This window comes from Burkholderia pseudomultivorans, from assembly GCF_001718415.1.
Classification (GTDB): Bacteria; Pseudomonadota; Gammaproteobacteria; order Burkholderiales; family Burkholderiaceae; genus Burkholderia; species Burkholderia pseudomultivorans_A.
This window is the reverse complement of sequence record NZ_CP013378.1, coordinates 171,768-229,036: the sequence shown is the minus strand read 5'-3', so window position 1 is coordinate 229,036 and position 57,269 is coordinate 171,768. Positions and strand designations below refer to the sequence as shown.

At 68.3% G+C, this 57,269-nt stretch carries 52 protein-coding genes, 1 tRNA gene and 1 riboswitch (2 of these 54 cut by a window edge); of the genes, 15 read left to right on the top strand and 38 right to left on the bottom strand.

Annotated elements, in window-relative coordinates:
- The 3 genes from WS57_RS13985 to WS57_RS13975 form a co-directional block, all read right to left on the bottom strand.
- A protein-coding gene (locus WS57_RS13985; protein WP_059514796.1) for a cation diffusion facilitator family transporter crosses the window boundary here: on the bottom strand, positions 1-150 show its 5' portion. Its footprint begins 999 nt before the window's first position; only the first 150 of its 1,149 coding nucleotides appear in the window; the start codon lies at positions 148-150; its stop codon lies off the left edge, out of view.
- Between the two features lie 260 nt (positions 151-410).
- Entirely contained in the window at positions 411-704 is a 294-nt protein-coding gene (locus WS57_RS13980; protein WP_009693710.1) for an H-NS family nucleoid-associated regulatory protein, read from the bottom strand.
- Positions 705-1,056: 352 nt separating this feature from the next.
- A complete protein-coding gene (locus WS57_RS13975) occupies positions 1,057-1,716 on the bottom strand; it encodes a HugZ family protein (RefSeq protein ID WP_059514794.1) in 660 nt (219 codons plus the stop codon).
- A 243-nt stretch (positions 1,717-1,959) separates the two neighbouring features.
- Here WS57_RS13975 and WS57_RS13970 point away from each other — a divergent pair, with 243 nt between their 5' ends.
- Positions 1,960-3,162, top strand: a complete 1,203-nt coding sequence (locus WS57_RS13970; protein ID WP_059603787.1) for an MFS transporter — start codon at positions 1,960-1,962, stop codon at positions 3,160-3,162.
- 129 nt (positions 3,163-3,291) lie between these two features.
- On the opposite strand, the gene WS57_RS13965 is transcribed toward WS57_RS13970, so the two are convergent.
- The gene (locus WS57_RS13965) at positions 3,292-4,434 is read right to left on the bottom strand and encodes a branched-chain amino acid ABC transporter substrate-binding protein (protein ID WP_040126444.1); all 1,143 of its coding nucleotides are present in this window, start codon (positions 4,432-4,434) and stop codon (positions 3,292-3,294) included.
- Positions 4,435-4,851: 417 nt separating this feature from the next.
- Complete coding sequence (locus WS57_RS13960) at positions 4,852-5,931, bottom strand: NAD(P)H-dependent flavin oxidoreductase (protein ID WP_069244424.1); 1,080 nt, start codon at positions 5,929-5,931, stop codon at positions 4,852-4,854.
- A gap of 243 nt (positions 5,932-6,174) precedes the next feature.
- On the opposite strand from WS57_RS13960, the gene WS57_RS13955 reads away from it, so the two are divergent.
- On the top strand, positions 6,175-6,867 hold the full coding sequence (locus tag WS57_RS13955) for a dienelactone hydrolase family protein (RefSeq protein ID WP_059478136.1): 693 nt from the start codon (positions 6,175-6,177) through the stop codon (positions 6,865-6,867).
- Positions 6,868-6,947: 80 nt separating this feature from the next.
- On the top strand, positions 6,948-8,420 hold the full coding sequence (locus WS57_RS13950) for an amidase (protein ID WP_059603780.1): 1,473 nt from the start codon (positions 6,948-6,950) through the stop codon (positions 8,418-8,420).
- Between the two features lie 99 nt (positions 8,421-8,519).
- Here WS57_RS13950 and metF read toward each other — a convergent pair whose 3' ends face one another.
- From metF to flhD, 23 genes are all read right to left on the bottom strand, one after another.
- Positions 8,520-9,350 (bottom strand): methylenetetrahydrofolate reductase [NAD(P)H], encoded by an 831-nt coding sequence (metF, locus tag WS57_RS13945; protein WP_009688874.1) that lies wholly within the window; start codon positions 9,348-9,350, stop codon positions 8,520-8,522.
- 19 nt (positions 9,351-9,369) lie between these two features.
- Positions 9,370-9,723, bottom strand: a complete 354-nt coding sequence (locus tag WS57_RS13940) for a phage holin family protein (RefSeq protein WP_009688873.1) — start codon at positions 9,721-9,723, stop codon at positions 9,370-9,372.
- Between the two features lie 158 nt (positions 9,724-9,881).
- On the bottom strand, positions 9,882-11,300 hold the full coding sequence (gene ahcY, locus WS57_RS13935; RefSeq protein WP_009688871.1) for an adenosylhomocysteinase: 1,419 nt from the start codon (positions 11,298-11,300) through the stop codon (positions 9,882-9,884).
- A 34-nt stretch (positions 11,301-11,334) separates the two neighbouring features.
- Positions 11,335-11,449, bottom strand: a riboswitch (S-adenosyl-L-homocysteine riboswitch).
- A 77-nt stretch (positions 11,450-11,526) separates the two neighbouring features.
- Positions 11,527-12,261 (bottom strand): RNA polymerase sigma factor FliA, encoded by a 735-nt coding sequence (locus WS57_RS13930; RefSeq protein WP_040126439.1) that lies wholly within the window; start codon positions 12,259-12,261, stop codon positions 11,527-11,529.
- A 22-nt stretch (positions 12,262-12,283) separates the two neighbouring features.
- Positions 12,284-13,102, bottom strand: a complete 819-nt coding sequence (locus tag WS57_RS13925; RefSeq protein ID WP_060250903.1) for a MinD/ParA family ATP-binding protein — start codon at positions 13,100-13,102, stop codon at positions 12,284-12,286.
- Entirely contained in the window at positions 13,095-14,861 is a 1,767-nt protein-coding gene (gene flhF, locus WS57_RS13920) for a flagellar biosynthesis protein FlhF (RefSeq protein ID WP_069244423.1), read from the bottom strand. The genes WS57_RS13925 and flhF overlap by 8 nt, the downstream gene beginning before the upstream one ends.
- The gene (gene flhA, locus WS57_RS13915; RefSeq protein ID WP_009688637.1) at positions 14,858-16,954 is read right to left on the bottom strand and encodes a flagellar biosynthesis protein FlhA; all 2,097 of its coding nucleotides are present in this window, start codon (positions 16,952-16,954) and stop codon (positions 14,858-14,860) included. The genes flhF and flhA overlap by 4 nt, the downstream gene beginning before the upstream one ends.
- A gap of 40 nt (positions 16,955-16,994) precedes the next feature.
- Positions 16,995-18,185 carry a flagellar biosynthesis protein FlhB gene (gene flhB / locus WS57_RS13910; protein ID WP_040126436.1) on the bottom strand — a complete coding sequence of 397 codons (1,191 nt, stop codon included), beginning with the start codon at positions 18,183-18,185 and terminating at the stop codon, positions 16,995-16,997.
- Between the two features lie 249 nt (positions 18,186-18,434).
- Entirely contained in the window at positions 18,435-19,733 is a 1,299-nt protein-coding gene (locus WS57_RS13905) for a DUF3443 domain-containing protein (RefSeq protein WP_059603531.1), read from the bottom strand.
- Positions 19,734-19,749: 16 nt separating this feature from the next.
- Positions 19,750-20,253, bottom strand: a complete 504-nt coding sequence (locus tag WS57_RS13900) for a DUF2844 domain-containing protein (protein WP_059514779.1) — start codon at positions 20,251-20,253, stop codon at positions 19,750-19,752.
- Positions 20,254-20,466: 213 nt separating this feature from the next.
- Positions 20,467-21,204 carry a protein phosphatase CheZ gene (gene cheZ, locus WS57_RS13895; protein ID WP_009688644.1) on the bottom strand — a complete coding sequence of 246 codons (738 nt, stop codon included), beginning with the start codon at positions 21,202-21,204 and terminating at the stop codon, positions 20,467-20,469.
- 1 nt (position 21,205) lies between these two features.
- A complete protein-coding gene (gene cheY, locus WS57_RS13890; protein ID WP_006754880.1) occupies positions 21,206-21,601 on the bottom strand; it encodes a chemotaxis response regulator CheY in 396 nt (131 codons plus the stop codon).
- Between the two features lie 65 nt (positions 21,602-21,666).
- Entirely contained in the window at positions 21,667-22,698 is a 1,032-nt protein-coding gene (locus tag WS57_RS13885) for a protein-glutamate methylesterase/protein-glutamine glutaminase (RefSeq protein ID WP_269466199.1), read from the bottom strand.
- Positions 22,699-22,757: 59 nt separating this feature from the next.
- The gene (cheD, locus tag WS57_RS13880; protein ID WP_069244422.1) at positions 22,758-23,561 is read right to left on the bottom strand and encodes a chemoreceptor glutamine deamidase CheD; all 804 of its coding nucleotides are present in this window, start codon (positions 23,559-23,561) and stop codon (positions 22,758-22,760) included.
- Entirely contained in the window at positions 23,558-24,541 is a 984-nt protein-coding gene (locus WS57_RS13875) for a CheR family methyltransferase (protein ID WP_059514776.1), read from the bottom strand. Before WS57_RS13875 ends, cheD begins: the two co-directional genes overlap by 4 nt.
- Before the next feature lie 3 nt (positions 24,542-24,544).
- Positions 24,545-26,506 (bottom strand): methyl-accepting chemotaxis protein, encoded by a 1,962-nt coding sequence (locus WS57_RS13870; RefSeq protein ID WP_069244421.1) that lies wholly within the window; start codon positions 26,504-26,506, stop codon positions 24,545-24,547.
- Positions 26,507-26,533: 27 nt separating this feature from the next.
- On the bottom strand, positions 26,534-27,058 hold the full coding sequence (cheW, locus tag WS57_RS13865; RefSeq protein ID WP_009692472.1) for a chemotaxis protein CheW: 525 nt from the start codon (positions 27,056-27,058) through the stop codon (positions 26,534-26,536).
- A gap of 48 nt (positions 27,059-27,106) precedes the next feature.
- Positions 27,107-29,323 carry a chemotaxis protein CheA gene (gene cheA / locus WS57_RS13860; protein ID WP_069244420.1) on the bottom strand — a complete coding sequence of 739 codons (2,217 nt, stop codon included), beginning with the start codon at positions 29,321-29,323 and terminating at the stop codon, positions 27,107-27,109.
- Between the two features lie 33 nt (positions 29,324-29,356).
- Entirely contained in the window at positions 29,357-29,734 is a 378-nt protein-coding gene (locus WS57_RS13855) for a response regulator (protein ID WP_009690413.1), read from the bottom strand.
- Positions 29,735-29,840: 106 nt separating this feature from the next.
- On the bottom strand, positions 29,841-30,860 hold the full coding sequence (motB, locus tag WS57_RS13850) for a flagellar motor protein MotB (RefSeq protein WP_040126428.1): 1,020 nt from the start codon (positions 30,858-30,860) through the stop codon (positions 29,841-29,843).
- A 13-nt stretch (positions 30,861-30,873) separates the two neighbouring features.
- Positions 30,874-31,734: a flagellar motor stator protein MotA gene (motA, locus tag WS57_RS13845; protein ID WP_009690410.1), complete on the bottom strand. Its 861-nt coding sequence runs from the start codon at positions 31,732-31,734 to the stop codon at positions 30,874-30,876.
- Positions 31,735-31,912: 178 nt separating this feature from the next.
- Positions 31,913-32,467: a flagellar transcriptional regulator FlhC gene (gene flhC / locus WS57_RS13840; protein WP_040126427.1), complete on the bottom strand. Its 555-nt coding sequence runs from the start codon at positions 32,465-32,467 to the stop codon at positions 31,913-31,915.
- A gap of 99 nt (positions 32,468-32,566) precedes the next feature.
- Positions 32,567-32,887, bottom strand: a complete 321-nt coding sequence (gene flhD, locus WS57_RS13835) for a flagellar transcriptional regulator FlhD (protein WP_009690407.1) — start codon at positions 32,885-32,887, stop codon at positions 32,567-32,569.
- 657 nt (positions 32,888-33,544) lie between these two features.
- Between flhD and WS57_RS13830 the strand changes: the two genes are divergently transcribed.
- Positions 33,545-34,609 carry a glycosyltransferase family 4 protein gene (locus WS57_RS13830; RefSeq protein WP_040126426.1) on the top strand — a complete coding sequence of 355 codons (1,065 nt, stop codon included), beginning with the start codon at positions 33,545-33,547 and terminating at the stop codon, positions 34,607-34,609.
- 118 nt (positions 34,610-34,727) lie between these two features.
- On the opposite strand, the gene WS57_RS13825 is transcribed toward WS57_RS13830, so the two are convergent.
- Positions 34,728-35,024 (bottom strand): H-NS histone family protein, encoded by a 297-nt coding sequence (locus WS57_RS13825; protein ID WP_009690405.1) that lies wholly within the window; start codon positions 35,022-35,024, stop codon positions 34,728-34,730.
- A 298-nt stretch (positions 35,025-35,322) separates the two neighbouring features.
- Here WS57_RS13825 and aqpZ point away from each other — a divergent pair, with 298 nt between their 5' ends.
- Positions 35,323-36,066 carry an aquaporin Z gene (aqpZ, locus tag WS57_RS13820; protein WP_009690404.1) on the top strand — a complete coding sequence of 248 codons (744 nt, stop codon included), beginning with the start codon at positions 35,323-35,325 and terminating at the stop codon, positions 36,064-36,066.
- Between the two features lie 120 nt (positions 36,067-36,186).
- On the opposite strand, the gene WS57_RS13815 is transcribed toward aqpZ, so the two are convergent.
- The 3 genes from WS57_RS13815 to WS57_RS13810 form a co-directional block, all read right to left on the bottom strand.
- On the bottom strand, positions 36,187-37,011 hold the full coding sequence (locus WS57_RS13815; RefSeq protein WP_009690403.1) for a Cof-type HAD-IIB family hydrolase: 825 nt from the start codon (positions 37,009-37,011) through the stop codon (positions 36,187-36,189).
- Positions 37,012-37,175: 164 nt separating this feature from the next.
- On the bottom strand, positions 37,176-37,655 hold the full coding sequence (locus WS57_RS35775) for a hypothetical protein (RefSeq protein WP_155774307.1): 480 nt from the start codon (positions 37,653-37,655) through the stop codon (positions 37,176-37,178).
- A 42-nt stretch (positions 37,656-37,697) separates the two neighbouring features.
- Complete coding sequence (locus tag WS57_RS13810; RefSeq protein ID WP_069244419.1) at positions 37,698-38,579, bottom strand: BadF/BadG/BcrA/BcrD ATPase family protein; 882 nt, start codon at positions 38,577-38,579, stop codon at positions 37,698-37,700.
- Positions 38,580-38,721: 142 nt separating this feature from the next.
- Here WS57_RS13810 and WS57_RS13805 point away from each other — a divergent pair, with 142 nt between their 5' ends.
- On the top strand, positions 38,722-39,324 hold the full coding sequence (locus tag WS57_RS13805) for a DNA-3-methyladenine glycosylase I (RefSeq protein WP_069244418.1): 603 nt from the start codon (positions 38,722-38,724) through the stop codon (positions 39,322-39,324).
- Between the two features lie 33 nt (positions 39,325-39,357).
- On the opposite strand, the gene WS57_RS13800 is transcribed toward WS57_RS13805, so the two are convergent.
- The gene (locus WS57_RS13800) at positions 39,358-40,593 is read right to left on the bottom strand and encodes a PepSY-associated TM helix domain-containing protein (protein ID WP_069244417.1); all 1,236 of its coding nucleotides are present in this window, start codon (positions 40,591-40,593) and stop codon (positions 39,358-39,360) included.
- Between the two features lie 231 nt (positions 40,594-40,824).
- Here WS57_RS13800 and WS57_RS13795 point away from each other — a divergent pair, with 231 nt between their 5' ends.
- Positions 40,825-42,948, top strand: coding sequence for a TonB-dependent siderophore receptor (locus tag WS57_RS13795; RefSeq protein WP_009693882.1), 2,124 nt, complete (start codon positions 40,825-40,827; stop codon positions 42,946-42,948).
- A 195-nt stretch (positions 42,949-43,143) separates the two neighbouring features.
- Here WS57_RS13795 and rpsU read toward each other — a convergent pair whose 3' ends face one another.
- The gene (gene rpsU / locus WS57_RS13790) at positions 43,144-43,356 is read right to left on the bottom strand and encodes a 30S ribosomal protein S21 (protein WP_006401410.1); all 213 of its coding nucleotides are present in this window, start codon (positions 43,354-43,356) and stop codon (positions 43,144-43,146) included.
- A 520-nt stretch (positions 43,357-43,876) separates the two neighbouring features.
- Between rpsU and WS57_RS13785 the strand changes: the two genes are divergently transcribed.
- The 4 genes from WS57_RS13785 (at position 43,877) to WS57_RS13770 (ending at position 48,804) form a co-directional block, all read left to right on the top strand.
- Positions 43,877-45,397: a flagellin gene (locus WS57_RS13785; RefSeq protein WP_009693881.1), complete on the top strand. Its 1,521-nt coding sequence runs from the start codon at positions 43,877-43,879 to the stop codon at positions 45,395-45,397.
- 168 nt (positions 45,398-45,565) lie between these two features.
- A complete protein-coding gene (gene fliD, locus WS57_RS13780; protein ID WP_059478173.1) occupies positions 45,566-47,068 on the top strand; it encodes a flagellar filament capping protein FliD in 1,503 nt (500 codons plus the stop codon).
- A gap of 21 nt (positions 47,069-47,089) precedes the next feature.
- Positions 47,090-47,389 (top strand): flagellar protein FliT, encoded by a 300-nt coding sequence (locus WS57_RS13775; protein ID WP_059603560.1) that lies wholly within the window; start codon positions 47,090-47,092, stop codon positions 47,387-47,389.
- A 194-nt stretch (positions 47,390-47,583) separates the two neighbouring features.
- Complete coding sequence (locus WS57_RS13770; protein WP_069243695.1) at positions 47,584-48,804, top strand: ISL3 family transposase; 1,221 nt, start codon at positions 47,584-47,586, stop codon at positions 48,802-48,804.
- A 95-nt stretch (positions 48,805-48,899) separates the two neighbouring features.
- Here the strand turns inward: WS57_RS13770 and WS57_RS13765 are convergent, their stop codons facing one another.
- The 3 genes from WS57_RS13765 to WS57_RS13755 form a co-directional block, all read right to left on the bottom strand.
- A complete protein-coding gene (locus tag WS57_RS13765) occupies positions 48,900-50,447 on the bottom strand; it encodes a TIGR04222 domain-containing membrane protein (protein ID WP_069244416.1) in 1,548 nt (515 codons plus the stop codon).
- 174 nt (positions 50,448-50,621) lie between these two features.
- Complete coding sequence (locus WS57_RS13760) at positions 50,622-50,951, bottom strand: helix-turn-helix domain-containing protein (protein ID WP_009693876.1); 330 nt, start codon at positions 50,949-50,951, stop codon at positions 50,622-50,624.
- A gap of 151 nt (positions 50,952-51,102) precedes the next feature.
- Positions 51,103-51,178, bottom strand: a tRNA-Arg gene (locus WS57_RS13755).
- 252 nt (positions 51,179-51,430) lie between these two features.
- Here WS57_RS13755 and WS57_RS13750 point away from each other — a divergent pair.
- Positions 51,431-52,324, top strand: a complete 894-nt coding sequence (locus WS57_RS13750; protein WP_040126416.1) for a c-type cytochrome — start codon at positions 51,431-51,433, stop codon at positions 52,322-52,324.
- Between the two features lie 146 nt (positions 52,325-52,470).
- Here WS57_RS13750 and WS57_RS13745 read toward each other — a convergent pair whose 3' ends face one another.
- Positions 52,471-54,561, bottom strand: a complete 2,091-nt coding sequence (locus WS57_RS13745; RefSeq protein WP_009690799.1) for a UvrD-helicase domain-containing protein — start codon at positions 54,559-54,561, stop codon at positions 52,471-52,473.
- 291 nt (positions 54,562-54,852) lie between these two features.
- Here WS57_RS13745 and WS57_RS13740 point away from each other — a divergent pair, with 291 nt between their 5' ends.
- The 3 genes from WS57_RS13740 to WS57_RS13730 form a co-directional block, all read left to right on the top strand.
- Positions 54,853-55,560 (top strand): SGNH/GDSL hydrolase family protein, encoded by a 708-nt coding sequence (locus WS57_RS13740; protein ID WP_069244415.1) that lies wholly within the window; start codon positions 54,853-54,855, stop codon positions 55,558-55,560.
- A 233-nt stretch (positions 55,561-55,793) separates the two neighbouring features.
- Positions 55,794-56,846 (top strand): oxidoreductase, encoded by a 1,053-nt coding sequence (locus WS57_RS13735; RefSeq protein ID WP_040126413.1) that lies wholly within the window; start codon positions 55,794-55,796, stop codon positions 56,844-56,846.
- Between the two features lie 183 nt (positions 56,847-57,029).
- Positions 57,030-57,269: the 5' portion of a hypothetical protein gene (locus WS57_RS13730; protein ID WP_040126412.1), read on the top strand. It continues 120 nt past the right edge of the window; only the first 240 of its 360 coding nucleotides appear in the window; its start codon is at positions 57,030-57,032; its stop codon lies off the right edge, out of view.

Here is a 57,269-nt window from a genome sequence, read left to right as displayed (position 1 = left end):
GTCAGCAATCAATGCCTGCGAATGCGCAATCACGCCGACGGCAATCTGAAATGTCGCAAGTACGACATTCAGCACGATACTGACGAGGGTGCTCTTGCGTGCGACCGCGTGCTTATCTGCGCTTTGCGCGTCGCCGGTAAACGTGGACATGGAAATATGAGATATCGGAACGGATACGGGATTCTATCAAGGCGCCCCCGTCGAACGCCCCGATAACCCTAAATTTTTCATTTAAATCAATCGCTTATGCGAACGGCTCGCATTTTCATTCAGACCCGAAGCTGACATTTTTATGACAAAGCCCGAGTGCCGGCTGTCATCCGCCGCCAACTTTTGCATCTCGAAAACAAAAAAGCCGCGCACCTGTACGGTCACGCGGCTCTTTTGAGCGGTACAACTTAAACGGGCACTTAAATCGCAAACTCTTCGCGATTCTTGCCGGCGATCCAGCGCGGCGGCTTGCCGCGGCCCGACCACGTCGCGCCCGACTCGGGGTCGCGGTACTTCGCTGCCACGCCTGCGCGCGGACGGCCGACCTTGCCCGGCTTCGCGCGGCCAAGGCCGAGTTCGACCGGCGTAAAGCCGTAGTCGGCGATTTTCTGCTTCACGTCATTCAGCACTTCGGCGTATTCACGCGCCTTCGCTTCTTCGATTTGCTTCTCCAGCTTCTCCCGCTGGGCCAGCAGGTCCTTGTAAGAAGACATAGTTTCCCTTTCTATCTGACCAATGGCGCCGGTCTGCAGCCAGCTCACCATTCATGAAATATATGTGCCTCGGATTTTCGAAGGCAGAGATTAGCACAAAAAAGAATTGAGACAAGTGGGATTCACGAAAATCCCGAGACTCATTGTAATTCACACACGTCATTTTGACCGGGTGCGGCCTTTTCTCAAATTTTTACGCCCTTACACAGAGATTAGGACATTAGCGCTCATCCATTAGGCCTATCAACATACGCAATTACCCTGTATGCGAAAAAATCGAAGCTTTCATCCGGCGACAGGTTTGCAAAATCGCCGGGGCCGCCATTCGACAGGCGCGTGCTGCCCCGCGACATCACGCCACATCCCGCGCACACGCGAGCAGCCGCTCGCGCAGCGCGCCGACATCGGTTTGCGGCGCGTCGAACGGCGTGCGCACGCGCCGGCCGTCGCAGCGCCAGTCGGCGCCGTAACGGTCGACTCCGAGCAGTTCGAGCCCGTCGCGGCGCGCGGCGCTCGCGTCGTACGCATCCCATAGCGTCCGTTCCTCGTCGAAGGCGAGCGGCGGCAGTGCGTCGAGCGCGGCGCCGTCGACCCAGCCCATCCGGCCGAAGCCGCCGATATAGCGCAGCCGTTCGACCTCGAGCGCCCGGAACGTGAAATCGCCCAGTGCGAGATAGCGCGCCGCATCCGGCTCGTAGCGCAGGTAGCGCGCGGCGAGGTGCGGATCGTCGCCGAGCGGCACGAAGCGGCCGAGCAGCGTCGCGCGCTCGGCATTCAGCACGTCGCCGTCGGGCGCGTCGACGACCAGGAAGCCCGCGCGCGGATCGGCGGCGAGATTGCGCGTGTGCTCGGCGAGCGCACTCACGAGAATCACCGGCCGATGGCCGGCATCGGGCGCGAACGGCACGACCGTCGGGTACGGAAAGCCCTGCGGGTCGCGCGAATGGGTCGACAGCGTGCCGAGCGCGCAGCGGTGCAGCAGGTGCAGGGCGAGGGCGGGATCGATGTTCAAGGGGACTCCTGCGATCGAAAGGCCGGCGTGCCGGGCACGCCGCATGCGCTCCGATGTTACTCGCGGCGGCGCATCCCGAACATCGGCCGAGGCGCCGGGCGACCTGACATACCTGGCCGCACACCGTGCTCGCCGCATCGATCCGGCGATCATCGGTCCGGCAAGCGAGTAAGCGGTTCGATAGAATCAGACGAATTCCGCCGCGCATCACGCGGCCGCGCATTTTTTTCTGACGAGCCTTCCGTGTCCAACTCCTCTTCCGATCTCGCCGCTGCGCCCGACGCGCATCGCCGGCTGTCCCTGCCGGTCCGCCAGCGCGCGCGCACTGCCACGATGGCGCTGTTCTTCGTCGCCGGCATGATGTACGCGTCGTGGGGCGTGCACGTGCCGACCGTGCGCGACAAGTTCGCGCTGAGCCCGGGGCTGCTGTCGATCGCGCTGTTCGCGGTCGCGGGCGGCTCGATCGCCGCGATGCTGACGATCGCGCGCTGGATCGCGCGCGTCGGCTCGCGCACCGCGTGCCTCGCCGGCGGCCTCGTGATGGCCGCATGCGCGGCGCTGATCCTCGTCGTGCCCGACTACTGGATGCTGCTCGCGGTGCTCGCGCTGTTCGGCTTCTCGATGGCGACGCTCGACGTCGCGATGAACGCCGAAGCCAGTGCGGTCGAACTGGCGCTCGGCCGGCCGATCATGTCGTCGCTGCACGGGATGTTCAGCATCGGCGGGATGTCGGGGGCGGCGGCCGGCGGTGCGCTGCTGTCGGCCGGCATGGCGCCGGCCGCGCACCTGGCGCTCGCGGCGGCCGTCAGCGCCGCGGTGCTCGTCGCCGCGAGCCCGGCCGTGCTGCCGCACGTGCCGCATCACGAACACGCGCACGGCAGCGGCAACCGCTGGCGCTCGCCCGCGCTGTGGATGCTCGGCGGCATCGCGCTGGTCGCGCTGATCGCCGAAGGCGCGATGTACGACTGGGCGACCGTCTACATGCGCGACGTCGTCGCGGCCAGCCCCGCGGCCGCAAGCGCCGCCTATGCGGCATTCTCGGGCGGGATGGCGGTCGCGCGCTTCGCGGGCGACGCCGTGCGCGCGCGCTTCGGCGCGCCGCAGCTGGTGTTCGCGAGCGCGTCGCTCGCCTGCGCCGGCATGGTCGGCGCGCTGCTGATGCCGCAGCCGGCCGTCGTGCTGACCGGCTTCACGCTGATGGGCATCGGCCTCGCGAACATGATGCCGGTGCTGTTCGCGGCCGCCGCGCGCGTGAAGGGCATCCACGCGGCGGAAGGGCTCGCGCACGTGGCCGGGCTCGCGTATTTCGGACTGCTGTTCGGTCCGGTCGTGATCGGCGCGGTCGCGCAGGCGGCGAACCTGACGCTCGGGCTGTCGGTCGTCGCGCTGTGCGCGGCGCTCGTCGCGGCCGTCGCGCCGCGCGTGCTCGCCCACCTGAAGATCTGACGGCGCCGCGGCGCCGCCGCCGTTCGCCGCTTCGCGCAGCGCGCCGCGCCGGCGGATCGGGCCGCCCAAAAGAAAGCGCGCATGCGTTGCCGCATGCGCGCTTTCACCCCTCCGGTCGACCGCGTTCTATTACATCTTCACTTCGTCGAGCAGCGTCTTCTTGCCGCCCTTGTAGTTGTACAGCGAAATCACGCCGTGCTGCAGATCGCCCTTCGAGTCGAAGGTCGTCGTGCCGATCACGCCCGTGTAGTTCGTCGCCGGCATCGCGGCGAGGATCTTCGCCGGATCGGTCGAGTTCGCACGCTTCATCGCGTCGACGATAATGTACACGGCGTCATACGTGAACGGCGCATAGATCTGGATCGGCTGGCCGAAACGCTTCTCGTACTTGGCCTTGAACGCGCCGCCGCCCGGCATCTTCTCGAGCGATGCACCGGCTTCCGAGCACACGACGTTGTCGGTCGCGTCGCCGGCCAGGTCGGCCAGCTTTTCCGTGCACACGCCGTCGCCCGCGAAGATCTTCGCGCGCAGGCCGAGCTGCTTCGCCTGTTTCGCGAACGGGCCGCCGGTCGCGTCCATGCCGCCGTACATGATCGCGTCCGGATTCTCGCCCTTGATCTTGGTCAGGATCGCGCGGAAGTCGACCGCCTTGTCGTTGGTCGCATCGTGCGACATCACCTTCAGACCGAGCGCCTTCGCCTTCTTCTCGAACTCGTTCGCGAGGCCCTGGCCGTATGCGGTCGAATCGTCGACCACCGCGACGCTCTTGATGCCCTTCGAATGCGCGTAGTTCGCGAGTGCCGGACCCTGCTGCGCGTCGGTCGCGACGACGCGGTAGGTCGTCTTGAAGCCTTGCTGCGTGTAGGCCGGGTTGGTCGCCGACGGCGAGATCTGCACGATGCCCGCATCGCTGTAGATCTTCGAGGCCGGGATCGACGTGCCCGAGTTCAGGTGGCCGACCACCGCGACGACCTTGTCGTCGACCAGCTTCTGCGCAACCTGCGTGGCCTGGCGCGGGTCGGCCGCGTCGTCCTGCGGATCCAGTTGCAGCGTGATCTTCTGCCCGCCGATCGTCAGGCCCTTGGCATTGATCTCCTCGACTGCGAGACGTGCACCGTTTTCGTTGTCCTTGCCCAGGTGTGCAATGCCGCCCGTCAGCGGAGCGACGTGGCCGATCTTCACGACCTGATCGGCGAACACGTTGCCTGCAGCTGCGGCGCACAGCATCGCCGCAGCAGTGATCGGCAACAGCTTTTGCATCTTGATATTCATTGTGAGTCTCCAGTTTCGGTCCCAATAAACGCCATCGCCCGGTGCCCCGCTGCCATCCCTGTGTTTGCAATCACTGGACGATTCGCCGGTTGCATCGTTCATGCACTTGGCCTCAAGCACGTGAATACGGCCGCTTTTAACGGCCGCACCCGCACTTGCGCGCAAGTGTAGGTGATCAAATTAATTTGTGGGACTTTTTTGGGGTAGTGGTAACACTACCGATGCGGGCACTTTCGAATGACCGCTCGAATATCCCGGCGAGGCCCGCCAGATAAGGGTTTCCGCTAATTTCTCGCGGCTTTTTGAAAGCTGGTTTTAAAGCATTCCCGCGTCATTTCGAATCGGTATTTTGTGCACGGGATCGTTGAATGAAACGCGCGTGACAACACGCGCGTTTCAGCGTCGGCACGCGCGCGTTCAGGCCGCCGTCGCGCGCCATTCGGCGTCGAGCGCGTCGACCAGCTGCGCGGTCGTCAGCGCATCGCCGCGCCGCCGCGCGAGCGGCGCGCCCTGCCCGGCCCACAGCGACAGGTAGTCGCCGTCGTTCGCGCGCGCGGCGGCCTGGCGCAGCGGCTGCGTCAGCGCGTTCTGCACCGGATACGGCGCGACCTCGTCCAGGCGCTCGCCGAGGCGCGCCATCAGCGTGTTGCGCAGGCCGCGCGCATGACGCCCGCTGATCGCGCGCGTGACCTGCGTCGACGTGTCGGTGCACGCGAGCAGCCGCGCCTTCCAGTCGGCCGCGATCGCGCTTTCCGCGCAGGTCAGGAACGCGGTGCCGAGCTGCGCGGCCTGCGCGCCGAGCGCGAGCGCGGCCGCGATGCCGCGGCCGTCCATGATGCCGCCCGCGGCGAGCACCGGCAGGTCGGTCGCGTCGACGAGCTGCGGCACCAGCGCGAGCGTGCCGATCAGCGCATCGTCGGCCGCGCCGATGAAGGTGCCGCGATGGCCGCCCGCTTCCGCGCCCTGCGCACAGAGCGCGTCGGCGCCGGCCGCCTGCCACGCGAGCCCTTCGGCGACATGCGTCGCGGTGCCGATCACATAGGTGCCGGCGGCCTTCAGGCGCGCGACGTCGGCTGCGTCGAGCACGCCGAACGTGAAGCTCGCGACCGGCACGCGCAGCGACACGAGCGCGTCGAGCTGCGCGCGGAAGTCGGGCGCAAACCGCGCGGGCGCGACACCGGGCGGCAGCCCGAGCGTCGCATTCAGCGGGTCGATCGCCGCGAGCGCGCGCGCCACGGTCGCCGCATCGGGCGTCGTGTCGGGCAGCACGAACAGGTTGATCGCGAACGGGCGGTCGGTTGCCGCGCGGATCGCGGCGACTTCGGTCGCGAGGCGGTCGGGCTCGTACGCGGCGGCGCCGAGGCTGCCGAGCGCGCCGGCGTTTGACGCGGCGGCGACCATCGCGGCCGTGGTCGCGCCGACCATCGGCGCCTGCACGAGCGGCACGCGCAAGCCGAAACGTTCGGCGAACGGAGTAGAAGGGAGACGGGCGGACATGGCGGATCCTTCGGGGAGCGAGAGGCGAAAGCGCTTTGTAAAAGCGCGTACTTCGACTCTATCGAAGCGGCGGGCCGCCGAAAAATGAATAATCGAGATCGAAACGATCGCTGCGCGAGAAGCGCCGACGCAGGGCGGGCGCAGCGCTTGCGCGTGCGCTGCAGCACCACGCGATTGGTGGCACACTAACCCGCCCTCTTTCCCCGGCGCGCGTCGCGCGCCTCGTTCGCCAGGAGTTCAAACGTGACTGCCCAATGGATCGACATTCCGACCGGTAACGACAGCTTCGGCGGCTACCTCGCGCTGCCCAAGCGCGGCAAGGGCCCTGCCGTCATCATCATCCAGGAGATCTTCGGCGTGAACTCGCACATCCGTGCGGTCGCCGACCAATACGCGTCCGACGGCTACGTCGCGCTCGCGCCCGACGTGTTCTGGCGCACGCAGCCGCGCGTCGAGCTGACCTACGACGGCGCGGATCGCGACAAGGGCATCGAGCTGATGAAGAAGACCGACATCGGCCTCGCGGTCGCGGACATCGGCGCGGCAGCCGACGCGCTGCGCGCACGCCCCGAGGTGGCCGGCAAGGTTGCGGCGATCGGCTACTGCTTCGGCGGCCAGCTCGCGTATCGCGCGGCAGCAGCCGGCAAGCTCGACGCGGCGGTCGCGTACTACGGCGGCGGCATCCAGAACGCGCTCGACCTCGCAGGCAAGGTCACGCAGCCGATCCTGTTCCACTACGCGGAAAACGACCACGGGATCCCGCTCGACGCCGTCGAGCAGGTGAAGGCCGCGTTCGCCGGCCGCGACAACGCCGCGTTCCACGTCTATCCGGGCGCCGAGCACGGCTTCAACTGCACCGACCGCGCGTCGTACAACCAGCGCGCGTCGGCGCTCGCGCACGGCCGCACGCTGACGTTCCTCGCCGAGCATCTGTAAGCCCGCCGCGGGTCCGCGCAGCGCGCCGGGCCCGCGTTATCCTCTGTCGATCGCCATACGTCACAACGGGGGTGACAGCGATGCACCCGGACTATCTCGCGCATGACGCGATCGGCCTCGCCGCGCTCGTGCGCGAACGCAAGGTCAGCCCGCTCGAACTGCTCGACGCCGCGATCGGGCGGGCCGAGGCCGTCAACGGCGCGATCAACGCGATCGTGCTGCAGGATTACGACGCCGCGCGCGCCCGCGCCGCGGCGACGACGGCGCTCGATGCGCCGTTCGCGGGCGTTCCCTATCTCGTCAAGGATCTCGGCGCGGCCGTCGCCGGGCTGCCGCTGTCGATGGGCAGCCGGCACTACCGCTATTTCGTGCCGGGCGACGATTCGCCGGTGATCGCGCGCAGCCGCGCGGCGGGGCTCAACGTGTTCGGCAAGACCAACACGTCGGAGATCGGCCAGATGCCGTACACCGAGCCCGAGCTGTTCGGCGCGTGCCGCAACCCCTGGAACCTCGACCATACGCCCGGCGGTTCGAGCGGCGGCGCGGCGGCGGCCGTCGCGGCCGGCGTCGTGCCGCTCGCGCACGCGTCGGACGGCGGCGGCTCGATCCGCATTCCCGCGTCGTGCTGCGCGCTGTTCGGCCTCAAGCCGAGCCGCAACCCGGCGCTCGTCGACTTGCCGACCCACGGCGAACTGGCGGTCCAGCACGCGCTGTCGCGCAGCGTGCGCGACAGCGCGCTGCTGCTCGACGTGACGACCGGCCAGACGCTGCCGCCCGGCGCGCCCGGCACGTTCCTCGGCGCGCTCGATACACCGCCGGGCCCGCTGCGGATCGGCCTCGTCGTCGATCCGATGCTCGCGCCGGCGCTCGACGCCGACACGCGCGCGGCGCTCGACGACGCCGCCGCGCTCGTCGAATCGCTCGGCCATCATGTCGAGCCGGCGACGCTGCCGATCGACTACGCGCGCGCGGCCGAAACCTTCCTCACGCTGTGGGCGACGATCGCCGAGGAGATGGTGCTCGGCGCGCGTTCGCTGACGGGCCGCACGCCGCGGCGCGGCGAGTTCGAGGCCGCGACCTGGGCGATGGCCGCGGTCGGCCGGCACCTCGCCCGCGCGCGCCTGCCGGACGTGCTCGAATGGCAGCGCCAGCTCACCGTGCAGGTCGCGGGCGTCGTGTCGCGCTACGACGCGGTCCTGTGCGCATCGCTCGCGGGCCCGCCGGTGAAGATCGGCGAGCTGCAGCCGACGCCGCTCGAAGCCGCGCAGATGCGGCTGGTCGCGACGCTGCCGGCCAGGCCGCTGCTCAGGGAGCTGCTCGCGAAGGCGTCGCAGAAGGCGTTCGCATGGGCCGGCTGCACCGAGCTGTTCAACCTGACGGGACAGCCCGCGATGTCGGTGCCGCTCTACTGGAACGCGCGCGGGCTGCCGATCGGCGTGCAGTTCGCCGCGCGCCACGGCGACGACGCGCTGCTGCTGCGGCTCGCGCGGCAGCTCGAGCAGGCGCGGCCGTGGTTCGAGCGCCGCCCGCCGCTGATGCAGGCGCAGCGCTGACGCGCGGCACGCCGGCGAAAGGCGCACGACGAAAGGCGAAAAAAAGCCCCGCCGGCCGGAGCCGACGGGGCTTGCATGCATCCAGCCGCTGCCCGGCGCTTACGTGTCGAGCCGTTCGCAGATCGTCCTGGTCGCGGCCGCCGCGTTCAGCGTGTAGAAGTGCAGCCCCGGCACGCCCGCGTCGATCAGGCGCTGGCACAGGCCGGTCACGACATCCGCGCCGAACGCGCGGATCGACTCGCGATCGTCGCCGAAGCTCTCGAGCCGGCGCGCGACCCAGCGCGGCACTTCGGCGCCGCACATCTCCGAGAAGCGCATCAGCTGCGAGAAGTTCGTGATCGGCATGATACCCGGCACGATCGGCACGTCCACGCCGAGCTTGCGCACGTCGTCGACGAAGCGGAAATACGCGTCGGCGTTGAAGAAGTACTGCGTGATCGCGGAATTCGCGCCGGCCTTCACCTTGCGCGCGAAGTTCTCGAGATCGGCCTTCGGCGAGCGCGCCTGCGGATGGTATTCCGGATAGCCGGCGACTTCGATGTGGAACCAGTCGCCGTGCTCCGCGCGGATGAAGCTGACGAGCTCCGACGCATAGCGCAGCTCGCCGACCGCGCCCATTCCGGACGGCAGGTCGCCGCGCAGCGCGACGATGTGGCGGATGCCGTACGAGCGGTACTGGTCGAGGATCGCGCGCAGGCTGTCGCGCGACGAGCCGATGCACGACAGGTGCGGCGCGGCCTCGAGGCCGTCCTTCTGCATGTCGAGCACGGTATCGAGCGTGCCCTGCTGCGTCGAGCCGCCGGCGCCGAACGTCACGGAGACGAATTTCGGCTTCAGCGGCAGCAGCTGCGCGCGGGTTGCGCGCAGCTTCTCGACGCCGTCCGCCGTCTTCGGCGGAAAGAATTCAAACGAGAGTTCGATCGGTTTCATGATTCGGGGGGTTCAGCCCTCAGCCGATGTTGCGCTGGCCGAAAATGAGTGCGGACAGCAGCCACGACACGATGCTGTACAGGATCGAACCGAAGAACGCGGACCAGAATCCCGACACCTCGAAGCCCTTCAGCAGCGACGACGCGAACCAGAAGCACAGCGCGTTCACGACGAGGATGAACAGCCCGAGCGTGACGATCGTGACGGGCAGCGTCAGCAGGATCAGCACCGGACGGATCACCGTGTTGATCAGGCCGAGCACGACCGCGATGATCAGCGCGGTGCCGAAGCTCTTGATGTGGATCGACGGCACGAGGTACGTGATGATCAGCAGCGCGAGGGCATTGATGACCCAGGTGAGGATAAGGCTCATGGTGTGCTCCGGTTCTTCGTTGGTCGATCAGTGGCCGCCGGCGCCGGCCGGCCCGCGCGCCCGAAGGCGCGACGCACCGGTCCGGCCGGATGACGCCCGCGCCGCCGCGTCGCGCGCGCCGCAGCGCGGCGCACCCGAAACCGCGACGGCGGCGTGCATCAGTAGCGGTAGTGGTTCGGCTTGAACGGGCCTTCCTTCGACACGCCGATGTACGCGGCCTGTTCGTCCGACAGCTCCGACAGGTTCGCGCCGATGCGCGCGAGGTGCAGGCGCGCGACCTTCTCGTCGAGATGCTTCGGCAGCACGTAAACCTTGTTCTCGTACTCGCCGCCGCGCGTGAACAGCTCGATCTGCGCGAGCGTCTGGTTCGCGAACGAGTTCGACATCACGAACGACGGGTGGCCGGTCGCGCAGCCGAGGTTCACGAGGCGGCCTTCGGCCAGCAGGATGATGCGCTTGCCGTCCGGGAAGATGATGTGGTCGACCTGCGGCTTGATGTTTTCCCACTGGTACTGGCGCGTCGACGCGACGTCGATTTCCGAGTCGAAGTGGCCGATGTTGCAGACGATCGCGTTATGGCGCATCGCCTTCATGTGATCGTGGTTGATCACGTGGTAGTTGCCGGTCGCCGTCACGAAGATGTCGGCCTTGTCGGCCGCGTATTCCATCGTCACGACGCGGTAGCCTTCCATCGCCGCCTGCAGCGCGCAGATCGGATCGATTTCGGTGACCCACACGGTCGCGCCGAGGCCGCGCAGCGACTGCGCGCAGCCCTTGCCCACGTCGCCGTAGCCCGCGACGACCGCGACCTTGCCCGCGATCATCACGTCGGTCGCGCGCTTGATGCCGTCGACCAGCGACTCGCGGCAGCCGTACAGGTTGTCGAACTTCGACTTGGTGACCGAATCGTTCACGTTGAACGCCGGGAACGGCAGGCGGCCGTCCTTTTCCATCTGGTACAGGCGGTGCACGCCGGTGGTGGTTTCCTCGGTCACGCCCTTGATGTGCGCGAGGCGCGTCGAGTACCAGGTCGGGTCGGCGTCGAGGTGCTTGGCGATCGACTTGTACAGCGCGACTTCTTCCTCGTTGGTCGGCTTCGCGATCACCGAGCGATCCTTCTCGGCCTTCGAGCCGAGGATCAGCAGCAGCGTCGCATCGCCGCCGTCGTCGAGGATCATGTTGGCGAATTCGCCGTTCGGCCATTCGAAGATGCGGTGCGAGAACTCCCAGTATTCGTCGAGCGATTCGCCCTTGAACGCGAACACCGGCGTGCCGGCCTCGACGATCGCGGCGGCGGCGTGGTCCTGCGTCGAGAAGATGTTGCACGAGGCCCAGCGCACGTCGGCGCCGAGCGCCTTCAGCGTCTCGATCAGCACGCCCGTCTGGATCGTCATGTGCAGCGAACCGGCGATGCGCGCGCCCTTCAGCGGCTGCTGCGCCTTGTATTCGTCGCGGATCTGCACGAGGCCCGGCATTTCGGTCTCGGCGATGTTCAGTTCCTTGCGGCCCCAGCCGGCAAGCGCCATGTCGGCGACGACGTAATCCTGGGAAGCTTTCGAATCGATAATGGCGTTCATCACGCCCTCCTTTCTAAAAAAGTTCTAGAAATTGGTGACGTGAGCGCCGTTCAGGAGGCGAAGCCGACGGACGATGCCGCGCCGGCGCCTGGTGAAGCCTTCCGAGCCTGGCGGACGCAGAACGGTCCGTCGCAACGCTCCTCGGAAAACGGGAAGGATTGTAGCAAATCGGCGCGACGAATGCGTGCCCCGCGCGGCGTCGACGCGCGCGGGCGCAATCGGAGGGTCAGGTCTCCGCGCCGACCCACGCCTGCTCGCGCAGCCGCGCGCGCAGGCGCGCGACGGCCTGGCTGTGCAGCTGGCACACGCGCGACTCGCTGACTTCGAGCACCGCGCCGATCTCGCGCAGGTTCAGCCCGCGCTCGTAGTAGAGCGACATCAGCAGCTTCTCGCGCTCGGGCAGCCGCTCGATCGCTTCCACCAGCGCGCCGCGCAGATGGTCGTCGAGCAGCGCCGACAGCGGATCGGCATGATCGACGCGATAGCGATCGAGGAACGGTTCGTCGTCGGCCGCGCGGTCGAAATCCTCGTAATAGATCAGCTGGCTGCCGTGCAGGTCCTGCAACATCCCCTGGTACTCGTCGAGCGGCATGTTCAGGTGCTGCGCGATCTCGGCTTCGCTGGCCGCGCGGCCGAGCTGCTGCTCGACCTGGTGCACCGCGTGCTCGACCTCGCGCGAGGTCTTGCGCAGGCTGCGCGGCAGCCAGTCGTTGCTGCGCAGCTCGTCGAGCATCGCGCCACGAATCCGCTGCGTCGCATAGGTCTCGAACTGCGCGCCCTGGTCTTCCTTGTAGCGGCCGGCCGCATCCATCAGGCCGATCATGCCGGCCTGGATCAGGTCGTCGAGATCGACGCTCGCCGGCATCTTCGCGACGAGCTGCAGCCCGAGGCGGCGCACCAGCGGCGCGTATTGCGCGAGCACGTCGGCCTGCGAGATCTTTCCTTGAGCGTTGTACATCATGGCTCTCTCCTTCCGGTGGCGCTCAGACGGCGTGCGCCGTGCCCGCCTGGTACGACGGTTGCGCGCCGGGGCGAACGTCGCGCCCCGCGCCCGACCGCGGACGCATCGGCCAGTACAGCAGGTCGGCGGCGATCTGCCGGTAGTCGCGCGCGGCGGCCGACGACGGGAACGCGTCGACCGCGGTGCGCGTCAGCGCGCGTGCATGCTCGACGAGCGGATCGGCGCTCACGCAGCCCGCGTCGGCGATCGACACCGTCAGGTAGCGGCTGGCGACGCCCGCGAGGTTGTCGAACGCGGTCTTCGCATCGACGGGGCTGCCGACGTGGTTGGTCAGCACGCGGAACTGCGCGATCGCGTGCGCGAAATGCAGCCGCTTCATGCACGCGTAGGCCTCGGTGATCGCCTGCGCGGCCACGCGCGTGACGACCAGCACGTCGTGCGCTTCGCGCGCGAGCGCGGACAGCGTGCCGTCGGCGCCGAGCTGCGCGTCGACCAGCACGATGTCGGCCTGGCCGTCGACGAAGTCGCCCAGCTGCGCATCGCTGTAGCCGGCGCGCGCGAACCGCGCGGCCGCGCACAGACCGAAGCCGGCGGCCACCCGCGTGCGTTCGCCGTCGCGCAGCCACGCGCCCGCGAGCGTCGCGGATGCCGAATGCACGTCGGCGCGCTCGTCGACGACGAGCACGTCCTTGCCGAGCGCGGCCAGCGCGGCGGCCACGTTCACGATGGTCGAGGTGCAGCCGACGCCCGCCGGCCCGCCCGTCACTGCGACGATGCGCGACGTGCGCCCGGCCAGCAGGCGCCGCAGCCCTTCGGCCTGGTCGATGATTCGTTTATCCAAAACGCACCTCGTGCAGGTCGGCGGTGGCACGTGCGGTCAGCGCGGAAAGCAGCGTCGGCATGTCCTCGTCTTGCGGCACGAAGGGCGAGCCGTCGCGCGGCACACAGAACGCGCTTTTCAGCAGGAATTTCGTCGTCGCGACGTACAGGTTCTCCGGCACCTTCTGGCCGGTCGACACGTAGTGCACGGGCAGCTTGTAGCGGATCACCGTGTCGAGCGCGCCGCCGAGATGGGTCGCCTCGTCGAGCTTCGTCAGGATGCAGCCGGCCAGGTCCGGCGCCGCCGCATGCGGGTGCTGGCCCGCGCTGCGGTAGGCCTGCACGACCTCGTTGAGCGTGTCGCCGTGGCTCGTCGCGTTGAGCAGCAGCAGGCGCTGCACCGGCGCGTTCGCGCCGTGCAGCATCGCGATCTGGTCGGACACCGCGCGGTCGCGCTGGCTCATCCCGATCGTGTCGATCAGCACGATGTGCTTGTTGCGCAGCTCGGACAGCGCGAGCGCGAGATCGCCCGCATCCTTCACCGCGTGCACCGGCACGCCGAGGATCTTGCCGAAGATGCGCAGCTGCTCGTGGCCGCCGATCCGGTAGCTGTCGGTCGTCAGCAGCGCGACCTTGCTGGCGCCGAAGCGCATCACGCAGCGCGCCGCGAGCTTCGCGGTGGTCGTGGTCTTGCCGACGCCGGTCGGCCCCATCAGCGCGAACACGCCGCCGCGCTCCATCAGCGCATCCTCGCTGCCGAGCACCGGCAGGTTCGCCGCGAGCACCGACTGCGCCCATTCGACGGCGGCGTCGAAGCTCTGCGCGCCGTCGCCGGCCGGCAGGTTGTCGACCAGCATCCGCACCAGCTGCGCGGAGAAGCCGGCCGCGAACAGATGCCGGGTCAGCGCACCGTGCACCGGGCTGCGGCGCTGGCGGTCGTGCCACATCAGGTGGTCGAACTGCGTTTCCATCATGCCGCGCAGCGCGCCGAGCTCGTTCATCACCGTGTCGTTGACGATCTGCTCGACGCCCGACTTCACCGCGTCGGCGACGGCCGCAGCCGCCTCGGCGGACAGGCGCGGACGCTCGGCCGGCTTCGTGGCGGAAGAAGCGGCCGATTCCGTTGCGCGCGGCGCGGCGGCCGGCATGCGGCGCTCGGCATCGCGCACGACGTCGCGCGCCCAGTCGGCCGGCGGCGCTTCCTGCGGCGCGCGTGCGGCGGCCGGCGGCACGGCCGGCGCGGGCTGCGTGCGGGCGAGCAGCGCGTCGCGCTGCTGCGTCAGGCGCTTCGCGTGCTCGACGAGCCACGGCGCGGGTTCGGCGGATGCGGCGGATGCCGGTGCGGCGTTCGACGGCGCAGCGGCGCCCGATGCGGCAACGCCCGATGCAGCGGCGCCCGACACCTCCTCATCCGCTTCGGCGCCGGCCTCCGTCAGGTCGGCGCTCGCGCCGAACACGGACGAGAACACGTCCGGCAGCCCGCCGTCGCCGGCCGCATACGGATTGGCGCTCATCCGCGCAGGCGCCGCGGCGGGCCGCGCCACGATGCCCGGCACCGCGGCGGCCGGCACGGACTCCGGCGTACGCAGCACGACACGCGGTCGTGCGGCGGCGGCCGGCGGCGCGACCGCGGCCAGTTCGGCGTCGGCGAGTGCGACGATTTCGACGCTGCCGTCATCGAGCGTGCGGTTCGACAGCACGACGGCGTCGGCGCCGAGCGCCTCGCGCACCAGACGAAGCGCGTCGCGGCTCGTCGCGCCGGTGAATTTGCGAATGTTCAAGCGGAACCCCCGATGACGTTAACAACCTTGATCGTGCGTGTGTCCGGCACTTCGGCATACGACAGCACTTTCAATTGCGGCAGGCTGCGGCGCAGGAAGCGCGCGAGCATCGCGCGCAACGCGTGCTGCACGAGCAGCACGGGCGGCAGCCCGAGATTCTGTTGACGCAGCATCGCCTGTTGCGTGCCGGTCAGAAGCGTGTGCGCGAGGCCGGGCTCGAGGCCCGGGTTCGCGCCGGTGGCGAGCGCCTGCGACAGCACGCGCTCGAGATTCGCGTCGAGCCCCATCACCTGCATCTCGCCCGAGCCCGGATACCACTGCTGCGTGATCGCGCGGCCGAGCGCGAGCCGCACGGCGGACGTGATCTCGTAGGCGTCGCCGCGCCCCGCATGCTCGGACACGGCCTCGAGGATCGTGCGCATGTCGCGGATCGGCACGCCTTCCTCGAGCAGGTTCTGCAGCACCTTCTGCAGCGTCGTCAGCGAGATCGTCTTCGGCACGAGATCCTCGACGAGCGACGGCGCGTCCTTGCCGGTGCGCTCGACGAGCGCCTGCACTTCCTGGCGGCCGAGCAGCTCGGCCGCATGCTGGACGACCAGATGATTCAGGTGCGTCGCGACGACCGTGCTCGCGTCGACCACCGTGTAGCCGTACACCTGCGCCTGCTCGCGCATCGCGACGTCGATCCACACGGCGGGCAGCCCGAACGCCGGGTCCTGCGTGACGGCGCCCGGCAGCGCAGCCGTGACCTGGCCGGGATTGATCGCGAGCCACTGGCCCGGGAACACTTCGCCGGTGCCGATCTCGACGCCCTTCAGCGCGATGCGGTACGCGTTGGGCCGCAGTTCGAGGTTGTCGCGGATATGGATCACGGGCGGCAGGAAGCCGATTTCCTGCGCGAACTTCTTGCGGATGCTCTTGATGCGCTTCAGCAGTTCGCCGTCGCTGTTCTTGTCGACCAGCGGAATCAGCCGGTAGCCGACTTCGAGGCCGAGCGGGTCGATCAGCTGCACGTCGTCCCAGGTCGCCTCGTGGCTGTCGGCCGACAGCGCGGCGGGCGGCGCGATCTCGGTCACGTCGCCGGCCGCCTTGCGGGCCGCCGCGCGCTTCGTCTGCGTGCGGGCCAGCCAGATCGCGCCGCCGCCGAGCAGCAGGAACGCGAAGTGCGGCATGCCGGGGATCAGCCCCATCAGCACGATGATCGCGCCGGTGATGGTCAGCACGCGCGGGTTGGTAAACAGCTGGCCGGTGATCTGCGTGCCGATGTCCTCGTCGGTCGCGACGCGCGACACGATCACGCCGGCGGCGGTCGAGATCACGAGCGACGGGATCTGCGCGACGAGGCCGTCGCCGATCGTCAGCAGCGTGTAGTTGGTGCCCGCCGCCGCGAAGCTCATGTCGTGCTGGATCATCCCGACGATCAGCCCGCCGATCACGTTGATCGCCATGATGATCAGGCCCGCGATCGCGTCGCCGCGCACGAACTTCGACGCGCCGTCCATCGAGCCGTAGAACTCGGCCTCCTGCGCGACGGCCTGGCGGCGCTTTCTCGCCTGCTCCTCGTTGATCAGGCCCGCGTTCAGGTCGGCGTCGATCGCCATCTGCTTGCCGGGCATCGCGTCGAGCGTGAAGCGCGCGGACACTTCGGCGATGCGCCCCGCGCCCTTGGTGATCACCATGAAGTTGATGATCATCAGGATCACGAACACGACGATGCCGACCGCGAAGTTGCCGCCGACCAGGAAGTGGCCGAACGCCTCGATCACCTGCCCGGCCGCGTCGGGGCCGGTGTGGCCTTCGAGCAGCACGACGCGCGTCGACGCGACGTTCAGCGACAGGCGCAGCAGCGTCGAGAACAGCAGCACGCTCGGGAACGCCGCGAAGTCGAGCGGCTTCATCGTGTACATGCTGACGAGCAGCACCATCACGGACAGCGCGATGTTGAACGTGAACAGGAGATCCAGCAGCACCGGCGGCAGCGGCAGGATCATCATCCCCAGGATCATGCAGATGAGGATCGGGCCCGCGAGCGCGCGCAGGTTGGTGCCCGCCAGCAGGTTCGGGCGCTTCGCGAACAGGCTCGGCGTGCTCATGCCGCCTCCCCGAGCGAACTAATACGGGCGCGGGTGCTGGTCATCGTGCACCTCCGAGCGCGTCCTGCGCTTCCTCGCGCTCGTCGTCGGCAGGCACCGACGCGCCCTTGTCGAGATCGGCCGGCACGTCGAGATCGACCGGCACCGCGGGGAACGCGCCGCCTTCCGAGCGGAAGCGCTTCAGCTGGTACACCCACGCGAGCACTTCGGCGACGGCCGCGTACAACGAGCCGGGAATCTCGCGTTCGAGTTCGACGTTGTGATAGAGCGCCCGCGCGAGCGGCGGTGCTTCGAGCAGCGGCACGTTGTGTTCGGCCGCGAGTTCGCGGATCCGGGCGGCGACGAGGTTCACGCCCTTCGCGACGACCTTCGGCGCGCGCATCTCGCCGTCCGTGTACTGCAGCGCGACCGCGAAGTGCGTCGGGTTCGTGACGACCACGTCGGCCTTCGGCACGGCCGCCATCATCCGGCGGCGCGCGATCGCGCGCTGCTGCTGGCGGATGCGCCCCTTCACGTGCGGGTCGCCTTCGTTCTCGCGATGTTCGCGCTTCACTTCTTCCTTCGTCATGCGCAGCTTCTTGTTGTACTGCCAGAGTTGATACGGCACGTCGAGCCCGGCGACCACCAGCATCCCGGCGACGGTCGTGCCGCAGCACACGGCGACCAGGTGCAGCGCATCGACGAGCGCCGCGTCGAGCGGCTGGGTCGCGAGGCCGAGCAGCTCGTCCTTGCTGCGCCAGATCGCGATGCCGCCGATCCCGCCGACGACGAGCGTCTTCGCGATCGACATCCCGAGCTGGATCGGCCCCTGGATCGAGAAGATCCGGCCGAGGCCCGAGATCGGGTTCAGCCGGTCGAACTTCAGCTCGAAGGTTTTCTGCGAAATCAGCCAGCCGCCGAGCGCCATCGGCGCGAGCAGCGCCGCCAGCCCGGTCAGCGCGAGGATCGGCAGCAGCGCGGCGAAGCCTTCGAGGCTCGCGCTGCCGGCTGCCGACAGCATCCGGTGCGTATCGAACGCCGTCGCGCGGTCGAACGAGAACGCGCCGCGCAGCATCGTCTGCAGATGCGCGCCCGACGGGCCCGCGAGCAGCCATGCACCGTAGAACCCGGCCGCGAGCAGCGCGAACGAAGCCAGCTCGCGCGAACGCGCGACCTGCCCCTCCTCGCGCGCCTTCTCGCGGCGTCTCGGAGTGGCGGCTTCGGTTCTGTCGAGATCGCTCTCGTCTGCCACGGTGCCTCCAGTCGGGTACGGCGGAATGCCGCTTTCCAGTGACACCGATTATTCATGGAGGCGTCAAACGCCGATCGGTCGAGCAAAGCCGGGAAAGGGGGGTATTTCGGGGAATCGGGCGGGTCGGTGCGGGGCCGCCCGACGGCCGGCAACCAGGGGATGCGCGGTATGCGCACGGCGAGCCGCGCGCGAATGAAAAAAGGGGGCGATTCGATCGCCCCCTTTGCTGCCTGCTGCCGCTCGTGTCGCTCAGAACCCGACGTAGGGTGCTGCGCCGCCCATCGACGTGCGGTCCATCCCGATGTAGATCGTCTTGCCGTAGAAGTGCGGCAGGCCGAGATCCAGCCACGACGACGGGTTCGTCGTCGGCGTCGAGCTCATCGGGCCGGCGATGTCGTTGAACGCGAACGTCGACGAGTTCGAGAACAACGTATCCGCGTTCGCCACGGGCATCGACACGTTGCCGGTCGTGCCGTTCTTGCCGGCCAGCGTCGCCGTATAGGTGACGGTCGACGACGGGCAGTAGAAGTCCCGGTTGGTCGTACAGATCGTCTGCGAATCGTCGAAGAAGTACGCATTGGAGCCCGTATCGAAAAACGCGCCGCCGCCGTTCGCGGTCAGCAGCGAGCGCCCCTGGAACGTCGCATCGACGTCGCCCGCCGTCGTCGAATTCAGCACGGTCGATGCGCCGAGCGCGTTGTTGCTCTGCGTGCCGATCCCGAAGATCAGCTGGCCCGTCGCGCTCGCCTGTCCGCTGCTCGACACGGCCGGCATCTTCACGATCACGCCATTGTTGTCGTTCGCGAAACGATGAACCGGATTGGCGACCACCTGCGACTGCGACACGAGCGTCGTCGCGCAGCTCGAATTGCCGTTCGGACAGGCATAGTAGTTGCTGTTCGCCGCCGACGACGCGTTCGTGCAGCTGCTGCCGCAGTCGTACGGCGCGGGCCCGACGCCGAGGATCCCGTTCGCGCCGAGCGCGCTCGCCGAGTTGGCCGACGCGCGGTTCCCCGCGCACGAGCTCGGCACGTTGGTCGTGCCGAGATCGCCGATGATCTGCACCGGCAGCGAACCGGCCTGCTCGCCGCCGATCGTCAGGTCGACGGTGCGCACCGACCCCCACGTATAGCTCGACACGAACATCCCGCATTCGGCAAGCGGCGCGCCGCCGCTGGTCGACTGCGGCAAGGCGCCGAGGATGCCCGACACCGCGGAGCCGACGAGCCGCAGCCCGTACGACGCGGTATCGACGAGCACGTGGTCGACGACCTGGCAGTTCGACGTGCCCGGCGCGCAGATCGTCACGCTCACCGTCGGAATGTTGATCACGTTCGACACGCCGGTGCCGACCGTGATGGTCGCCGTGTTCGCGGTATTGCCCGACGCGCCGCTGCCGCTGCCGCTGCCCGAACCGGACCCGCTGCCGCCGCCGTTGCCGTTGCCGCTGCCGCCGTCTCCGCCGCCGCACGCCGTCACGACCAGGGCCGTCGCGGCCGCGAGACTCAGCAGGCCGAACCAGCGCATGAATGTACGAGGAATTCGCAAGATCGCTCTCCCGCTGTCACTGGATGTCGTTGCCGGTCAGCCCGGCAGGCAGCGCCGTCGGCAGCCATGCCTGCCCCGAGAAGGCGCCCATGTGGCCCCCCGTCCGGATCACGAGGTCGCTGGTGCTGACGGACACGGGCGCGCGCCAGCCGCGCGCCGCATGCGCGGCCTCGACGCCGGCGGTGTACTGCGGGAAATAGCTGCCGAGCAGCGAGGCGAGGTCGGGCATCGTCGGCCCGTGCCAGGCGAGGCCGAACACGGTGCCGGAAACCGATGTGTACTCGTGGATGACGGTGCCCGACCCGAGCGTGATCTCGCGCACCGTATAGGCGGCCGCGCTCGCCTGCGCGCCGTCGGCCGAGCGCATGGCGCGCTGCGTCGCGCGCACGGTGGCGGCCGGATCGTTCGCCGGCGGCGACATCGGCGCGCCGCCCAGTTCCGCGTGCGCGTGGACCGCCCACAGCACGCCCATTGCCGCCGCCGCGTGTGCGGCGCCCCAGCCCAAACGTTTCAGCTTCACGTTCCCCCCCAGGGACTCGCCCGATGCAGGCGCCCGCGCCGGCCATCGCGAAAGTCGTATAAATGACGTTTTGTTGCCGCTGACGCGTAGTATGCCTGCTGACCGTGGCGGCGTGTCAATTCGGCCGGCGCAGCGAAACCCGGCGGGCCGACCGGCGAGGCCGGACGGTCTGCGCAGCGGGCGCCCGAGGGGGTGGCGCGCCCGCTGCGCGCGTCAGAAGCCGAGGCTCGCGAGCAGGTCGTCGACCTGCGCCTGGTCCTGGACGACGTCGGAGCGGCCTTCCGGCGCGATCTGCGGACCGTTCAGCAGCGACTGGGGGCTGCCGGTCGCGCTCGTCTGCTCGGCCTCGAGCGCGAGCGCGGCGGCGGTCGCCGCGAACTGCTCGCGCCGTTCCGGCGCGATATTCTCGACCAGCACGGTCAGCAGCTGCTGCTCGATCAGGTAGACCATGTCCATGATCTTCTTGATCACCTGCCCGGTCAGGTCCTGGAAATCCTGCGCGAGCATGATCTCGAGCAGCTGCGCGTTGGTCGCCGCGGTCGCGTCCGGCAGCGCATGCAGGAACGCGCGCGTGTCGTCCATCAGCTCGCGCACCTCCGCATGCTCGATCGGCGCCGCGTACCACTGCGTCCAGCGCCCGTCGAGCGCCTCGGCCTCGTTCTGGATGCGCTCCTGCACCGGCTTCGCGATCTCGATCGCGTTGAGCACGCGCTCGGCGGCCTGCTCGGTCATCGTCGCGACGTAGCGCAGCCGGTCGCGCGCGTCCGGCACGGCTTCCGCCGCGCGCTCGACGTGCTTGTCGAGCCCGAGCTCGCGCATCGAGTCGCGCAGCGTGCGCGTCACCTGGCCGATGCGCGCGAGGATGCGGTCGCTCGCGAGATCGGCGCCTTCGGGCTGCCCGTCGGGACTCACCCCGGCGCCGGCCAGCGCGGCATGGATCGGCTCGTTCACGTCAGCTCCCGGCCTTCGCCATCTTGTCGATGATCTTGTTCAGCTTCTCGTCGAGCGTCGCGGCCGTAAACGGTTTCACGACATAGCCGCTCGCGCCGGCCTGCGCGGCCGCGATGATGTTCTCCTTCTTCGACTCGGCCGTGACCATCAGCACCGGCAGGTGCGTGAGCGTCGCGTCCGCGCGGATTTCCTTCAGCATCGCGAGGCCGTCGAGGTTCGGCATGTTCCAGTCGGAAATCACGAAATCGAAGCCGCCGCCGCGCAGCCGTGCGAGGCCGGCCGCGCCGTCCTCGGCCTCGTCGACGTTCGTGTAGCCCAGTTCCTTGAGCAGGTTGCGGACGATCCGGCGCATCGTCGGGAAATCGTCCACCACCAGGATTTTCATGCTCTTGTCCATCGTCGTTCCTTTCCAGATTCGTTTCCGTCGAGGCGCGCCGCGCGGCGCGCCCCGTCACATCTCGTTCAAACGCGCTGCACGCGGTCGCCCATCGTCGCGAGCCGCGCCATCACGCGCCGGCTCATTTCGGCGAGCGGCGCAACCTCGTCGGCGCCGCCGAGCGCGATCGCCTCGCGCGGCATCCCGAACACGATGCAGCTCGCCTCGTCCTGCGCGAACGTGTGTGCGCCCGCGCGTTTCATGTCCAGCAGCCCGGCCGCGCCGTCGCGGCCCATCCCCGTCAGGATCACGCCGATCGCGTTCTTGCCCGCATGCGTCGCCGCCGAGCGGAACAGCACGTCGACCGACGGCCGGTGACGGTTCACCGGCGGCTCGTCCGACAGCTGCGCGATGTAGTTCGCGCCGCTTCTCGCGAGCAGCAGGTGCGCATGGCCCGGCGCGATGTACGCGTGGCCCGGCAGGACGCGCTCGCCGTGCTCGGCTTCCTTCACCGCGATCCGGCACAGGCCGTTCAGCCGCTGCGCGAACGACTTCGTGAAGCCGGGCGGCATGTGCTGCGCGATCAGCACGGCCGGCGCGTCGGGCGGCAGCGGCGTCAGCACCTCGCGGATCGCCTCGGTGCCGCCCGTCGACGCGCCGATGATGATCAGCTTCTCGGTACTGACGAGCGGGTTGTTGATCATCGGCGCGGCCGGGTGCCCGCCCGCCGCGCGCGCGGCAGCCGCCTGCGGCTGCGGCGCCTGGCGCACGCGGGCGCGCGACGCCGCGCGGATCTTGTCGGCGAGCTTTTCCGCGTAGTCCAGCATGCCGTCGCGGATCCCGACGCGCGGCTTCGTGACGAAATCCACCGCGCCGAGCTCCAGCGCGCGCAGCGTGATCTCCGAGCCGCGCTCGGTCAGCGACGACACCATCACGACCGGCATCGGCCGCAGGCGCATCAGCTTCTCGAGGAAGTCGAGCCCGTCCATGCGCGGCATCTCGACGTCCAGCGTCAGCACGTCGGGATTGTGCTGCTTGATGAGTTCGCGCGCGACCAGCGGATCGGGCGCGGTCGCGCACACCGTCATGTCGGGCTGGCCGTTGATGATCTCGGTCATCAGGCTGCGGATCAGCGCCGAGTCGTCGACGCACAACACTTTGATCTTCTGCACTACGTTCACGCCTCCTGCTTCTTCGATGGGGTCGCGGCATACGGGCTGCCGGCATACGGGCTCCCGGCATACGGGCTCCCGGCGTACGGGCTTCCGGCGCGTACAGCGCCCGCACCGCCGCCCGCGCTTCCCGCGCTCGCATTGCGCGCGCCGAACAGCTCGATGCGCGGGCGCGCCGGCGGCGGCGCGGCCGGCCGCTTCGCCTGGAACAGCTCGACCTGCGCGCGCGACCGCGCGGCGCGGGCCCGTTCGGCATCGCGCGCAAGCGCGGCTTCGCGCTCGGCGACGCCCGGCACCTGCAGGCGCAGCTTCTTCACCATCGCGCGCCCCGTATGCGGCATGAACGCGACCTTGCGCGGATGCACGCCCTGCAGGTCCTCCGCGGTGATGCGGATGCGCTCCAGCGCGAGATAGCGGCGCACGAATTCCGCGTTGCGGTCGCCGATGTTGATCGTCGTCATGCCGGCCAGCACGGCCGCGCCGCCGAACACCTTCGCCTCGAAACGCTCGCGGCGGCCGCCGGCCTTGATCAGCTCGTTGATCAGCACTTCCATCGCGTACGCGCCGTAGCGCATCGACTCCGACGCCGCCGCGCCGGGATCCGCGCCGTCGTCGGGCAGCATGAAGTGGTTCATCCCGCCGATGCCCGCGAACGGATCGTGCAGGCATGCGGCGACGCACGAGCCGAGCACGGTCATCAGCACCATGTCGTCGGCGGTCGTGTAGAACTCGTTCGGCAGCAGCTTCACGCCCGGCAGGCCGAAGTGGTTGTCGAAGTAGCGATTGGTCGCGATCGGCAGCACGCTCATCCGCGCTCTCCGGCGGCGGGCGCGGCCCGCAGGCGCGCGCGCGGCGCGGCGATATCCGCCGACGGCGCGGGTGCGCCGCGCAGGCGTGCGCCCGGTGCGGCATCGCGCGTCAGTTCGTAGACCGTCTGCCCGCGCAGCCGGAACGCCTGCGTCACGTAAGTGAAGTTCTCCGAATGGCCGGCGAACAGCAGGCCGCCCGGCTTCACCAGCGGCTCGAAGCGCGCGAGCACCTGCCCCTGCGTCGGCTTGTCGAAGTAGATCATCACGTTGCGGCAGAAGATCGCGTCGAACGGCTTCGCGATCCCGTAGTCCGCATCGGTCAGGTTCAGCTGCTCGAAGCGAATCATCGCGCGCAGTTCGGGGCGCACCTTCACGCGGCCCGCCTGCGCGCCCGTGCCCTTCAGGAAGAAGCGCTTGAGCCGTTCCGGCGACAGGTGCTTGACCTGGTCGTACGTGTAGATGCCGGCCTCGGCCTTCGCGAGCACCTGCGTGTCGAGGTCGGTCGCGAGGATCGACGCGCTGCGCGCCGCCGATTCGCCGAGCGCCTCGATCAGCGTGATCGCGATCGAATACGGCTCCTCGCCGGTCGACGCAGCCGAGCACCATACCGACACCGGCGCCGCGCGCCCCTTCACGAACTCCGCGAGGATCGGGAAATGGTGCGACTCGCGGAAGAACGCGGTCAGGTTGGTCGTCAGCGCGTTGGTGAACGCCTCCCACTCGTCCGGATCGTTTTCCTGTTCGAGCTGGTCGAGGTAGTCGCGAAACGTGTCGAGACCGCGCGCGCGCAGCCGGCGCGCCAGGCGGCTGTACGCCATGTCGCGCTTGTGCTCGGACAACGAGATGCCCGCGCGGCGGTGGATCAGCGCACGGATGCGCGCGAAGTCCGCGCCCGTGAACGCGAAGTCGCGCCCCGGCTCGCCCGCGCGTGGCGAGGCATCCGGTGCATCGGGTCGAAACGGTGCGCGCGCGGGCTGCATGGCTTAGAAGGTCTCCCAGTCGTCGTCCGCCGTGCCGGCCGCGGCCAGCGCCGGCTTCTCGCCGTGCAGCGCCGGACGCAGCAGGGCGGGCTTCGCAGCCGGCGCAGGCGCGGGAGCGGCGGACGCCTTCGCGAGGCGCGGCCCGTAGCCGCCGGCGGACGCGGCGCCGCGACCGGCCGGCGCCTCCTTCGCGGCGGCGGTGCGGACGCCGGCTTCCGCCGTGCGCTTCGGTTCGTGGCTCGCGGCAGCGGCCGCGCCGGACGATGTCGCGGCAGCGGCGCGACGCGCCGGTTGCGCGGCCGGTTGTGCGGCCGACTGCGGCGCCGGCAGCGCGGCGACCGGCTCGGCGGCGTGACGTGCGGCCGGCTCGGCCGCCGGCGCACGCGCGGGCGACGACGCGAGCGCGATGCCGCCCGCGACGCGCCAGCCCGACACGATCGCCTTCATCTGGCGCGTCTGCTCCTCGAGCGACGCGGCCGCGGCCGCCGCCTGCTCGACCAGCGCCGCGTTCTGCTGCGTGACGGCATCCATCTGGCCGACCGCGCGGTTGACCTGCTCGATGCCGGTCGACTGCTCGTCGGACGCGGCGCTGATCTCGCCCATGATGTCGGTCACGCGGCGCACGGCCTGCACGATCTCGTCCATCGTCGAGCCGGCGCGCGCGACGAGCGCCGAGCCGCTTTCGACCTTGTCGGCAGAATCGCCGATCAGCTGCTTGATTTCCTTCGCGGCGCTCGCGCTGCGCTGCGCGAGCGAGCGCACCTCGCCCGCGACGACCGCGAAGCCGCGGCCCTGTTCGCCCGCCCGCGCGGCTTCGACCGCCGCGTTCAGCGCGAGGATGTTGGTCTGGAACGCGATGCCCTCGATCGTGCCGATGATGTCGACGACCTTGCCCGAGCTGACCGCGATGTCCTGCATCGTCGACACGACCTGGCCGACCACCTCGCCGCCCTGCGTCGCGATGTCCGACGCGTTCACCGCGAGCTGGCTCGCCTGCCGCGCGTTCTCCGCGTTCTGCCGCACGGTGCCGGTCAGCTGCTCCATGCTCGACGCGGTTTCCTGCAGCGACGCGGCCTGCTCCTCGGTGCGCTGCGACAGGTCGGTGTTGCCGGTCGCGATCTCGCGCGCGCCGACGTCGATCGACTCGGTGCCGCGATGCACGGCCTGCACCATCGCCGTGACCGCATCCTGCATCCGCTTGATGCCGCCGAACAGGCGGCCGATCTCGTTCGTGCTGAACACGTGCACCGGCTGCGTCAGGTCGCCGCCGGCGATGCGCTCGAAGTGGCCGATCGCGTCCTCGAGCGGCTTCACGATCAGCCCGCGCAGCGCGAAGCGGATCGCGATCACGACCACGAACGCGAGCGCGATGCCGGCCGCGATCAGCGCGATCATCAGCGAGATCTGCGACTGCGTGGCCGCCTGGCGCTGTTCGGCGCGCTTTTGCAGCGACGCGATCACGGCCGACGCGGCCTGGTCGTACGCGACGAACATCGGGCTGATCTTCGTGTCGGCGACCGCGTGGTACGCGGCCATGTCGCCCGCGCGCGCGGCCGCGAACTCGGGCTCGACGCCTTCCTTCACGATCGTCGCGTAGCGCGCCGCCAGCTCGTCGACGAGCGCCGGCTCGATGCCGAGCTTCGGCGTCGCCTGGAACGCCTGCCAGTTCTGGTTCGACTTCGTGTACAGCTCCTGCGCGCGGTCGAGTACCTTGCCCGCCTCGGCCGTGTTGCCGGCCTCGGTCAGCGAGCGGAAGCGGTCGAGCGACACGCGCGCGCGCAGCAGATACGACGAGGTGTCGTCGAGCGTGTGGATCGCGGGCAGGTCGACGTGCGCGATCTCGTCGAGCGAGCGGCTCGCGTGATTCAGCGCGAACAGGCCGAGCCCGCCGACGGCTGCGGCCAGCGCCACGAGGATGAGTCCGACCGCCGTCAGCGTCGTGCGGATCGACCAGTTGTGCAACATCGCAGATTCTCCCGGAATGGCCGGCGCTTACGCGCCGAGCGTCTCGATCAGCGCCATTTCGCGGCTCGACATCAGCTTCTCGATGTCCATCAGGATCAGCATCCGGCCGTCGACCGTGCCGAGCCCCGTCAGGTACTCGGTCGTCAGCGTCGCGCCGAATTCCGGCGCCGGCATGATCTGGTCGGTCTGCAGCGTCAGCACGTCCGACACGCCGTCGACCACCATCCCGACCACGCGGTGCGCGACGTTCAGGATGATCACGACGGTCTGGTGGTCGTACTCGACGCGGCCGAGGTGGAACTTGATGCGCATGTCGACGATCGGCACGATGATGCCGCGCAGGTTGATCACGCCCTTGATGAATTCCGGCGCGTTCGCGATGCGCGTCACGCTGTCGTAGCCGCGGATTTCCTGCACCTTCAGGATGTCGATCCCGTATTCCTCGTCGCCGAGCGTGAACACGAGGAATTCCTGGCCCGTCGCGTCGCCCTGCTCCGCGTCGCGGCGGCCGGTCGTCGCATTGGCCGCGCTCGCCGCGGCCGGATTGATCATTTGGACTTCAGCAGACACGTTTGCCCCCAATCGGTTGAATGGCGAGAGTCAGAACATCGCGAGCTCGGCGCCCGCTCGGGCGCCGTGCGTCGCACGGGTTTCGCGGTTCAGCGCCGCGACGTCGACGATCAGCGCGACGCTGCCGTCGCCGAGGATGGTCGCCGCCGAGATGCCGTGCACCTTGCGGTAGTTGGTTTCGAGGTTCTTCACGACCACCTGCTGCTGGCCGACCAGCTCGTCGATCAGCATCGCGAAGCGGCGCCCCTCGGTTTCCATGATCGTGACGATCCCCTGCGTCGGGTCGGTGCGCGCGTCCTCGACCGAGAACACTTCGTGCAGCGCGACGAGCGGCAGGTATTCGCCGCGCACGCGCACCACGCGCTCGCCGTTGCCGACCGTGTAGATGTCGTCGTTCGACGGCTGCAGCGACTCCATCACGAAGTTCAGCGGCAGGATGAAGATCTCGCCGCCGACCTTCACCGACATCCCGTCGAGGATCGCCAGCGTGAGCGGCAGCACGATCCGCGTGGTCGTGCCGCGGCCGGCCTGCGAGGAGATCTCGACATGGCCGCCCATCGACTGGATGTTGCGCTTCACGACATCCATCCCGACGCCGCGGCCCGACACGTCGGTCACCGTCTCGGCGGTCGAGAAGCCCGGCGCGAAGATCAGCTGCCAGACTTCGTCGTCGCTGATGTTCTCGGGAATCTGCATGCCCTGCTTCGCGGCCTTCGCGAGGATCCGCTCGCGATTCAGGCCCGCGCCGTCGTCGCTGACCTCGATCACGATGTTGCCGCCGTGATGCGCGGCCGACAGCACCAGCTGGCCGACCGCATCCTTGCCGGCGGCGACGCGCTTGTCGACCGTCTCGATGCCGTGGTCGAGACTGTTGCGCACGAGGTGCGTGAGCGGATCGATGATCCGCTCGATCAGGCTCTTGTCGAGTTCGGTCGCCTGGCCGAACGTGACCAGCTCGACCTGCTTGCCGAGCTTGCCGGCCAGGTCGCGCACCAGGCGCGGGAAGCGGCTGAACACGTAGTCCATCGGCATCATGCGGATCGACATCACCGCTTCCTGCAGGTCGCGCGCGTTGCGCTCGAGTTGCGCCATCCCGTTGAACAGGCGGTCGTGCAGCGCCGGATCGAACGCGCTCGCGGTCTCCGCGAGCATCGCCTGCGTGATCACCAGTTCGCCGACGAGGTTGATCAGCTGATCGACCTTCTCGACGCCGACGCGGATCGAGCTGCCTTCGCCGCCCGACGCGGCCGCGGCGGCCGGGCGCGCGCGCTTGTCGTCGTGGTGCGCGTGCGGCGGCGCGGCCGGCGCTTCGGGCTCGGCGTGCGGCGCGGGCTGCGATGCGGCGGCAGCCGGCGCGGGCGTCGCGGCCGGTTGCGGTGCGGCGGCGGCCGGTGTGGGCGCGGCCGGGGCCGCTTCCGCGACCGCCGGGGTCGCTGCCGCTGGCGCGGCGGCCGGCTGCGCGGCCGGCGCCGTGCCGCGCGCGATGCGGATCTGGCTTTCGTCGATCACGAAGCAGCACACCGCGACGATGTCGTCGGACGGCACGTCCGATTCGAGCCACAGCGTGAGATCGGCGCCCGCCGTCTCGCGGCCGACGATGCGGCCGAGATTGCCGAGTTCCTCGGCGAGCAGCGCCTGGTCCTTCGCGTCGACGCCCGACAGCGTGATCTTGAGGTGCGGGCCGTCGTCGCCGGCCGCGGCGGACGGCGCGCCGCCGGCGACCGGATGCGCGGCCGCGACGGCCTGCTCGACGACGTGATCGGGCACGCGCGCGCCGGCGGCAGGCGCGGCGGGCGCCGGCGCCGCCGCTTCCACGGGGGCAGCGGGGGCGGCCGGTTCTGCCGGCGCGCCCTCGCCGCTCTCGGCCTTCAGCCGCTCGAGCTTCGCGCAGATCGCCGCGGCGGCGGCCGCGTCGGGCTCCGCGCTCGCGCGATAGTCGACCAGCTGGTCGGACAGCACGTCCTTGGTCTCGAGGAACGCGTCGACCATCTCCTTCGTCAGCGTCAGCTCGTGGTTGCGCGCGCGGTCGAGCAGCGATTCGAGGATGTGCGTCGTCTCGGTGAGCGCGGTGAAGCCGAACGTCGCCGCGCCGCCCTTGATCGAATGCGCGGCGCGGAAGATCGCGGCCAGATCCTCCGGGTCGGGCGCGCCGACGTCGAGGTTCAGCAGCAGCTGCTCCATCTGCGCGAGCAGCTCGTCCGCTTCGTCGAAGAATGTCTGGTAGAACTGAGTGATGTCGAGAGTCATGCCCGGTTACCGGTTGGATGCATCGCGTTCATGTCAGGTGGCGGCCGGCTCGGACAGCGTCGCGACCAGCTCGACCAGCACGGTCGGGTCGATCGGCTTCTCGATCCAGCCGGTCGCGCCCGCGTCGCGTGCGGCGGCCTTGAAGGCGTCGCTGCCCTCGGTCGTCAGCACGAGGATCGGCGTGTCCGCGTAGGCGCTCAGCCGGCGCAGCGCGGCGATCACCTCGAGCCCGCTCTTGCGCGGCATGTTCTGGTCGGTCAGCACGAGGTCGTACGGCACCGTGGCGGCGAGGTCGAAGCCGGCCTCGCCGTCGGGTGCCACCGTCACGTCGTAGCCGGCCTGCGCGAGCGTCGCCTGCAGCAGCGCGCGCATGGTCGCGGAGTCGTCGATCGCGAGAATGGTCCGGATCATGCGAACCTCCGCCGGGCTGCCGCGGAAAGGCTGGCCGCCCTGTCGGTCGGCAACGGACGAAGTGCGCGTGAAAGTCGTTTCATCGGAGTCTCGAATCGGGTCAACGTCAGGGTTTCGGCGCGGATGCGGCGAGCGCGGGCGGCGCCGGCCGCGCGGCCGGCGACGGGCCGGCGAGCTGCTGCGCGAGCAGCTTCGAGCCCGCGGCGTCGGCCGACAGCGTGGTGGTCGTCGCGTCGTCGCGCATCAGCGCCTCTTCGGATTTGCGGTTCAGCACGATCACGCTGATCCGGCGGTTCTCCGGATCGAGCGGGTCGGCCTTGTTCAGGTTCTGCGTCGACGCGAGGCCGATCACGCGCATCACCTTCGCCTCGTCCATGCCGCCCGCGATCAGCTCGCGGCGCGACGCGTTCGCGCGGTCGGCCGACAGCTCCCAGTTGCTGTAGCCGCCCTCGCCGCCCGCATACGGCACCGCGTCGGTGTGGCCCTGGACGACGATGCGGTTCGGCACGTCGTTCAGCGTCTTGCCGATCTCGCGCAGGATGTCGCGCATGTACGGCTCGACGCGATCGCTCGACATCGCGAACATCGGCCGCTTCTGCGTATCGACGATCTCGATGCGCAGCCCGAGCAGCGTCGAGTCGATGCGGATCTGCTGCTTGAACTGGCGCAGCGTCGGGTTCGCCTCGATCGCGGCCATCAGCTTGATCTGCAGGTCGTGCAGGCGCGCCTGCTCGCGCCGTTCGAGCGCACCCTGCAGCTGCGCCTGCGCGGCCTCGTCGACCGGCTTCGCGACGCGCTCGGCGAGCGGCGTCGTGCCGTCGGTGCGGCGCAGCGTGCCCGCGTCGACGCTCGACAGGTCGCGCCCGCCGCCGTTGATGATGCTCGAGTCCTGCGAGCTGCGGTCGCCGCTGCCGAACAGCGCGGCCTTCAGCGGCGTGTTGAAGTATTCGGCGATGCCCTTCAGCTGCACCGGCGTGACCGCGCTCAGCAGCCACATCAGCAGGAAGAACGCCATCATCGCGGTCATGAAATCCGCGTACGCGAGTTTCCATGCGCCGCCATGATGGCCCTTCTTCTGCGGGGCCACCCGCTTGACGACGATCGCGCGATCCTTGCTCTTGCTCATCGGCCGCTCCGCGTCACTTCGCCTTCACGCGGCGCACGTGCTCTTCGAGCTCGGCGAACGACGGCCGCTCGGTCGAGAACAGCACCTTGCGGCCGAACTCGACCGCGATCGCCGGCGCGTAGCCGTTCAGGCTCGCGAGGATCGTCACCTTGATGCACTGGAACATCTTGGTCGACTCGGCCACGCGCTGCTCGGCGAGGCTCGCGAGCGGGCCGATCAGCCCGTACGACAGCAGGATCCCGAGGAAGGTGCCGACCAGCGCCTGCGCGATCATCGCGCCGAGCACCGCGGGCGGCTTGTCGGCCGACGCCATCGTGTGGACCACGCCCATCACCGCCGCGACGATGCCGAACGCCGGCATCGCGTCGCCGACGCGCATCAGCGCGTGCGCGGGGCCCTCGCCTTCCACGTGGTGCGTCTCGATCTCCTCGTCCATCAGGCTCTCGATCTCGAACGCGTTCATGTTGCCGCCGACCATCAGCCGCAGGTAGTCGGTCAGGAACTCGACGATGTGGCGGTCGGCGAGGATCTTCGGGTATTGCGTGAAGATCGGGCTCTTGTCCGGATCGTCGATGTCGGCCTCGAGCGTCAGCGTGCCTTCCTTGCGCGCCTTCGCGAGCAGCACGTACAGCAGCGCCATCAGCTCCATGTACACGTCCTTCGTGTATTTCGAGCCCTTGAACAGCGTCGGCAGCACGCGCAGCGTCGCCTTGATGGTCTTGATGCCGTTGCCGAGGATGAATGCGCCGACGCCGGCGCCCGCGATCATCAGGATCTCGAGGGGCTGGACCAGCGCGCCCAGATGCCCGCCTGCCAGCGCATAACCGCCGAAGACGGACAACAGCGTCACGAGTGTTCCTACGATAATCAGCACTGCCTGTCCCTCACGAATGACCGGCGGGGAGGCCGCCGTTAAGTGGTTTACGGCAGTCGGCAGGAAAACTTTCGCGCTCGCGCGGCGGCGTCCGGACGGTGTTTACCAGCAATCCGCAGCCGGTATGCGACGCCGGCCGCGACGTCGCGGATTCGGCGCGAACCCCGCCCGGCGGGGCTCAGGCGGCAGCGGCGGCCAGTTCCGCGCGGGCGGCGGCGGCCTTGCGGGTCTTGCCCGCGCGCGACGGCGGCTGGCACAGGCCGCAGACGAAACCTTGATGCGGATCATGCGCATGCGCGACGAAATGGCCGCCGCAACGCGTGCACGGCGTCATCTGCAGCATCCCCGAATCGAAGAAGCGCACCAGCGTCCAGGCGCGCGTGAGGCTCAGCGCGGCCTCGTCGCCGGACAGCGACACGTGTTCCAGATAGAGGCGGTAGGCCTTCACGATCGCCTGGATCGGCTCGCAGCGGCCGTGGTCCTGCATGAACCGGTAGATGTTGTAGAACAGCGACGAGTGGATGTTCGGCTGCCACGTCATGAACCAGTCGGTCGAGAACGGCAGCATCCCCTTCGGCGGCGAGACGCCCTTCAGTTCCTTGTACAGCTTGATCAGACGATCCCGCGACAGGCTCGTCTCCGCCTCCAGCAATTGCAGCCGGGCGCCCAGTTCGATCAGTTCGATGGCGAGGGTGATTTCCTTCACCTCGATCACGACGCTTTTGCTTGCCATGGTGATAACCGTTCGCGTGTCGTTGTTCGTTCGGATAGCCGCGCGCATGCGCCGCCCGCCGACGCGGCGCGCCGGGACAGACGCAGGGCGGAAAAAGGATCAGCGGACGCTTTCGACCGGCTGGCCGGCCATCAGGATGGCCGAGTGCGCGTGCGTGACGACGTCGCTGCGCCCTTTGTCGGCGAGCGACGACAGCAGCGCGTGATCGTCGAAGCGGAAGCGGCACAGCATCTGGTTCGATGCGGCGAGCTTCACGGTCTGCGCGAGCGTGAGGTTCGACAATACGTCGGCGAGCTCCTGCGAGATGCCCATGCGGAACATCCCCATCGCCTTGTCTTCGCGCAGCAGGCGCTGTGCGAGGAGCAGGTACGACAGATTGACCTCTTTGATCTCACCGAGCATTTCGCTGGTCGCGCTCATGATTCCCCCGTTTGCAAATTCACTGCCTTGGCCATTCATGTTATGAAAACGTTTGCTCGATCGCCGCGCCCTCGGCGCGCCGTCGGCATCTTTATAAGTCTTACAGGGCGAATTTTGGCCAAACGGGATTTATGCCGGTATCAGCGAAGTGGCGTATGCCGTGCAGGATTTGTCTGTAAACCGTGTAGGAATTTTTCCGACAAGGTCGATGACAGCGCGCAATGGAAAGGAAAATGGGCTGGCGAATTCGGCGCCGGATGCGCCGCCATGCCGGGGAAGGCCGCCCGGCAAGGCTGCCGGCCGATAAATCGGTAAAAATTATAGTGCTTTTTCACGCTGGCGCAACAATTCTTATTACTATCGCCACGCGTGTTTATGCGCACTATTTCTCGGGGTTTTTGCGTATTTCATCGTGTAACAAGCCTTAAGTGTTTGAAAAAACACTCGAACCCCGCAGGCTGATCCCGATAATGAACTCCAATGGGCGGCGGCGCGAGCCGTGCCGGCCCGCCCCGCAGCCTGCCGCCCGGCGCCCCGCACACCTTGTTCGAGGGCCGGCCGCGCACCGCAGAAGGTGCCGCCGGCAGGTTCCGCAAACCGGTTCCGGATCGGAAACGGGCGCGACGCGCCGACGCCGATCCACACAGGAGAACGTCCATGCGCATTGCCCAGATCGCGCCGCTCTACGAAGCCGTCCCGCCGAAACTCTACGGCGGCACCGAACGCGTCGTGTCCTACCTCACCGAGGCGCTCGTCGACCTCGGCCACGACGTGACGCTGTTCGCCAGCGGCGACTCGGTCACCTCGGCCCGCCTCGAGGCGGCCTGGCCGCGCGCGCTGCGCCTCGACCCGTCGATCCGCGATTCGATGGCGCCCCATATGCGCCTGATCGAACAGGTGGCGCGCGTCGCCCACGAGTACGACGTGCTGCACTTCCACCTCGACTACCTGCCGTTCCCGCTGATGTCGCGCCTCGACGTGCCGTACGTGACGACGCTGCACGGCCGCCTCGACCTGCCCGAGCTGCAGCCGGTGTTCGACGCGTTCCCCGACGCGCCGGTCGTGTCGATCTCGAACAACCAGCGCAAGCCGCTGCCGCAGGCCGCGTGGGCCGGCACCGTCTATCACGGGCTGCCCGACACGCTGCTCACGCCGCGCAAGGACGTGAAGCCCGAATATCTCGCGTTCCTCGGCCGGATCTGCCCCGAAAAGCGCGTCGATACCGCGATCCGGATCGCCGCGCAAAGCGGGCTGCCGCTGAAGATCGCCGCGAAGGTCGACAAGGCCGACGCCGACTACTTCAAGGAAGTGATCGAGCCGCTGCTCGGCCAGGCGCACGTCGAATTCATCGGCGAGATCAACGAGGCGCAGAAGCCCGAATTCCTGTCCGGGGCGAAGGCGCTGCTGTTCCCGATCGACTGGCCGGAGCCGTTCGGCCTGGTGATGATCGAGGCGATGGCCTGCGGCACGCCGGTCGTCGCGTTCAACCGCGGCTCGGTGCCGGAGGTGATCGAGGACGGCGTGACGGGCTTCATCGTCGAGGACGTGCAGGGTGCGGTCGGCGCGCTGCACCGGATCGACAGCCTGTCGCGCGACGCGATTCGCGGCCGTTTCGAGACGCGTTTCAGCTCGAAGGCGATGGCGCAGCGCTATGTCGAAACCTACGAATCGCTTTGCGCGACGAGCCGGCAACCGGCACTGCGCCGGGTTGCCGGTGCCTGACACCGGAATATGGCAGGAAATATTCGGTAAAAATCGCGCGCGAAATCGGCGCGCGAAAAACCAAAGAGGCAACCAAAGAGCCGCATCGACGATGCGGCTCTTTCTTTTTACCTTTCAGTCATTCCATCAGGAAACGATCGCGGTTTTTGCCGGCGATCCAATTCGGCGGCTTGCCGCGGCCACTCCATGTCGCGCCCGTCTTCGGATCGCGATATTTCGGCGGCAGCGGCGCCTTTTTCGGCGGGCGGCCGCGTCGCGCTCGTTCCGCGAATCCCAGGTCCTGGGCCGTCAACCCGTATTCGGCAATCATGCGCTGGACGTCCGCGATGACGGCCGCCACTTCCTGACGACGCACCTCGTCCGCCTGAGCCTGCAAATCTGCGATCTGCGCCTTGAGTTTCGCGTATTGAGACATTTTTCGACTCCCCTTTTCCATGATGCGGCCCGGCGAATCCGCCGGGACACGGCCACCCGCTACGTCATCCGCACTGCCACCGTGTCCTTCGAAATAAATGCAGGCATTTTTAACCGATTCGCGTATATCGAGAATGCGGACTTATTCTAATAAAGCCGATTCCCCGGCCATTCAAATTTAACAATCGTTGACCCTCCCGGCCTCGATTCATTTCCTATAATCCAGACCAATTCCGGCGGATGGATAAATGTATCGCCGCCGCCGGTTTGTCTTCAATCCACTTGAACGAGGTCCTTACATGAATCTTTCTCAGCGGCTCGCTGCAGAGGTATTCGGCACGTTCTGGCTGGTGCTCGGCGGGTGCGGCAGCGCCGTGCTGGCCGCCGCCTTCCCGGGCCTCGGCATCGGCTTTGCCGGCGTCGCGCTGGCCTTCGGCCTGACCGTGCTGACAATGGCGTTCGCGATCGGCCATATTTCCGGATGCCACCTGAACCCGGCCGTGAGCGTCGGCCTGACGGTCGCCGGCCGCTTCCCGGCTCGCGACCTCGCGCCGTACATCGTCGCGCAGGTCGTCGGCGCGACGCTCGGCGCCTTCGTGCTGTACCTGATCGCAACCGGCAAGCCGGGCTTCGACGTCGTCGGCAGCGGCTTTGCGACGAACGGCTTCGGCGAACGCTCGCCGGGCCACTACTCGCTCGGCGCATCGTTCATCTGCGAAGTCGTGATGACGGGCTTCTTCCTGTTCGTGATCCTCGGCGCGACCGACAAGCGCGGCGTGCCGGCCGGCTTCGCGCCGATCGCGATCGGGCTGTGCCTGACGCTGATTCACCTGATCTCGATCCCGGTCACCAACACGTCGGTGAACCCGGCGCGCTCGACCGGCCCGGCGCTGTTCGTCGGCGGCGATGCGATCGGCCAGCTCTGGCTGTTCTGGGTGGCGCCGCTGATCGGCGCGGCTCTGGCCGGGATCATCTACCCGCTGGTCGCGGGGCGTGACGACGCCGTCGACCTGCTGCCGGCATCCGCTCGCACAAGCGAATAAAACACTACGGGGTCACGCGAGCAGAGCAGCGAGCCTCACGCTGTCGAACAAGATCCGAGGCAAGTCATTTCAACGGGCGCCGCTGGCGCCCGTTTTTCATTGCTGCGCGAACGGGCGCGCTCAGGACGCGGCGACCTTGTCCTCGAGCGAGAACAGCGTGCGCAGGTGCCGCGCGACGCCCGCGTCGAAGTTGTTGCCGATGCGCGGGATATGCGGCAGGCGCGCGATCAGGTCGGGGTTCGCGTTGTTCATCATGAACGCGTGACCGGCGGTTTCGAGCAGGTCGATGTCGTTCATGTTGTCGCCGAACGCGATGCAGTGGCCGGCATCGACGCCGAGCCGCCCGAGCACCGCGCGCAGCGCACGCCCCTTCGACACGTTCGCGGTCATCACCTCGAGGCAGTCGGGCAGCGAGTACGTGACGTACAGCGCATCGCCGTAGCGCACCTGCATCTGCTCGGCGACCACCGCCAGATCGGCCGGATCGCCGATGTACAGCACCTTCGCGATATCGGCGCCGTCGTGCGCGGCCATGTCGATCACGTCGTACCGGAAACCCGAGTCCTGGTGGAATTCGAGCAGGTGCGGCGCGTCGCGGTCGATCAGCCAGCCCTGGTCGGTGAACAGGTTGACGATCACGCGGCCGTGCGCGCCGGCGACTTCCGGCTGCACGAGGCCGCGGACGATCGCCGGGTCGATGTCCTGCGCGTGAATCGTCGTGTCGTCGGGCGCATGCACACGCGCGCCGTTCGACGTGATCAGGTACGGCCGGATGCCGAGCACGTCGCGGATGCCCGCGACGTCCGCGTAGTGACGCCCGGTCGCGATCACGAACTGCAGGCCGTCGCGGTCGAGCCGGCGGACAGTCTCGATCGTGTACGGATCGAGCTGGTGATCGCTGTTGAGCAGGGTGCCGTCGAGATCGGTGGCGATGACTTTGTACATGGGGCGGGGCGGAAGACGCGCATAGGTCTGCGGAATCGCCATTTTAACGTCGTGCGGGGGTGGGCGTTGGGTGGTTGGCGGGAAGGGGCGGCGGTCGGTCGGAGGTTGCCTGTTATCCGGTCGGTCGGGGCGATCGCGTTTCGCCGGGCGCCAGATCGCTCCGGTCAGTTGCCGGTTGCCGGTGGGCCGGTCCAGTCGATCGGCTTGCGCCGGTCGCCGGATCGCCGGATCGCCGGACCGCCGGACCGCCGGATCGCCGGGTCGCCGGGTCGCCGGGTCGCCGGGGCGCCGGGGCGCCGGGGCGCCGGGACGCCGGGACGCCGGGACGCCGGGGCGCCGGGTCGCCAGATCGCCAGATCGCCAGATCGCCAGATCGCCAGATCGCCAGTTCGCCAGTTCGCCAGTTCGCCAGTTCGCCAGTTCGCCAGTTCGCCAGTTCGCCAGTTCGCCAGTTCGCCAGTTCGCCAGTTCGCCAGTTCGCCAGTTCGCCAGTTCGCCAGGCCGTCGGGGCGGTCGGCCGTCGTGTCTGCGATGGATCGGTCCACCGGATTGTGCCGATGATCCCGTGGCCGCCGCTCATCAACCCGCTCAGGTCGACAACCGGCCTCGGCGGCCGGCCCGGCCGTGTCGGTCGTCGAGGCCAAGCCGCGCCCACTCTCGGCCGAAACCGCCGCTGTCAGCCGCCGTCAACCTCCCTCCGCCGCCCGCAACGCCTGCAGCGCGAGCCGCAACGCGCCGTGCGCGGAGTCCTCCAGCGGCGCGCGCAACCGCGCGACGTGACGCGCCGGCACGGCCGGCGCCAACGGCTCGGCCAGCCCGCCGCACAGCGCGACCGGCAGCGCACCTTCCGGATCGAGCGCATCGATCATCTTGCCGATCTCCTCGCCGGCCTGCGCGATCAGCGCGCCCGCGACGGGATGCGAACGATGCGCGAACACGAGCGGCGCGAGGCGCGCGTAGATCGTCTGGTTCGCGTCGCACGACCACTGGACCAGCGCGTCGCGATCCTGCGCGCCCGTTTCGGCGAGCAGCGCCTGCGCAAACGCGTCGCGCGGTACGCGCCCGTCGAGCGCCTGCTGCGCGTAGGCGAGCGCGCGCATGCCGAGCCATGCGCCGCTCGCCTCGTCGCCGGACGGGAAGCCGAAGCCGCCCGCGATCCGGCAGACGCCGCCCGCGTCGAGCGCCGCCGCGATGCTGCCGGTGCCGAGCGCGACGATCAGCCCCGGCGCGCCGCCATGCCCGCCGACGACCGTCGTATACGCATCGCTTTCGATCGCGAGTGCGGCGAGCGGCGCCTGCGCGCGGAACGCGGCCAGCCACGCCGCATTGTTGACGCCGGCAAGCCCGCAGCCGAGCGCGCACTGCGACCAGTCGAACGCGAGTCCCGCGTGCGTGAACGCGTCCGCGCAGGCCGCGCCGATCGACGCCCACGCGCGCTCGATGCCGAGGCCGAGCCCCGACGGGCCGCCGCGCCCCTGCGCGAGTTCGCGCCCGTGCCGATCGGCCAGCACCGCGCGCGTGCCGGTGCCGCCGCCGTCGATGCCGATCGCAAAAAGTAATGCCGTCATGCGTTGATCCCGCTGATTCGAACAGGCGCCAAGCTTAACCGGATCGGCGCCGCGCGCCCATCTGCCGTTCGGCCGGCTGTTCCGCGAACGGGGCTTCCGCTATGCTGGCGCGGTCGAATCGATACGGGAAACGGGGCACACGATGTCGCAGCGATGCAACTGGGTAAAAACGGAAGCGGACGCTCACTATCACGATACCGAGTGGGGCGTGCCGTCGCACGACGACCGTCACCTGTTCGAAATGCTGATCCTCGAAGGCGCGCAGGCCGGGCTGTCGTGGTCGACGATCCTGAACAAGCGCGCCGGCTACCGCGAGGCCTTCGCCGATTTCGACGTCGACGCCGTCGCGCGCTTCACGCCGAAGCGCATCGAGAAGCTGCTGGAGGATCCGGGCATCGTGCGCAACCGCGCGAAGGTGGAAGCCGCGGTCGTCAATGCGCGCGCCGTGCAGCGGATCCGCGACGAACACGGATCGTTCGCGCAATTCCTGTGGTCGTTCGTCGATCACACGCCGATCCAGAATGCATGGCAGTCGTATCGCGACGCACCCGCGTCGACCGAGCGCTCCGACGCGCTCAGCAAGGCGCTGAAGGCGTACGGCTGCAAGTTCGTCGGCTCGACGATCTGCTATGCGCTGATGCAGGCGACCGGCATGGTCAACGATCACGAGGCGGGCTGCCCGTGCCACGCGCAATGCGCGGCGCTCGCCGGCAAGCAGCCGGCGCGGCGGCGCAAGGCCGGGTGACGACGGCGCGCCTGCGCCCGCCGCCCGTTTCACTCACCGCACGGCCCGGGATGCGCCCGGCACGCCCGGCCGCGCGCTCCGGCCGGCTCGCACGCGTGCACTGCGTTTTTTTACCCAGATGCAGATGCCCGTCACGCTCAGCATCGCGATGACGATCCCGAGCACGCTCACCGCGATGCGGCCCGCGACGCCGGCGATCCGCCCGGAATGCAACGGAAACTGCGCCTGCATGAACAGGTCGCCGGCCGATCCGCGGCCCGGCACCTGCGCGGCGACGGGCTGCCCGGTCACCGCGTCCCAGTAGAGCCACGCGTTGCCGAGCCCGACATCGCCGTGGTCGTTGCCGGGCGCGAAGAACCCGACCGCATAGACATTCATCGCCGGCGCGAACAGCAGCGCGCCGGGCGGCGCCGCGATCCCCGCCGCACGTCCGGCCGAGCGCGCGAGTTCGACGATCCGCGCGCGCGGCAGCACCTTGCTGCCCGGCGGCGCAGGCGGGAAATGCTCCGGATTGGTGTAAGGCGTCTCGGCCAGCGGCGAAAACAGCGACACGAGCGGGCGCACGACCGGATTGCCGAGGTTCATCGAGATCGACGTGACCGCGACGACCAGCAGCAGCCCCCACACCCACACACCGCCCGAGCGATGCAGGTCGAACACCAGCGGATAGCCGCCGCGCCGCACGCGAAACGCGAACGACTTGCGCCAGCTTTTCAGGTTCGGAAACGCGAGCACCAGCGCGATCAGGCTGTCGACCGCCCACACGATGCCGACGACGCCCATTACCCAGAACCCGAAGTTCACGCCGCCGTACACGGGCAGGAACAGCGAGTAATGCAGCCGGTAGAGGAACGGCATCAGGTCGAGTCGCGCCAGCGACAGCGCGCCCCACTCGCGTCGCCCCTGTACGGCGCCCGTCGCCGGATCGACCGCGATCTGGTTGAAATCGAGCGGATGCGGCTGGCCGGTCGCGGGATCGACGCGCGGCATCACGCCCGCCTGCAGCGTATGCCCCGGCTCAACGGCGAGCGGCAGGTAGCTCACCTGCACGCGCGGGTCGGCGGCTTCGATGCGATCCGCGAGCGCGAGCGGATCGAGCGGCTTCGCGCCGCTGTGCGCGACATAGAAATCCGGATTCAGCGCGGCATCGAGTTCGTGATCCCACGCAATCACGGCACCGGTCAGCCCGGCGACGAACAGAAACAACGCGGTGGCGAGGCCGAACCAGCGGTGCAGGCGGACGAATAGCGGTCGCACGAACGCCTTCATCGCGGGCACGCAGAAACGGAAGCGGGCCGGCTCGAAAGGCGGCCCGGGATGAACGAACGGACAGGGATCATCGGTGTCGGGCGTTGCGCGACAAGCTCCTGCCGACGCGGCGCGCGGGCCGGATGCCCTTGCGCGCGGCATGGAATTGTTGCGCGTGGTGCGGGTTTTGATACGATGCGCGACATTTTAACGCAATGCGAATGATTCTTACTCGCATTTTTATTCGACACCATGACCGCCCGTCTCGTCCACCCTCCGTTCCGTCCGCGCCAGCTGGCCGCGGCCCTCGCCTGTCTCGCCGCGTCGCTCGCCCACGCGGACGACACGCCCGCCGATTCGACCACGCTGCCGCCCCTGAACATCACGGCCGCGCACGACTCGCCGCAGCACCTGACCGACGAGATCTCGACCGGCGCGCTCGGCACGCGCCGCCAGCTCGACACGCCGTTCTCGACGACGATCGTCACGTCGGAAGAACTCGAGGCGCGCCAGCCATACAAGCTCGGCGACGTGTTCGCGAACGACGCATCCGTCTCCGACAACAGCGGCGCGTACAGCGCGTGGGCCAGCTACATGACCGTGCGCGGCATGCAGCTCGACTGGCAGAACGGCTACAAGATCGACGGGCTGCCGTTCATCTCGTACGGCATCACGATGCCTTACGAGCAGCTCGAACGCGTCGAGCTGCTGAAAGGGCTCGGCGGTTTTCTGTATGGCTTCGTGACGCCCGGCGGCGTCGTCAACTACGTGACGAAGCAGCCGACGGCCGAACCGGTGCGCAGCGTCGACGTCGGCTATCGCAGCACCGGCGTGTGGAGCGAGCACGTCGATCTCGGCCAGCGCTTCGGGCCGGACAACATGTTCGGCGCGCGCCTCAACGCGACGCATGAAGAAGGCAAGACGTACAACGACGGCAACCTCCGTCGCGACACCGTGTCGCTCGCGCTGCAGGCGAACCTCACGCGCGACCTGTCGGTGACGTTCGGCGCGCTGTACCAGGAGCGCCGCGCGTCCGGCCAGACGCCGTCGCTGTTCGTCGGCGGCTATCCGGGCGGCGCGCTGCCCGCGACGATCAGCGGCGGCACGACGAACCTCGGCGGCAAGGACCAGTACCTGAACACGAACCTGCAGCTCTACACGGCCGGCCTGCAGTACCAGCTCGCGCCGGACTGGCAGCTCGACGTCGCGTACAGCTACAGCAAGTCGAGACGCGACCGCAACGAAAGCACGCTGTCGCTGGAGAATGCGGCCGGCGACTACTCGGACAGCCGCTACGTCGGGATGGAGGACAACCGCTTCAGCCAGTGGCGCGCGATGGTCGAGGGCAAGGTGCGCACCGGTCCGTTCAGCCACCAGATCGTGCTCGGCGCGTCGTGGCAGAAGCAGACCAACGACTATTCGGCGAACAGCGTGTACGTGCCGCTCGGCACCGGCAATCTCTATTCGCCGAATCCGTACCGCTACGCGAGCCCGCACGGCTTCGTCCAGTACCGCACGAGCGAGATCACGCAGAAATCGCTGTTCGCGAGCGACACCGTGCAGCTCACCGAGCGCTGGTCGGTGCTCGCGGGGGTGCGCTACATGAACTACGAACAGCGCTCGTTCGAGCCGAGCGGCGCGGAGGATCCCGGCTACAGCCAGAACGGCGTCGTGACGCCGACCTTCGCGGTGATGGTCAAGCTCGCGCCGACGACGACCGCCTATGCCAGCTACGCCGAATCGCTCGAGCCCGGCAGCCGCGTCGGCGACGTCTACGCGAACGCCGGTGAAGTGCTCAAACCCCTGCGCAGCAAGCAGTACGAACTCGGGATCAAGAGCGAGCACGCGCGCTGGAGCGCGACGGCCGCGCTGTTCCGCATCGAGCGCAGCGCCGAGTACGCGAATGCCGAGAACGTCTACGTGCAGGACGGCAAATCGATGATCCAGGGGCTCGAAGTCGGCGCGCGTGCGAAATTCGGCGCGCGCTGGACCGCGGGCGTCGACGCGATGGTGCTCGACACGTGGTATGCGAACGGGATCGGCAACAACGGCAACCGCGTCGCGGGCGCGCCGCGCTTCGTGTTCGCGGGCGACCTCGGCTATGCGGTGCCGGGCGTGCCAGGCCTGACGCTCGGCGTCGACGCGAAATTCACGGGCGCGACACCGCTGCGCGCGGCGGGCGGCCTCGATGCGCCGGGCTTTCTCGTCGTCAACGCCGGCGCACGCTACCAGACGCGTATCGGCCGCCACAACCTGACGCTGCGCGCGTCGATCGACAACGTGCTGAACCGCCGGTACTGGGAATATCAGTACGCCGACTACGTGAAGCCGGGCGATCCGCGCACGGTGAGCGTGAGCGCGAAGGTCGATTTCTGATATTGGCGGGATGCCTGGCGGGGGTGGGAAGGCGGGCGTTCGGCGTGCGGCGGCGCCGCTGCCGAACGCGGCGCCTTACCGGTCGAAAGATGCCTGCCTTTTCCGGCTCGCTTTTCCCGGACCACAAAAGCAAAACGGCGGAGCGGCTTCTTTCGAAGCACGCTCCGCCGTTTCGCGGCGAACCGTCAGAAGCGCTTAGTGGAGCTTCTTCGGCAGCATCTGGCTGCGCAGGCGCTTGTGCAGGCGCTTGACGGCTGCTGCCTTCTTGCGCTTGCGGACTGCGGTCGGCTTTTCGTAAGACTGGCGCTCACGCAGTTCAGCGATCAGGCCATTTTTTTCGATAGCGCGACGAAAGCGGCGAATCGCCACTTCGAACGGCTCGTTTTCCTTCAGAAGAATCGTCGTCATGTCGTTCCTAAATTGCTTAAACGGTCAAAAACGTAGCGGCCAAGCGCCACGCACCGGCCATCCGGGCGTTCCCACAACAGGCGAAACGAGCGGAAATACGGCCTCGGAGGCCGGAAAAGAGAGGCGGAAAGCACCGCGAGTACGCTTCACAGCCGCGTGCAGCGCCGCGTTTGACTGCCAGCAGACATGCCGAAAACGGCAAAGGCGTGACAGAAATCTCAATTCAGCCCGCCATCATAGCAGGGAATCACAGACAAAACCACCCTTTTGTCGATTGCGCGTGCGCGCCTGCGCCACATCGCGCCTCGCCGGCCTTCCGCCCCTGTTTAATCGGGCCTCTTGCGGCGGGTCCGTCCGAAATGACAAAGAAGGACAAAAAATCGGGCCGAATCTCAACACGGCCCTCAAGTTTTGTTTTGGGGCGCCGAAATCCTGCTCTGAGGCGGCCAGCAATGAACGAGTGCTTCCGCCGACGCCAAAACGGCTTTCCAGGGCTTTCGGCTTAAACAGGAGAATTTCCATGCTCGGAATTAATAGCAACATCAACTCGCTGGTCGCTCAGCAAAACCTCAATGGCTCGCAGAACGCCCTGTCGCAGGCAATCACCCGCCTGTCGTCGGGCAAGCGCATCAACAGCGCGGCTGACGATGCAGCAGGCCTGGCGATCTCGACCCGCATGCAGACGCAGATCAACGGCCTGAACCAGGGCGTGTCGAACGCGAACGACGGCGTGTCGATGATCCAGACCGCAACGAGCGGCCTGTCGCAGATCACGTCGAGCCTGCAGCGTATCCGCCAGCTCGCGGTGCAGGCTTCGAGCGGCTCGCTGTCCACCAGCGACCAGCAAGCGCTGCAACAGGAAGTCACGCAGCAGATCGCCGAAGTGAACCGTATCGCGTCGCAGACAAACTACAACGGCAAGAACGTGCTCGACGGTTCGGCTGGCAACATCAGCTTCCAGGTCGGTGCGAACGTCGGCCAGACGATCAACCTGAACCTGACGCAGAGCCTGTCGGCAGCCAGCCTTGGAACGGGCCTGCCCACCAAGGGCTCGACGCTGGGCCAGCTGACCGGGCTGAGCCTCGACAGCAGCGGTGCAGCAACGACTGGGTCTGCAACGCCGGCCGTCACGACCATCAATATCCTTGCCGACGGCAAGGGTGGCTTCCAGTTCACCGACCAGAACAATCAGGCACTGAGCTCGACCGCTGTTACGAACCTGTTCGGCAGCACGACGGCCGGTTCGGGTACGGCGCTGGCACTCACGGCAGCAGCGGGTGGCGCACTGGGTACGATCACTAGCGTTCCGGCGGCAGCGTCCGCCGCAACGACAAGCTCGGTCAACGCGATCAACACCGCCAACGCTGGAAACGGCTCGACCGTAGCCGGCCGCGCGACTGCCGGCACCGTGCTTGGCACTGTGACCGGTCTCAGCCTGGATTCGAACGGCGGCTACATTGCGCCGAACGAATCGGGTGCGACTATCACGTCGATCTCCGTGCTGTCGGACGGCGCTGGCGGCTTCACGTTCAAGGACCAGAACGGCAACGCACTGTCGAACACCGGCAACGTCATCACCAACGTGTTCAGCATCAACGCTGCGACGACAACGGCCGGCGCGTCACTTACGCTGAATGGCACCATCGGCACCGCTACCACGAACGCAACGACCCAAGGCCTCGCTTCGCAGAGCTCAATCAACTCGGCCAACCTGGCCAACGTGCCGCCGCGCGTCGCCGACATCGACATCAGCACGACGGCCGGCGCTAACCAGGCGATGGAATCGATCGACAACGCACTGGCCACGGTGAACAACATCCAGGCGTCCCTCGGCGCCGCGCAAAACCGCTTCACCGCGATCAGCACCACGCAGCAAGCCCAGGCCACCAACCTGTCGCAAGCCCAGTCGCAAATCCAGGACGCGAACTTCGCGCAGGAAACCGCGAACCTGAGCAAAGCACAGGTGCTGCAGCAAGCCGGCATCTCGGTGCTCGCGCAAGCGAACTCGCTGCCGCAGCAGGTCCTGAAGCTCCTGCAGTAATCGCTTCCCGCCGTCACGCCCGGGGCATCGCGCAGATCATCGCGCGGCGCCCCGGGCGCTTTGGCGTCCGCGAATCGATAACCGGCTGCATCGCAACAGACCCACGCCGTCACGCAACACGCAACCGATAACCACACACATCGCTCGTCCGGGGCACGGAGCCATCATATGTCCACCGTCAACACCAACACGACCAGCGCCAGCGCGAACAGCGCGCTTCAGCAGGCCGCGCAGTCGATCATCAGCGGCTCGACCGGCAATTCGACGATGGACGTCAACTCCCTCGTGACGGCGCTCGTGAACGCGAAAACCGCCGGCCAGACCTCCGCCCTCACCGCGCGGCAGACCAGCGACAACACCCAGATTTCCGCGTACGGCACGCTGTCGTCCGCACTAAGCGCGCTGCAGGCCGGCCTGACGACGCTCACCAACGGCACGCTGCAAAGCACCTTCACCGCGACGGCCAGCGGCAACGGCCTCACCGCGACGGCCGGCCAGGGCGCGGTCGCCGGCACCTACAACGTGAACGTGAGCCGGATCGCGTCCGCGCAGGCGCTGTCGTCGGCCGGCTTTACCGACCCGACCAAGGGCCTCGGCAGCGGCACGCTCGCACTGTCGCTCGGCAGCCAGTCGTTCTCCGTCAACATCGACAGCTCGAACAACACGGTGGCCGGCATCGCGGCCGCGATCAACGGCGCGTCGGGCAACCCCGGCATCACCGCAACGGTCGTCACCGGCACCGACGGCGCCCACCTCGTGCTGAGCTCGTCGACGACCGGCGCGGCAAACACGATCAGCGTCGAAGTCAGCAACCTGAGCGGCGACGCCGGGCTGTCGAATCTCGGCGTCAAGTCGGTGCCCGGCCAGAACGGCGGCCCGTCGACCTACACGTCCGCAAACAGCAACGCCGCGTGGTCGCAGAGCACGCCCGGCCAGGACGCCGCGTTCACGATCAACAACATCAGCGCGACGAGTTCGACCAACACGGTGACGTCGGCGATCGCCGGCGTCACGCTGAACCTGACGTCCGCCGCGGTCGGCGACGCACAGGCGCAAACGCTGACGATCGCGCCCGACACGAAGTCGCAGGCAACGGCGATCAACAACTTCGTGAGCCTCTACAACACGCTCGTCACGACGATGGGCACGCTCACCCAGTTCACGGCCGGCGCGACGACGCAAGGCCCGCTGCTCGGCGACTCGACGCTGAACACGGTCAAGAACACGCTTGCGTCGCTCGTCACGACCGGCGTGAAGAGCGGCAACTCGACGCTTACGCTTTCGTCGATCGGCATCACGCTGCAGGCCGACGGCACGCTGCAAACCGACAGCACCAAGCTGAACGCCGCGCTGCAGAGCAACCCGGCGAGCGTCGCGGCGCTGTTCAATTCGACCAACGGCGTCGGCGCGAAGATGTCGACGGCGATCACCAATTTCACGAAGACGGGCGGCCTGATCGACCTGCGGACGACCGCGCTCAATGCCGACCTGAAGAGCATCGCGCAGCAGCAGTCGAACCTGTCGGATTACGCGACCCAGCTGACGAACCAGTACCAGGCGCAATTCACCGCGCTCAATACGCTGATGGCGACGATGAACAACAATTCGCAGTACCTGACGCAGTTGTTCGGCGGCCAGAACAGCGCCGGCGCGCTGTCGAACAACAAGTAAGCGGCACGGACGGAGCGAACCATGGACCAGCATCAACTGATCGGGCGGCTGAACGCGCTCACCGACGACATCGAGCATGCCGCATCGATGGCCGACTGGGCGGAAGCCGCGCGTCTCTCGGAAGTCCGCTCGCCGCTCGTGATGGCGCTGACGGCAAACCAGCCACCGGAAGGTCTCGCCGCGATTCGCCGCATCCAGGCCAGCAACGAGCGGATCTTCGCCGAAGCGCATCTCGCGCAGCGCGAGCTCGCCGACGAATATCACGCGGCGATGGGCCGTGTGCAGGCGGTCGGCGAATACCACGACATGGCGCGCCTGTAACGCTGCCCGGCGCGCCGCCCCAGGCCGCGCGCCAGACAAGGACAACAACCACTACACGCCGAAGTGAGGGCGTGCTCGTTCGCCTCGATGCCCGCCTTGTGCGGGCATTTTTTGGTTCATCGCAGAAAACCGTGGAGGGTTTTCGAGCGATTGCATAATGTGACACCTGATTCTAAGGATGTCGGAGGAGGCAATTGCTCGATCGAAAGGCACTTCAGGCACTGGGCTGCTGGACCGGCTATCGGTTGGAGCGTGTGGAATGGCCGCAAGGAGAAAAGCGCACGCTATCGCTGCATTTGAAGCCGGTCAGCAAGGTGATGTACTGCGAGCAATGCGGTGCGCGGTGCAATCAAATCCACGAGACGATAGTTCGCCGCGTGCGCGATCTGCCGCTGTTCGAGTACCGAGTAGTGCTGCACGTCCCCCGCCGCCGGGTCTGGTGCGAACGCTGCGGCGGTCCACGGCTGGAGAAACTGGCGTGGCTGGGCCGTTACCAGCGAGTGACGGAGCGATTTGCCAAGGCCTGCGAGAAACTGCTGCAAGCAGCCAGCGTGCAGGCAGTGGCGACCTTCTACGATCTGGGCTGGCACACGGTCAAATCGATCGACAAGATGCGCTTGCAAGCGCGTGTGGCTGAGCCGGACTGGTCGACGATCCGTTATCTTGCGATGGACGAGTTTGCACTCCATAAAGGCCATCGATATGCCACGGTGGTGGTCGATCCGATCGGCCGGCAGGTGCTTTGGATTGGATCGGGACGCTCACGCGAGACGGCCCGCGCCTTCTTCGAGCAGCTTCCTGAGGGTGTCGCCGAGCGCATCGAAGCAGTCGCGATCGACATGACCACGGCCTACGAGCTGGAAATCAAGGCGCAGTGTCCGCAGGCCGAGGTGGTCTACGACCTGTTCCACGTCGTGGCCAAGTACGGGCGCGAAGTGATCGATCGGGTGCGAGTGGATCAGGCCAATCAGTTACGCCATGACCGGCCGGCCCGCAAGGTATTGAAATCCAGTCGCTGGCTGCTGCTGCGCAACCGCCACAACCTGAAGCCCGAGCAGTCCGTGCATCTGAAGGAACTGCTGGCTGCCAATCAGCCGTTGCTGTGCGTCTACGTGCTACGCGACGAACTCAAACGGCTCTGGTTCTACCGAAAGCCTGCCTGGGCGGAAAAGGCCTGGGAACACTGGATCGAACAAGCCCGGCAAAGCGGGATTGCCGCGCTACAACTGTTCGCGCAGCGCCTGCAGGGGTACTGGCACGGAATCCTCGCCCGCTGCCGCCATCCGCTCAATACCAGCGTCGTCGAAGGCATCAACAACACCATCAAGGTCATCAAGCGTCGGGCCTACGGGTACCGCGACGAGGAATACTTCTTCCTCAAAATCCGCGCCGCGTTCCCCGGTAATCCTCGATGAACCCATTTTTTTGTCCGTCCGATTTAGCGGATGATGCGGCTCCCGGCGCGCATCGACACATCACTCGCGATCCGCAGCGCCTCAACCCCGCCCCCTCAACTACTCGACGAACACCCGCCGCAACTCGACCCGCACGAACTGGAACTGCACGAACTCGACGACGAGCAGCTCGACCCGATATCGCTGCTCGAGTCGCTGCCTGACGACGAGCCGGTCGATCCGCCCGTACGCATCGCGGCCGCCATCAGCGGCGGCGGCTCCATCAACGCGCTCGCATGCATCGCCCACGCGGTGCCGGCCAGCGCGCCCGCACCGAACAGCGCGGTGGCCCACAGCAAATCGTCCGGCGTGCTGCGTTCGTCATGGCGATCGTTGCGGTGCGCGTCGAGCGTCGCCTGCCCGCCGACCGACAGGCCGCCGCGCCCGAAGCCCGTCAGACGCTCCGCGATGATGCCGTAGGCGATCGCGAACGCGGCCATGCTGATGCCGAGCAGCAGCACCGGCCGCCCGCGACTGAGCCCGACCGCGAGCTTCGCGATGCCCGTACCCAGCACGGCCAGCACGATCGCGCGCGCCGCCAGCCGCGCCGTGCGCATCTCGCCCGGCGCCCAAAGCCAGTCGCGCCGGCGCACGGCATCCGCGTATTTGGCCGCGCGAGGCGCAAGAAGCTGGCGGAACGCGCCGAAGCTCGCCTCGCCGCCCGGTTGCGCGGCCAGCCATTCGCATTCGTCCGCGTAGTCGCCGGCGCGTGCCGGATCGATGAGCTTCACGCGCGCGCCCAGCCGTCCGGCCGTCCGCAGGTCGATCGCGCCCGCCTGGATCAGCGACAGCGTCATCACCTGCACGACCCGCGTCTGTTCGCCCGCGATATACGCGACCTGCTCGGCGCTCAGGTCCGGCATCGCTTCGCGCGTGAATACGCGCCTGCGCCGGCAGCGGTATTCGATCTGCTGCAGGCCGACGATCAGCAGCAGCGCGACGACGCAGGTCGGGATATAGAACGCGAGGAACTGCGGCCCCGTGTAGTCCAGCACATTGAGATCCCGCGCGGACGCGCAGGTCGCGGCGACGCTTGCGGCAGCCGCCGGCCACGCCAGCTTCGGCAGACGGTTGCGCCAGCTGTGGCGCATCGCGGGCGCTGCCGCGTCGCCCTCGCCCGGCTCGCGTGCGGTCGGACCGCCGTCCGCGCGCGACGATCCGGCGTCGGCACGCGAATGCGCGGGACTCGCGGGACGCGGCCAGATCGATTCGGGCGGCTCGCAGCCGAACAGCCGGCGATAGCTGTCGAGCGTGTCGCGATAGCGCTGCTCGTACACGAGCGCCTCGTCCGGCGCGCCGGTGCCCGGCATGTGATGCAGCCGCGCCCGCAACACGTCGGCACAGAACACGTCCCAGTATTCGAGCGTGTATTGCAGATGGAGATGCCATGCGGCATCGACGGCGATCGACGGCGTGACCGGATGCCCGGCCGTCTGCGCAAGGAACGCGAAACGCTTGTATTCGTCGATCACGGCCAGCGCGTGGTCGTGCGACCAGCCTTCGGCCTCGGCGAGACGCCGGCTATACGGCAGCAGCGCATGCGGATCGTCGGGGGAATAGGCGTTCAAGCGCGCGAGCAGCGCCTGCTGCGAGTCGGCCGACATGTCGCCGGCGATCGGGGAAGACGGAACGGAGGCCATCGGCGTGGGCGCGATGCGCGGACGGCCGCCGCGATCGTCGCTTGAGTTGTCGTTGCGGGCGATTCTCGCACAACGCGTTCATACAACGGCGATGCGCGTCGGACGACGCCGGGCCGCAAGCGCGCGCGCCGCCCGCCCTCAGAACATCAACTGCCCCGGCGCGATATCGAGCGCGGCCGCGATCTTCTTGCGCATCGACTTGCGCAGTTTGTGACGCTTCTCCCGCTTCGTGTAGACCGCCCGGCTGATGCCGAGCCGCTGCGCGACTTCAGCGCGCGTCAGGCCGAGATACTCGCGCCACGCGCGCACCGGCGTACTGCCGTCGAACACGGAGCGAGTGACGACTTCGGGCGGAATTACCTTGCGCGCGTTGTCCCGCTGCGCGATGTAGTCGGCGTACGGAATCACGACGAAAGCCGGCTCGCCGTCCGGCCCGTTGATGTACTGAATCGGGGTAGGTGTGCTCATCCGGTCACCATCGTGCTGGGTTCGACCAACGCAACTGCTTCACTCTCGGACGATCGCGCGTTCACGCCTCGCTGCAATGCGGCCGACGATGCATTTCAGTGCGGTGGAAACGACGGTGCGGAGAACCCGCTGAAAGCCTGATCAGGCTGTTTGGCGCGCCCGGCTGGGATCGAACCAGCAACCCCTGCCTTCGGAGGGCAGTACTCTATCCATTGAGCTACGGGCGCCTGTGACAGTGAAGCGACCCCAATAAACAGATCACCCACATTTGACAAGACGGCAAGGATACCCTGTTTCCCATGACGCGTCCACCTCGCCCGTGGAATCCCCGCCGGGCCGGGCTGCGTGCGGGTAAACACGCGCCATCGCGGCGCTCGCCGTGATGTAAACGTTCCGTCTATAATCGTCCGTGCTTCATTGGACTGCCATTTTGCCGTTGCACCGCGCTCACAATTCCTAATCACGGAGACGAGGCAAGCATGAGCGAAGCACCCCACGAATCTCCCGTCAAAACCCCCAGGCAGCTGATTGCCGTCATCATCGCGTCGTTCGCGATTCCGATCGCCCTCATCGTCCTGTTCGCCACCTACGCGAACCACGCGTTCCGTTCGGGCGCCGGCACGGACGCACTGTCCGACGAGCAGGTCGCCAGACGCATCGCGCCGATCGCGCAGGTCGACGTGAAGGACGCCAACGCGCCCCGCACCTACAAGACGGGCGAGCAGGTGTACAAGGCCGTCTGCGTGACGTGCCACGGCACGGGCGCCGCAGGCGCGCCGAAGTTCGGCAACAAGGACGACTGGGCGCCGCGCATCTCGCAAGGCTTCGACACACTGCTGAAGACGGCCCTCGCCGGCAAGGGCGCGATGCCGCCGCGCGGCGGCACGAGCCCCGACGACGTCAGCGACTACGAGATCGCCCGCGCGATCGTCTACATGGCGAACAACGACGGCGCGAACTTCCCCGAGCCGGCGGCACCGGCCGCCAACGCGCCGCAGGCCGCAAGCGGCGCGGCAGGCGCCTCGGGCGCGGCCGATGCCGCAAGCGCGCAGATCGCCGCCGCGCAGGCCGCGATCGCCGCGATCCCGAAGGCCGGCGAGCAGCCCGCGGCCGCGCCGACGAGCGCCGACGCCGCATCGGCCGGCAAGGCGCTCTACACGCAGGTCTGCCAGGCCTGCCACGCCGCCGGCGTGCTCGGCGCACCGAAGTTCGGCAGCAAGGAAGACTGGGCGCCGCGCCTGAAGGACTCGATGGACACGGTCTACAACTACGCGCTGCACGGCAAGGGCGCGATGCCGCCGAAGGGCGGGTCGAACGCGTCGGACGCCGACGTGAAGGCCGCCGTCGACTACATGGTCAACGCGGCGAAGTAAGCGCAGCAGGCCAACGCCCCGTAGAAAACCCCCGCGACGCTCCTGCATCGCGGGGGTTTCGTTTTGGCTTTGCCGGGCCGCGCCATCGCGCGCCGGTTCTCGCCGCCGCATCCGTTCAATGCCCGCCCGGCGGCACCGCTAACGCGTCACTTCTGCAGCAACGCCTTCAGGCTCGCGAGCCGGTCCTTCGGCGACATCGGCGCCTCTTCCGGCGTGGGCGGCGGCGCATCGTCGAGGCCCATCTCGGGGATGAACCGCGACGGCTCGCACACGACCGTCTCGCGCGCCCGCTTGCGCTTCTTGCACCAGTTCAGATGCAGGCTGCGCTGCGCGCGCGTGATCGCGACGTACATCAGCCGGCGCTCCTCCTCGATCCGCTCGCTGTCGATCGGGCCGTCGTCTTCGCTGCCGCCGCGGTGCGGCATGATGCCCTCCTCGACGCCGACCAGGAACACGTGCGGATACTCGAGCCCCTTCGACGCATGGACGGTCGACAGCCGCACCGCGTCCGGATCCTCGTCCTTGCCTTCGAGCATCGACATCAGCGCGACGGTCTGGATCAGGCCAAGCAGGTTCTTGCCCGTATCGCCGAGCCCGTCCGCGTTGTGGAAGCCCTCGGCCTCGCCGTCGACGGCCTCGGCCGCCTCGGGCTTGGTGCCCTTGCGCTTCAGCCATTCGAGGAATTCGAGCACGTTCTGCCATTTCGACTGCGCCTGGCGCTCGTCGAACGCGTCGTACAGGTAGGCCTCGTAGTGGATCGCCTCCATCATGTCGTCGAGCACGACGGTCGCGGGCTCCTTGTCGGCGCGATCGGTCAGGCGCTGGATGAAGTCGCAGAACATCCGCAGCGGCTCGATCTGGCGCGCGGACAGCCGCGCCTCGATGCCGCCCATGTACACGGCCTCGAACAGCGACACCTTCGCCTGCCCCGCGAACGAGCCGAGCGCCTCGAGCGTCGTGTTGCCGATCCCGCGGCGCGGCGTCGTGACCGCGCGGATGAACGCGGGATCGTCGTCGGCGTTCGCGATCAGCCGCAGGTACGCGCACAGATCCTTGATCTCGGCCTTGTCGAAGAACGACTGGCCGCCCGACAGCACGTACGGGATCCGCTCGCGCCGCAGCACCTGCTCGAAGATCCGCGCCTGGAAGTTGCCGCGATACAGGATCGCGTAGTCGCGGAACTGCGCGCGCCGCTCGAACTTGTGCGCGGACAGGCGGAACACGACCGATTCGGCCTCGTGCTCCTCGTCGTTGCAGGGCGTGACGGTGATCGAATCGCCCATCCCGTGCTCGGACCACAGCTTCTTCTCGAACAGCTTCGGGTTGTTCGCGATCACGTTGTTCGCCGCGGTCAGGATCCGCACCGTCGAGCGGTAGTTCTGCTCGAGCTTGATCACGTGCAGCTTCGGGAAATCCTTGCCGAGCTGCGCGAGGTTTTCCAGCGTCGCGCCGCGCCAGCCGTAGATCGCCTGATCGTCGTCGCCGACCGCCGTGAACGCCGCGCGCGGGCCCGCGAGCAGCTTCAGCAGTTCGTACTGGCACGCGTTGGTGTCCTGATACTCGTCGATCAGCAGGTAGCGCAGCTTGTTCTGCCAGCGGTCGCGCACCTGCTCGTTCTTCGCGAACAGCTCGGTCGGCAGGCGGATCAGGTCGTCGAAGTCGACGGCCTGGTACGCGTGCAGCGTCGCGACGTAGTTGCGGTACACGAGCGCGGCCTGGTGCTCGTCCTCGTTCGCGGCGATCGTCATCGCCTCCTCGGGCGTGACGAGGCCGTTCTTCCACAGCGAGATGATGTTCTGGATCTTGCGGATCAGCCCCTTGTCGGTGGTGCCGATCTGCTCCTGGATCATCCCGAAGCAGTCGTCCGAATCCATGATCGAGAACTGCGGCTTCAGGCCGACGTGCTCGGCTTCCTGGCGCAGGATCTGCACGCCGAGCGAGTGGAACGTGCAGACGGTGAGCTGGTTGACGGGCACCTTGCGGCCTTCCTTGCCGGGCGTGGTGAGCGTCTTGCCCTCGAGCAGCTTCGACACGCGCTCGCGCATCTCGGCGGCCGCCTTGTTCGTGAACGTGACGGCGGCGATATGGCGGGGCTCGAAGCCTTTCGCTTCGATCAGGTGCGCGATCTTCTGCGTGATCACTCGGGTCTTGCCGCTGCCCGCGCCGGCGAGCACGAGGCAGGGACCGTCGAGGTAGCGCACCGCTTCGTTCTGAGCGGGATTGAGGCCTGCGGACATGATGGCGGATGGTGTTGCGGTTGACGGCGGAACGCCGGGAGGATGCCGTGCGCGGCGGGCCTGCGAAGCAGGCGGACGCGCGGGCAGGACGCGCATGTTAACACGTCGGCGGCACGCGTTTCGTGAACGCCGCCGGACGGCGCGGCGCACGCATCGGGCCCCGTGCGCGCCGCGCCTCACCCCTGGCCGGACGGCCAATCCGGCCCCGCGTCGGCGCGAATCGGCCACAATAGGCGCTCGTCGGCCCGGCAGGTGCGCCGGGCCCGGATCAACCGTCGCCGGATCGACACCATGGGATACCCGTTCGCTACTGCCGCCCTCGGCCCGCTGCTGTTCGCGCAGGGGCGCTACGTGCGTCGCGTCACGCCGCGGCTGCCCGAGGCGGCCGGCCCGCGCAGCGGGGAAGCCGGCGACGGCCCGCCGCTGCGCGTGCTGGTGCTCGGCGATTCGGCGGCCGCGGGCGTCGGCGTCGCGACGCAGTCCGACGCGCTGGCCGGGCAACTGGCGCGCGCGCTGGCGGCCACCCATCGCGTCAGCTGGAAACTGCTCGCGCGCACCGGCCTGACGACGCAGGATCTCGTCGACTGGCTCGCCGCCGAGCCGGCCGAGCCGTTCGACGTGGCGGTCACGTCGCTCGGCGTCAACGACGTGACGGGCGGCGTGTCGCCGGCCCGCTGGCTGGCGGCGCAGGCCGCGCTCGTCGGCCTGCTCGCCGCGCGCTTCCAGGTCGGGCACGCGGTGCTGTCGGCGGTGCCGCCGATGGAGCGCTTTCCGGCGCTGCCGCAGCCGCTCGCGTGGTATCTCGGCCTGCGCGCGAAGCGCCTCAACGCGGCCCTCGCGGGTTGGGTCGCGACGCAGCCGCACTGCACGTTCCTGCGGGTCACGCTGCCGCTCGAGCGCCACTTGATGGCCGCGGACGGCTTCCATCCCGCCGCGGCGGCATGCGCGGCCTGGGCCGGGCAGGTCGCGGCCGCGTTGCGGCAGCGGGCCGCCGCATGACGCGGCGTGGCGCGCGTGCGCGGGCCGTTCGTCGCGCGACGGGCCGGGCGGCGGCGCGCGCGATGCGGCCGGATGCGCGCAAAATGCCGGCGCTGACCGCGCATGCGCCGCGACGCCATGTGCATTTCGCCAGACCGGCCGGTGCGCACCGCGCCGCCGTGCCAAAATAGCCGGTCGTCATCGCGCCGTTACGGCGCGCCGTCCTTTCGTTTCGTTCGTAGCCAGGGATTGCCATGTCGTCATTGCTCAGGATTGGTCTGATGGGTTTTGGTTTCGCCGGTGCGACGTTCCACGCGCCGGTGATCGCGGCGAGCGGCCGCACGGAAGTCGCCGCGATCGCGACGGGGCAGCCCGATCGCGCCCGCGCCGCCTATCCCGGCGCGCGCGTCGTCGCCGATCTCGATACGCTGCTCGGCCTCGACGACATCGAGTGCGTGGTGATCGCCACACCGAACGACACGCACTTCGCGCTCGCGCGCCAGGTGCTCGAAGCAGGCCGCCACGTTGTCGTCGACAAGCCGGTCACGCTCACCGCCGACGAGGCGCTCGCGCTCGCGCGGCTCGCCAATGCGCGCAGCCGCCTGTTCGCGCCGTTCCACAATCGTCGCTGGGACGGCGATTTCCTGACCGTGCGCCGCATCGTCGAAGCGGGCGAGCTCGGCCGGCTCACCGCGTTCGTCTCGCACTTCGACCGCTTCCGGCCGACGCCGCGCACGCGCTGGCGCGAGGAGCCGGCGCGCGGCGGCGGCCTGCTGCTCGACCTCGGCCCGCACCTGATCGACCAGGCGCTCGCGCTGTTCGGCCTGCCCGACACCGTCAGCGCGACCGTCAAGACGCGCCGCGACAACGGTGCGGCGCCCGACTTCGTGCACCTGCTGCTCGGCTATCCGGACAAGGACGTCACGCTGCACGCGAGCGCGCTGTCGGCGATCGAGCCTGCGCGCTTCACGCTGCACGGCACGCGCGGCAGCTACCAGAAGTTCGGGCTCGACACGCAGGAAGACCAGCTGAAGGCCGGCCTGACGCCGGACGATGTCGAATTCGGCGGCGGCAACCCGCCCGGCCTGCTGCGCGTGCTCGACGGCGAAGTCGAGCTCGAACGCCCGGTGCCGACGCTCGACGGCCAGTATGCGGAGTTCTATCGCGCGCTCGCCGCGTCGATCCGCGACGGCGCGCCGTTCCCGATTACGCCGCAGGACGCCGTCGACGTGATGACGATCATCGAGCTCGCCGCGCAGAGCGAACACGAAGGCCGCCGGCTGCCGTTCGTGCGCCGCACGGTCTGAGCGAACGCCGGTCGCGGCCGGCCGCCTGCGAATCCCGCAGGCCGTCGCCGGCCCGTCCGGCGGCGCGGGCGCGCCCATCCCGAACATTCCGTTACAAATGGCGCGGAACGAAAGTCAGCGGCCGACCGGTCTGACGCGTTTCTCAAAAAGTCGATCCGACACCCAAACCGTCAGGAGAATGTGATGCAACGGTTGATTCGCGCGGCAGCATGCTGCGCCCTGGTTTCCTCGCTCGCGGCGTGTATCGTGCAGCCGCAGCAACCGGTCCGGCCGCCGCCGCCGCGGCCGAATCCGCAAGTGGTCGCGAACGAGCGGATGCAACAGATCCAGGGCCGGATCGACAACCTGCATCGCCGGATCGACGCCCGCGTCAACGGCGGCTACTACCCGCCGCCGTACGGCGCGCAGCTGCACCATCGCCTC

What these genes read in the sequence shown, in the direction of transcription:
- WS57_RS13980 (WP_009693710.1), bottom strand. Translation starts at nt 704, where the DNA reads ATGTCTTCTTACAAGGACCTGCTGGCCCAGCGGGAGAAGCTGGAGAAG.
- WS57_RS13965 (WP_040126444.1), bottom strand. Translation starts at nt 4,434, where the DNA reads ATGAATATCAAGATGCAAAAGCTGTTGCCGATCACTGCTGCGGCGATG.
- WS57_RS13960 (WP_069244424.1), bottom strand. Translation starts at nt 5,931, where the DNA reads ATGTCCGCCCGTCTCCCTTCTACTCCGTTCGCCGAACGTTTCGGCTTG.
- WS57_RS13950 (WP_059603780.1), top strand. Translation starts at nt 6,948, where the DNA reads ATGCACCCGGACTATCTCGCGCATGACGCGATCGGCCTCGCCGCGCTC.
- metF (WP_009688874.1), bottom strand. Translation starts at nt 9,350, where the DNA reads ATGAAACCGATCGAACTCTCGTTTGAATTCTTTCCGCCGAAGACGGCG.
- WS57_RS13940 (WP_009688873.1), bottom strand. Translation starts at nt 9,723, where the DNA reads ATGAGCCTTATCCTCACCTGGGTCATCAATGCCCTCGCGCTGCTGATC.
- ahcY (WP_009688871.1), bottom strand. Translation starts at nt 11,300, where the DNA reads ATGAACGCCATTATCGATTCGAAAGCTTCCCAGGATTACGTCGTCGCC.
- WS57_RS13930 (WP_040126439.1), bottom strand. Translation starts at nt 12,261, where the DNA reads ATGATGTACAACGCTCAAGGAAAGATCTCGCAGGCCGACGTGCTCGCG.
- flhA (WP_009688637.1), bottom strand. Translation starts at nt 16,954, where the DNA reads ATGAGCACGCCGAGCCTGTTCGCGAAGCGCCCGAACCTGCTGGCGGGC.
- cheY (WP_006754880.1), bottom strand. Translation starts at nt 21,601, where the DNA reads ATGGACAAGAGCATGAAAATCCTGGTGGTGGACGATTTCCCGACGATG.
- WS57_RS13885 (WP_269466199.1), bottom strand. Translation starts at nt 22,698, where the DNA reads ATGACCGAGATCATCAACGGCCAGCCCGACATGACGGTGTGCGCGACC.
- cheD (WP_069244422.1), bottom strand. Translation starts at nt 23,561, where the DNA reads ATGAGCGTGCTGCCGATCGCGACCAATCGCTACTTCGACAACCACTTC.
- WS57_RS13875 (WP_059514776.1), bottom strand. Translation starts at nt 24,541, where the DNA reads ATGCAGCCCGCGCGCGCACCGTTTCGACCCGATGCACCGGATGCCTCG.
- WS57_RS13870 (WP_069244421.1), bottom strand. Translation starts at nt 26,506, where the DNA reads ATGTTGCACAACTGGTCGATCCGCACGACGCTGACGGCGGTCGGACTC.
- cheW (WP_009692472.1), bottom strand. Translation starts at nt 27,058, where the DNA reads ATGATCAATCCGGCCGCGGCGAGCGCGGCCAATGCGACGACCGGCCGC.
- cheA (WP_069244420.1), bottom strand. Translation starts at nt 29,323, where the DNA reads ATGACTCTCGACATCACTCAGTTCTACCAGACATTCTTCGACGAAGCG.
- WS57_RS13855 (WP_009690413.1), bottom strand. Translation starts at nt 29,734, where the DNA reads ATGATCCGGACCATTCTCGCGATCGACGACTCCGCGACCATGCGCGCG.
- motB (WP_040126428.1), bottom strand. Translation starts at nt 30,860, where the DNA reads ATGAGCAAGAGCAAGGATCGCGCGATCGTCGTCAAGCGGGTGGCCCCG.
- flhC (WP_040126427.1), bottom strand. Translation starts at nt 32,467, where the DNA reads ATGGCAAGCAAAAGCGTCGTGATCGAGGTGAAGGAAATCACCCTCGCC.
- flhD (WP_009690407.1), bottom strand. Translation starts at nt 32,887, where the DNA reads ATGAGCGCGACCAGCGAAATGCTCGGTGAGATCAAAGAGGTCAATCTG.
- WS57_RS13830 (WP_040126426.1), top strand. Translation starts at nt 33,545, where the DNA reads ATGCGCATTGCCCAGATCGCGCCGCTCTACGAAGCCGTCCCGCCGAAA.
- WS57_RS13825 (WP_009690405.1), bottom strand. Translation starts at nt 35,024, where the DNA reads ATGTCTCAATACGCGAAACTCAAGGCGCAGATCGCAGATTTGCAGGCT.
- aqpZ (WP_009690404.1), top strand. Translation starts at nt 35,323, where the DNA reads ATGAATCTTTCTCAGCGGCTCGCTGCAGAGGTATTCGGCACGTTCTGG.
- WS57_RS13815 (WP_009690403.1), bottom strand. Translation starts at nt 37,011, where the DNA reads ATGTACAAAGTCATCGCCACCGATCTCGACGGCACCCTGCTCAACAGC.
- WS57_RS13810 (WP_069244419.1), bottom strand. Translation starts at nt 38,579, where the DNA reads ATGACGGCATTACTTTTTGCGATCGGCATCGACGGCGGCGGCACCGGC.
- WS57_RS13805 (WP_069244418.1), top strand. Translation starts at nt 38,722, where the DNA reads ATGTCGCAGCGATGCAACTGGGTAAAAACGGAAGCGGACGCTCACTAT.
- WS57_RS13800 (WP_069244417.1), bottom strand. Translation starts at nt 40,593, where the DNA reads ATGAAGGCGTTCGTGCGACCGCTATTCGTCCGCCTGCACCGCTGGTTC.
- WS57_RS13795 (WP_009693882.1), top strand. Translation starts at nt 40,825, where the DNA reads ATGACCGCCCGTCTCGTCCACCCTCCGTTCCGTCCGCGCCAGCTGGCC.
- rpsU (WP_006401410.1), bottom strand. Translation starts at nt 43,356, where the DNA reads ATGACGACGATTCTTCTGAAGGAAAACGAGCCGTTCGAAGTGGCGATT.
- WS57_RS13785 (WP_009693881.1), top strand. Translation starts at nt 43,877, where the DNA reads ATGCTCGGAATTAATAGCAACATCAACTCGCTGGTCGCTCAGCAAAAC.
- fliD (WP_059478173.1), top strand. Translation starts at nt 45,566, where the DNA reads ATGTCCACCGTCAACACCAACACGACCAGCGCCAGCGCGAACAGCGCG.
- WS57_RS13775 (WP_059603560.1), top strand. Translation starts at nt 47,090, where the DNA reads ATGGACCAGCATCAACTGATCGGGCGGCTGAACGCGCTCACCGACGAC.
- WS57_RS13765 (WP_069244416.1), bottom strand. Translation starts at nt 50,447, where the DNA reads ATGTCGGCCGACTCGCAGCAGGCGCTGCTCGCGCGCTTGAACGCCTAT.
- WS57_RS13760 (WP_009693876.1), bottom strand. Translation starts at nt 50,951, where the DNA reads ATGAGCACACCTACCCCGATTCAGTACATCAACGGGCCGGACGGCGAG.
- WS57_RS13750 (WP_040126416.1), top strand. Translation starts at nt 51,431, where the DNA reads ATGAGCGAAGCACCCCACGAATCTCCCGTCAAAACCCCCAGGCAGCTG.
- WS57_RS13745 (WP_009690799.1), bottom strand. Translation starts at nt 54,561, where the DNA reads ATGTCCGCAGGCCTCAATCCCGCTCAGAACGAAGCGGTGCGCTACCTC.
- WS57_RS13740 (WP_069244415.1), top strand. Translation starts at nt 54,853, where the DNA reads ATGGGATACCCGTTCGCTACTGCCGCCCTCGGCCCGCTGCTGTTCGCG.
- WS57_RS13735 (WP_040126413.1), top strand. Translation starts at nt 55,794, where the DNA reads ATGTCGTCATTGCTCAGGATTGGTCTGATGGGTTTTGGTTTCGCCGGT.